Genomic DNA, 49474 nt, shown 5'->3' on the forward strand with positions numbered 1-49474 from the left:
GCACCTGCCTCAGAAAAGTTTTTCTAAAACAAGTGCTTAAATTATTCAATCTAATTTACACCACTCCATGTGCCATCATAGCCTCACAAACCTTCATAAAGCCTGCGATATTAGCTCCTGCTACATAGTCGCCGTCCTTACCATACTTCTTAGCTGCCTTATCAAGATTATGGAAGATGTTTATCATAATTCCCTTTAACTTGGCATCTACCTCTTCAAAACTCCAGCTAAGACGTTCTGAGTTCTGGCTCATTTCAAGGGCTGAAGTTGCAACTCCACCTGCGTTAGCTGCTTTTCCCGGAAGGAAATATACTCCGTTCTTCTGAAGATATTCTGTTGCCTCTAAAGTTGTAGGCATATTAGCTCCTTCACATACTGCAAAACAGCCATTTGCTACAAGTGCTTTAGCATCTTCAAGGTCAAGTTCATTCTGGGTTGCACAAGGAAGAGCTATATCACATTTCACGCTCCATACTCCCTTACCCTCGTGATACTCGGCATTTGGCCTAGCCTTAACATACTCTGTAAGCCTTGCTCGTTTAACTTCCTTTACATCCTGAAGTACAGCTACATCTATTCCGTCCGGATCATATACCCAGCCTGTGGAATCACAAGCTGTAACAGGCTTAGCACCAAGTTCTATGGCTTTTTGTATAGCATAGATAGCCACATTACCTGAGCCTGATACCACAACTCTCTTACCTTCAAGGCTCTTGCCGTTTGACCTAAGCATTTCATCAGTAATATATACAAGTCCATAACCTGTCGCTTCTTTTCTTGCAAGAGAACCGCCATAACTAAGTCCCTTACCTGTAAGCACTCCTTCATAAAGTCCTGTTATACGCTTATACTGACCATACATATAGCCAATTTCCCTTGCTCCTACACCTATATCACCAGCCGGCACATCTTCATCTTTACCAATATACTTGTAAAGCTCTGTAATAAAGCTCTTGCAGAAAGCCATAATCTCTCTGTCACTCTTTCCCTTAGGATCAAAGTCAGAACCACCCTTACCTCCTCCTATTGGAAGACCGGTAAGTGAGTTCTTAAAACATTGCTCAAAACCCAAAAACTTGATTATACTTTGATTTACAGAAGGATGAAATCTAAGTCCTCCCTTGTATGGTCCTATAGCATTATTAAACTGTACTCTGTATCCTCTATTTACCTGAGCCTGTCCCTTATCATCCACCCAAGGAACTCTGAAAGTTATTATTCTGTCAGGCTCTGTCATTCTCTCTAAAATTGCATCTCTTCTATATTTATCTTCTTCACTCTCTATAACAGGTCTGAGAGACTCAAGCACCTCTGTAACAGCCTGTATGAATTCAGGCTCATGAGCATTCTTTTCTTTAACTTTTACTAATATCTCGTCAACATATGACATAATATTTCTCCCTTCTGATAAGAAATTTTAATCTTGAATAACAAGAAAAAATCCTAAAACCCAATTATTCACACCATAGGTCACAGACCTCTTATTCCGCATAATACAGTAGAATAATTTGGGCTAAAATCTGTTTACAGTATAAATGTATGAAGTTTTCCTGTCAACAGTTATTTGTATCTTTGTATACAATTATACAGCATACCAGCTATAATGCCAACTTATACAATACCAACTGATTAAGACTAACTCCTTCTTTTTCTGCTTCAATAGAGAGCCTCTGATGCAATGATTTTGGCAATCTCACATTAAATTTTCCACTATATTTTTCTGTTTTCTCAGGTATCGGTATCTCCAGACCATTCTCAAGCTTAACTTCTATATAACCCTCCATAGCTTCTTTAAGTCCTTCGTATAATTCCTCGAGTGTATCTCCTGTACTTTGGCAACCATCAAATTCCAATATTCTACCATAAAAATAATGTCCACTTTCATCGTTGATTTCCTGTACTAATCTGGTATATGGCAGTTTCATATAATCATTTACATTCATTACACTATTCTCCTATTCTATTTAAAATATCTACAACATAAGCTTTCTTTAATGGACTTTCCTGCTTTATTGTTGTTAAATCACCTGTCTCTTCATTTTTTCAATTATTTTTTCTACTGTTGGCAATAAATCACTTCCCTTCTTATTTTTATAGTACTATATATGGTACTATAAGTCAATAATTTGCTTTATGCTATAGTTGATATTAAGTTGTCTATCTTATTTCTCTACTATATAAACAAAAAACCCGCCTCACCATTACAGTAAGACGAGCTTTTCTAATTTTATAGTGTCAATACAAACATAATAATTCCGATTATAAGAAACACCGGACCAAAAACCAGAAGTGCAGCGATTATCATTGCCAGTATGTCTTTAACTTCAAGCCTATCAGTTCTCGCAAATTCTCTAAGCTCTTCTTCAGTTTCCTTTCCCTTTTCATCACCAAGATACCTAAGAGTATCATAACTTCGTTCTAGTTTTTTCTGAAAAAACATTATTTTTTCTCTCCATATAAACCAAGTTTATGATGGCAGGCAACTCTATGCCCCGGTGCAACCTCCTCAAATACAGGTGTTACATGCTTACAAATCTCTGTGCAGTAACGGCATCTGGTATGGAACTTACAACCCTTTGGAGGGTTAATAGGACTTGGAATATCTCCCTCTATAAGTATAGTTTCTTTCTTGTCCTTGTCTACATCTGTAGTAGGAATTGCAGAAAGCAGAGCCTCTGTATAAGGATGGCTTGGATGTGCATAGAGTTCTTCTGTGTCAGCCTCCTCTACCATACTTCCAAGGTACATTACACCAACCCTGTCACTTATATACTTAATTACACTAAGGTCATGTGAAATGAAAAGGTAAGTAAGATTACTCTTTTCCTTCAAATCAATTAAGAGATTAATAACCTGAGACTGAATAGACACGTCAAGTGCCGAAACCGCCTCATCACATACCACAAACTTAGGACGAAGTGCAAGCGAACGAGCAATACCTATACGCTGGCGCTGTCCACCTGAAAACTGATGTGGATAGCGATGTATAAAATATGGAGCAAGTCCACATTCTTCCATAATTTTTAGGATATACTCCTGCATTTTCTCATCATTTTCAGTAAAAATATTGTGTGCAAGAAGACCCTCACCAATAATCTGACCAACTGTCATTCTTGGATTAAGTGAAGAATAAGGATCTTGGAAAATAAGCTGTAAATCTCTTCTAAGTCCTCTTATTTCATTTTCTTTTAACTTAGCAAGATTTATTCCTCCATCCCTAAAAGCCTCATGCCTTTCAAAATCCGGATTAGAACTGATTTCCTTCCTCTTATCATCTAAGATTTTACGAAGTTTTATAAGTTCCTGCTCCTGTCCTGTCCTTACTTCACGAAGTTTATCTATCTTATTACGAAGACCCTCTCTTGGCTTTTTATCATACTGCTTTTGATATAAATCTTCCTTTTCCTTAGAGTCAAAAATTGCTGCTGCATGAGTATGTTCTTTAACAAGCAAGTCTGAAACCTCTGAAAGATCATCAAGTACAAAAAAGCCTCCTACAAGCTCAACTATGTCAAGATAAGCCTCTTTAGTTTTTCTGACTGCCTCATTATACTTCTCTAAAGTTTCAAACTTCTCTTCATCAGAGGTTGCAGCCTCTTTTGCTTTATAAGCATCCTCTTCCTCTGTCACAAGCCTTTCCCAAGTTTTTTTAAGTGAAGGTATTTTTTTGAGAGTTTCAGCTACATAAGCAGGTGCAAGGTCATCAATATTTCTTCCATAGTACATAGTACGACCTGCTGTCTGTTTGTAAAGCTGTAATAATACACGCCCAAGGGTAGACTTACCACAGCCTGACTCTCCAACAAGACCATAAGTCTCGCCTTCCCTTATGTCTATGGAAATACCGTCATTCGCCTTTACATAACGCTGTTTTTCTCCAAATCCTTTTTTTATAGGGAAATACTGTTTCAAATCTTCTATATGAAGTAACACATTCTTTTCATTATTATTTTCCATTATTTCTCGCCCCCTTTTCAGGATAGAAACACCTTACCTGATGCCCTGCCTCTACTTCCGCAAGTTCAGGCTGCTCATTTAAGCATTTCTCCGTACAATATTTACAGCGAGGGGCAAACTTACAGCCCTTTGGAAGATCAAGAGGATGAGGCACTGCACCCGGTATAGCCTCAAGTCTTACACCTGAAGGAGTATCGAGCCTCGGTATAGAATTCATAAGCCCTTCTGTGTAAGGATGACTATAATCATCTTGACCAAAAATTGTCCTTGCAGGTGCCATTTCCACAACCTGACCACAATACATAACAGCTACATCATCAGCCATCTCATTTATTACTCCAAGATCATGTGTAATAAAGAGAATAGATGTACCACGCTCATTTTTAAGCTCATTCATAAGTTTAAGTATCTGAGCCTGGATAGTAACATCAAGTGCTGTAGTAGGCTCATCAGCAATTAAGAGCTTAGGCTGGCAAGCAAGAGCCATAGCTATCATAACTCTCTGCCTCATTCCACCTGAAAGCTGATGCGGATACTGTTTTGCCACAGCCTCAGGATTAGGAATTTTAACTGCGCTGAGCATCTCCACAACCTTTGCATTAGCCTCAATTTTACTCATTCCCTGATGAATGATGAAAGGTTCTGCAACCTGTCTTTCTATTGTAAATATAGGATTTAAGCTGGTCATCGGCTCCTGAAAAATAACTGAAATATCATTTCCCCTTATCTTTGACATATCTTTTATAGATACTCCTGCCAAATCCTTGCCATCAAATATAATCTTACCACCGGCAATCTTACCATTGCCATCAAGGAGCTTAAGGATACTCATTGCAGAAACACTCTTACCACTTCCACTCTCTCCTACTACTCCCAAGGTCTTACCCGCCTCAACATGGTAGGTAACACCGTTTACAGCCTTAACTATACCCTTCTTGGTAGTGAAGAAGGTTTTTAAGTCCTGTAATTCAAGTAAATACTTGTTTTCTTCCACCTTTCTTACCTACCTTTCATTAGACTTAGGATCAATAGCATCTCTTAAACCATCACCTACAAGGTTAATACAAATACAGCATACACCGAGTAAGATTGATGGAAATACCCATCTCCACCAAAAGCTCTTAATAACTACTGAGTTAATACAGCCATTAAGCATATTTCCCCAAGTAGGTCTTGGAAGTGCAACACCAAATCCCAAGAAGGAAAGTGAAGACTCTGTAAGCATACAGGTTGCAAAGTCAAGAGTAGCTGTAACTATAATAACTGAAATTACATTTGGAATTATATGCTTAAATACTATTGTAAGTTCCTTAATACCCATTGCTCTTGCAGCTGTAACAAACTCCTGTTCTCTCTCTGCAAGTACCTGTGCCCTTACAAGCCTTGCAAGACCTGTCCAAGAAAGCACACCTAGAATAACCATTATCATAAATATTCTGGCACCTTCTGGTAACTTACCTCCCACTATGGAAGAAAGAATCATAGCAAACGGAAGGAACGGAATAGATGATACCATTTCTGTAAGTCTCTGAAGTAGAATATCTACTGTTCCTCCAAAGAAACCTGATACACCACCAATAATAACACCTATAAATACGGATATTACAACTGAAACCGCACCCATGGTCATAGTCATCCTACCACCATTTACAATACGATTAAGCAAATCTCTTCCAAGCTCATCTGTACCAAGGAGATATCCTTTAAGTCCAAAAGTAGTTACTTTACCATCTTTTGTTATAGCATAATTCTGATATGCACCTGAGAATACCTTTTTAACTCCCTTTATCGAAGGTACACTTGCCTGACCAAAATTATTTTTGCCCCAAGCAATTACTGAACCATCTTCTAAAACTGCTGTATAATGATAGCGACCACCCTGAATAGAAACTACCTTTGACTTAGTTTCAGGTATCTTATCCTCATTATTCTTTAAGTTACCCCAAACCACTACGGAACCATCATTTTTAAGTGCCGCTGCTGTGAATCCTGATGTTGCTATATCTTTGACACTACCGTCCTTTAATCCTTCCGGAATCTTAGATACAGAAGAATCATTAGAGCCCATATACACTACATCGCCAGCCTTTGTAAGTGCTATAAGGGCATCTGAGGTAAATGCAAGTTTTGTAATTTCTCCCTGATACTTACGCCTTATCTTAGCATCATTTAAAGAAGTATTACCAAAGAGATAGGCATTTCCATTGTCCATAACTACACCGGTAATCTGATAACCGGCTATAAGCTGAACTATTTTACCACCGTCAAATTTAATGTCGGGATTAATATCAATCTGCTTAAGTCTCTTATTTCCCCAGGCAATTAATTCATTCTGATCTGTAAGTGCAACTACATGGTCAATTCCTGCTGCCACCTTAACAAACTTCTTACCCTTTATCCCCTTTGGAAGATCCTTAAGGTTAATAGTAGGAAGTACCTGTGTCTTGCCCCAGATGTAAAGCCCACCGGTCTTACTTACTCCTACAGAGAAACTTGATCCGATAGCTATGTCTTCTACCTTACCCTGTAGCCCCTTTGGGATATCCATCATATCAAGTCCGGGTGCAAGGTTAATCTGTGTACTCTCCTCATAAGAAAGATCCTGTACAAAGAATATAGGACCAATAATTACAAATAAAAATATACAGACAAAAACAATTAGACCTGTCATAGACAGCTTATTAGAAATAAAGTTTTTAATAACTGTCCGTCCAGGTGACTGCATCTGCTCTTCCTTAAATATATCTATATCTTTCTCTTCTATACCATTTCTTGGCATAAACAGCCTCGCAAGAAGGGAGGCGTGTTTTTTCTTATTATTTTTTTCTGACATCTTCTCCTCCTTACTATTTAGCTATTCTTACACGAGGGTCAACTATACCGTAACTAAGGTCAATGATTAAGTTTCCTACAAGGGAAACTACTATATAAAACATCTGAACACCCATTGCAAGATTATAATCAAGTCCGTTAAGAGCCTTAAGGTAAATCTTTCCCATACCGTTTAAGGCAAATATTGACTCAGTAATAATTGAGCCTGAGAATATAGCAATAAACCAACTTATAATAAGGGTAATTATAGGAAGAAGGGCATTTCTCCAAGCATGAGAATATATAACAACTCTTTCAGTAAGTCCCTTTGCTCTTGCTGTTCTGATGTAATCCATACGAAGTGAATCTATCATAGCAGCCCTTACATACCTTGTCATTCCGCCAAGAGATGCAAGTGTAAGAACCATAGTAGGTAAAACCATGTATTTTACCCTATCCAAAAACAGCACCATAGCACTGCCTGAAATATTTGGCGTATTCATACCCGAAACAGGGAACCATCTAAGCTGCACTGCAAAAAAGTAAATAATAATAAGCGCAAATATAAATACCGGCAGACTGTACCCGACAATGGTTAGGACTTGCACCGCCGTATCAAATTTTGAAAACTTCTTGACCGCACAATATATACCTAGCGGTATAGTTATTCCCAGAGCAAAAAATGTTACCATCAAATTCAGAAAAATCGTATTCTTCATAGGCTCTGCTATAACCTTTGTAACCGGTTTTTTATATATTATCGAATCACCAAACTTCAATGTAACTACCGACTTTATCCATTTTCCATACCTTACCGGAGCCGGATCATCAAGTCCCATCTGCTGTCTCATATTTTGATAAATCTTTTCAAACTGTTCCGGTTTAAGCTTATCTCTCTGACTAGCCACCTGCATCATAGCCGGATCTCCCGGAATGGCATTGTACAAGGCAAAAATTAAAACTGACATGGTAAAAAATACAAAAACCATGTACAGCAAACGCTTTGTAATATACTTTAGCATACTCCCTACCTGCTTTCATTGTAATAAATTTGCCAATTATTTATGTATATTAACTATAAAGACTTGCATTATTATTCAAAATATTTCATAAATAATTGTAATATATTTCTGCCCACTGCATATAGGACGGACTCCATCCTCAGTGCAGTAAACAGAAGACTGCATTCTAGTATACAATAATACACACTTTTTTTCAAGTATAATAATAGGAAATAAGTCCGAGAAAGCAATGTCCTCGGACTTAAATTCCTTCTATATGCTGATAATTTGTTTCAAATCATCATTTTTACTGCTGAATCCAACAATAGTTAATCTGTGATGTTATATCCCAGATTGCATCCTTTATTCCTTCATAACCTTTTAACTTGCTGTTAAAGAAGTCATGATACTGATTTGAATAAAGAGGAAGATCAGGAAGAAGTTCATTCCATCTCTGCTGGAAAGCTACGAATCTGTTAAGATACTCTTCTGAATCTGAAGGATCTACAAGATTAAGATTCTTAGCAAGTTTTGCAAGTTCTTTGTCTGAAATTCTATTGTGGTTCTGAGGATTTCCGATAGCAAATGCAAACTCAGGATTATAAACTGAAGTGAAACCTGTTCCCATATTGTACATATTGAAGTCATTCTTCTTCTGCTGTTCATAATTCTGTATAAGTTCATTGAAAGTAACTGTACTCTGCTTAATCTCCATACCGGTTTTCTTCACATCATCACTATTAGCAAGCTTTGTAGCAAGGAGAGCTGATACAGGGCTGCTATCTGATGAACACCAGTTAATTGTAAGAGGCATAAGTTTACCATCATCGAGTTTCTTGTAACGGAGTCCGCTCTTATATGGCTTACCGTCTTTATCAAGTGTAAATCCTGCCTTTTCAAGTTCTGCAATTGCATTATCTACTGAGAAACTGTACTGGTTAAGAGCACCAATCTCATCTTCTCTTTCCTCAACCATCCACTGAGCTAAACCATAGTAACCATTAACTACACTACCATGTCCACCTGTAAATGTCTTTGCAAACTCATTTCTATCAAGAAGATAAGCTATTGCATGACGAACCTCTGTAAACTGTGTAGGTCCTCTGTCGCATACAAATACAAGTTGACCATAACCGTTACGAGGATATGATACATAGCCATGTGTTCCCTTTTCTACAAGATCCATACCTGAGTTAATCTCATCCGCTCCACCCATGTGAAGAAGAATATCTGCACCACCTGTTGCAAGCTCATCCATCTGAGTCTCAGGCTGTACATATTTATAGATAACTGTATCAATATAAGGCTTCTGTCCTTCATAATTGCCCTTGTAGTTAGGATTCTTTACAAGTGTATATGTGTTTGAAGTCTCATCATATTTTTCTCTCATATAAGGACCTGAAAAAGCATCCATATTAAAACGGAAATCATCAGCCTTCTTCTGAAGTTCCTTAACCTTCATTTCCTTACTAAAATAAGCACCCTTACCATCATCCTTTATATCATAACCATCAGGCAACCAGCCCTTCATGAAAGCAGGTGAAAAACCTGCCATCGCATCCTGATAGTAGTTTGGAAGTTTTTCTTTAGCTATTGTTATAGAAAATTCATAATCTCCTAAAAGTCTTACTCCCTTAAATACCTTATCCTTACCTTCATTATATGCTGTAAAGCCGTCAAGATCGGAACCTGCTGTATTATCTGTTGCTCCCATATTTGCAATTACAGGTGAAGAGAAATAAAGTATACGGAATACATAGTCCTTAGCTGTAATAGGCTCTCCATTACTCCACTTCATATCTTCCTGAAGTTTAAATGTGGTAGTTACTGTTCCATCACTGTTTTTAACATCATTCTTTTCTTTAACTGCCTGTGGATTAACTACATACTTACCATTCTTATCAATTTCAATTGTGCTGCAACCTGTTGTAAGCTGATATACAGCATAGTCTGATCCATTATTTGTCCAATATGGATAAATATCACCATTTGACTGTGTGCCATCACCAATTATAAGCTGTCCTCCATCAACCGGTGTACCCTCTGCACTAGCTGTACTTGATGCACTTGATGATGCACTGGCTGTACTCGATGATGTAGTTGATGCACTTGAACCTGTACTTGATGCACTGCCCTCAGTTGAGGCGGAGCCATCTCCACAAGCTGTAAGTGAAACAGCCATCACACCTGCAAGAAACAAGCTTAAAATTCTTTTCTTTTTCATTTTGTATCCTCCTCTTCTTAATCTCTTCATCATACAAAAATGATAGTGACTATTATATGTCAGCATAAAGACAATTGTCAAGCCTATGCGTACACTATCACTTTTTTTCATATCTACTATTCCAAAATATAAAAATGGTTAGACTCAATTTAGAATCTAACCATTTATACTTATAATATTTTTTATTCCTGAATCCAGCAATATGTAAGCTGTGAAGTTATATCCCAGATTGCATCCTTTATTCCTTCATAACCTTTTAACTTGCTGTTAAAGAAGTCATGATACTGATTTGAATAAAGAGGAAGGTCAGGAAGAAGCTCATTCCATCTCTTTTGGAAAGCTACAAACCTATCAAGATACTCTTCTTCATTTTCAGGATCTACAAGGTTAAGCTCTTTTGCAAGTTTTGCAAGTTCTTCATCTGAAATTCTATTATAATTCTGTGGATTTCCAATTTCAAACGGCTGCTGCGGCTCATAAATCACATTAAAGCCTACTCCCATACTGTACATATTGTAGTCATTCTTCTTACGCTGTTCATAGTTCTCAATAAGCTCATTAAAGGTAACCATGCTCTGCTTAATCTCCATACCTGCCCTCTTTACATCCTCACTATTTACAAGTTTAGTAGCAAGAAGGTCTGATACAGGGTTGTTCTCAGATGAACACAAATTAATTGTAAGCGGCATAAGCTTACCATCTTCAAGTTTCTTATAACGAAGTCCGCTCTTATATGGCTTTCCATCCTTATCTACTGTAAATCCGGCCTTTTCAAGCTCTTCAACAGCCTTTTCTACGGAGAAGTTATACTGATTGAGTTTTCCAATATCATCTTCTCTTTCCTCTACCATCCACTGAGCTATACCATAATAACCGTTAACCACACTTCCATGTCCACCTGTTAACGTCTTTGCAAATTCATTTCTGTCAAGAAGATAAGCTATAGCATGGCGAACTTCTGCATACTGTGTAGGCCCTCTATCGCAAACAAGTACCAGCTTTCCATATCCGTTACGAGCATAGTCTACATAGCTATGTGTACCCTTATCCACAAGATCCATACCTGAGTTAATATCATCTGCCTCACCCATCTTTACAAGGATATCTACACCGCCTGTAGCAAGCTCATCCATCTTTGTTTCACTCTGAACAAACTTATAAATAATAGTATCAATATGTGGCTTAACACCTTCATAATTACCCTTATAGTTAGGATTCTTCACAAGTGTATATGTATTTGAAGTCTCATCATACTTTTCTTTCATATATGGGCCTGAGAAAGCAGTCATATTAAAACGATATTCATCAGCCTGTTTCTTAATCTCTTTAGCCTTTAACTCTTTAGTAAAGTAAGCACCCTCTCCGTCATCCTTTATATCATAGCCTTCAGGAAGCCATCCCTTCATATAGCCTGCTCCTGCTGCTGAAAGTGCGTCCTGATAATAGTTTGGAAGATAGTCCTTATTTATTGTAACTGAAAACTCATAATCTCCTAAAAGCCTTACACCCTTAAATACCTTAGACTTTCCTGAATTATAATCAGCAAAACCTACGAATTTTAAACCTTCAGAATTATCAGTAGCTCCCATTTCTAAAAGTACAGGATGTGAGAAATAAAGTATACGGAATACATAGTCCTTAGCAGTGATAGGCTCACCATTGCTCCACTTCAGATCTTCCTGAAGTTTAAATGTAGTTGTAACTGAGCCGTCATCATTTTTTGTATCGGTCTTTTCTTTAACAGCCTGTGGATCCACTACAAACTTACCATGTCTGTTTACTACTATGGTATCATAACCTGATGTGAGTTTGTACACACTGTTATCAGATACATTATTCGTCCAATATGGATAAATATCACCATTTGACTGTGTACCATCACCAATTATAAGCTGTCCTCCATCAACCGGTGTACCCTCTGCACTAGCTGATGTACTTCCTGAAGCAACACTTGCTGTACTTGATGTAGACGAATTTGCAGCACTTGATGAGGTTCCTTCTGTTGAAACCGAATTACCTCCACAGGCTGTAAGCGTAATCGCCATAAATCCTGCAAGAAGAGCACTTAAAAGCTGTTTCTTTTTCATTTTGTTTGATTTCCTCCTTTTTAACTCACATTTGTTCGTTCACTCTTTTACAAATTAATTGGATCTTATCTTTTAATAACAACGGTCACTATTATATGCCAGTGCAGAGATAACTGTCAAGCCTAACCAGACCTTTAGCCTATATATTTTAGTAATTACCTGTTATATGTTTTGCCACTAAGTAGTTAAAATGGTACAAACCACATAACTACTAAACCTTCTCCACTAGACAGTAAGCAGCACACTATGATACAATCTAGCTAATTATTTGTAAGGAGAATTATGAATGGAAAATATTGAAAGACAGATGCCTAAACCTTTTGAAATATATAGACATTTTAAAGGGAATTTATATCAAATATTAAGCATAGCCACACATAGCGAAACAAGAGAAATATTAGTAGTATATCAGGCTCTTTATGGCGATTTTGGCATATACGCAAGGCCTCTTAGTATGTTCCTTAGCGATGTGGATAAGACCAAATATCCAGACTCAAAAGAAAGATATAGATTTACTAAAGTAAAATTAGTAGAAAAAACTGCTGTTTCAGAAAGTCCCAAGCATACCACCCTCCCCGAAACGCTACAATGCTCCAAAAAGACTGAAGATTTAAATTCTTCAATTTCAATAAAAACCCTTATTTTTAACGAAGACGAACAGTTAAAAAAAGCTCAAGCACTTTTTATGGAATTTCTTGATGAAGATGATTTTTCAAAAAAACGAAATATACTAAAAGCAATTTCAGGGATAGCAACTGAGTCAATGATTAATAATATGGCTGCCTCTCTTGACCTTGTAGCTAATGAGCCATCTCAAGACGGTAATATAAAAATGATAGATGATTATATCCGAGCCAGAATACATTTTGACGGAGTAAGACTTAGAAGTTAAGTATAAAAGAGCTGTTAATCTCACAAATATAATGAGTAACAGCTCTTTCGTATTTAAGAAGAAATTAACTCAACCCTATTCCGTAACTGTAAGCCTCCCTCCTGCCTCATCCACCTTGAGAGTACTTCCCGCTGCTATATCTTTCTTTATTATTTCTCTTGCAATCAGGGTTTCAACCTCAGACTGAATAAGTCTCTTAAGAGGTCTTGCTCCATAGTTAGGGTCATATCCTTTTTCTATTATGTAGTTCTTAGCTGATTCTGTAATTTCAAGCAAAAGATTTTTACCTGAAAGCCTATACCTTAAGTCAGCCAACATAAGGTCAACTATCTTTCCTATATTTTCCTTCTGTAAAGGCTTGTAAAATACTATCTCATCAAGCCTATTAAGAAACTCCGGTCTGAAACTCGCCTTCAAAAGCTCATTCACACTATCTATGGCTTCTTTAGCAATCTCTCCATCATCCTTAATTCCCTCCAGTATATGCATCGAACCGAGATTTGAAGTAAGGATGATTATAGTATTCTTAAAGTCAACAGTACGTCCCTGAGAATCTGTAACCCGTCCATCATCAAGTACCTGTAACAGCACATTAAACACATCAGGGTGAGCCTTTTCTATTTCATCAAAAAGCACTACTGAATAAGGTTTTCTCCTAACAGCCTCTGTAAGCTGTCCACCCTCCTCATAACCTACATATCCCGGAGGCGCTCCTATCAGCCTGCTCACTGAATATTTCTCCATGTACTCACTCATATCTATTCTTACAAGATTTTTCTCATCATCAAAGAGTGACTGTGCAAGAGCCTTAGCAAGCTCAGTCTTACCCACACCCGTAGGACCAAGGAAGAGGAAAGAACCTACCGGCTTATCAGGATCTTTTATACCTGCTCTAGAACGAAGTATTGCCTCAGATACCTTGGTTACCGCCTCATCCTGTCCTACAACCCTTTCATGGAGTATTCCTTCCATATTAAGAAGTTTCTCCCTCTCTCCCTGCATAAGACGAGTTATAGGGATACCTGTCCATCTTCCTACTATTCTTGAGATTTCCTCCTCACTAACATGGTCTCTTAATAAGCTATTAGAAACCTTATCTGCATTTTCCTCTGCAAGTTTTTCTTCTTTTTCAAGTGCAGCCTTAAGGTCAGGAAGCCTTCCATATTTAAGCTCTGCCGCCTTATTTAAGTCATACTCCCTTTCAGCCTTTTCTATAAGAGCATTTACCTCTCCTATCTCCTCACGAAGTCTCTGTACCTTGCCTATGCTTTCTTTCTCATTTTCCCATCTTGCCTTCATTTCATTAAAGTTTTCACGAAGGTCAGCCAGTTCCTTTCTAATATCTTCAAGATGAGCCTGACTTAATTTATCTTCTTCTTTCTTAAGAGCTGCCTCTTCTATTTCAAGCTGCATTATCTTTCTTGCTATATCATCCATTTCAGCCGGCATAGAGTCCATCTCCGTCCTGATAAGCGCACAAGCCTCATCTACAAGGTCAATAGCCTTATCAGGAAGAAATCTGTCTGAAATATATCTATGCGAAAGCGTAGCTGCAGCTATGAGAGCCGCATCCTGAATTTTAACACCATGGAAGACCTCGTACCTCTCCTTAAGTCCTCTAAGTATAGATATTGTATCAGCCACCGTAGGCTCATCCACAAGTACAGGCTGAAATCTTCTCTCAAGAGCCGCATCCTTTTCAATGTATTCCCTGTATTCATCGAGGGTAGTCGCACCTATACAATGAAGTTCACCCCTTGCAAGCATAGGTTTTAAGAGGTTTCCTGCATCCATAGCACCATCGCTCTTTCCTGCTCCGACTATGGTATGAAGTTCGTCAATGAAGAGAATGATTTCACCCTCAGACTTCTTTATCTCATTAAGTACAGCTTTAAGCCTTTCTTCAAATTCACCTCTATACTTTGCACCTGCTACCAATGCTCCCAAATCAAGCGAAAATATCTTCCTGTCTTTAAGTCCCTGCGGTACATCGCCTTTTACAATTCTAAGTGCCAAGCCCTCTGCTATTGCAGTCTTACCTACACCCGGCTCACCTATAAGTACAGGATTGTTTTTCCTTTTTCTTGAAAGAATCTGAATTACATTCCTAATTTCATCATCCCTGCCTATTACCGGGTCAAGTTTATTATTTCTTGCAAGTTCCACTAAGTCCTGACCATATTTTTCAAGTACATTGTAGGTATCTTCAGGATTCTGACCGGTCACTCTCTGATTGCCCCTCACCTCCATAAGTACCCTCATAAAATCTTTTTCAGTCAAATTAAATGTTTCAAACAGTTCTTTAAGCTTTCTCTCAGGTTTTTTAATAAGGCCTAACATAAGATGTTCTACGGATATGTACTCATCTTTCATCTTAATCGCTAAGTTTTCAGCCTCATTAAGAGCCATATTGGTTTCATTTGAAATGTAAACCTCTCCATTTATATCCCCCGTTACCTTAGGAAGACCGTCAATTATATGTTTTGTTTCTGCTACAAGATTTGGAAGAGATTTACCCATCTTAGTGATAAGTCCACCTATAAGCCCCGACTCCTGCGTAAGCAACGCATATAAAATATGCGATTCCTCTATGTAAGGGTTGCTGTTTACTCCGGCAAGATTCTTCGCCTCTTCCAGAGTTTCTACTGATTTTGCTGTAAGTTTTGAAGTATTCATATTGCCTCCTTATGCTACATACACACCACTTTCAAGATAATTCCTGTAAGAAGTATGAATCATGTTTTCTATTAATTCTTCATCGTGGAGATGCTCAAAATAAAATTTAATACATTTATCAAGCACCTTAATATATTCTCCTATGGCTGATGCAATCTCATTTTCGCTAAGCTCATTGTTCTCGGATACTCTTAAAAATCCCCTGACATACTTTGCATTTTCAAATTCTGCCGGTGTTCCTTCTTTATGAACCTTGCTCAAATACTCATCTTCCATATGCATCCATCTCGTAAAAAACTCTTCTACTGCCTCTATAAAGTTTCGACTGCTTGTTCTAAACGAAACCTTAAGCCTACCTACTATGTCTTTAGGCTCTCTAAACAGCTCAATCGTATAATTTACCACTGGACGGTACTTATACCTAACCTGACTTCTTAAGGCAAACATGGAGTCCGATGACCTGTCAAGTATCTGATAACAGCTCTCTGAAAGCATATTTTCAAGCTGTGCAAATATGCCCCTCATCCTCATCTCCGGGGTAACAAAATTTACACTTTCTGCAAGTATCTGGTTAATAAGATTGGAACGGTTGGTATTTCTCTCATAAGCCAGCCTGTCTATCGCCTCAACCACATCGTCCATAAGTACCAGACTGTATACACTCTTTTTCAAATAATCATCTCCTGTCTAAGATATAAGGTTGTCATTTATTTATCATTTCATTTCTTATATCTGAGTGAAATAATATCATCATTAAAATAATTTGTCAAGTGTTTTATATAAATTAATTTTCAAATTATTATTTTGTGTTATTTTTTATAGACTTATTATTACAATAAATGTAAAAAAACGGAGCAACCTAAGCTACTCCGCTAAAATATGTTTTTTATAAATCACAAAACTAACTATTACTAAATTTTATTTGGATATATCTTTAATATAATCAACCTTCTTAGGTGTGATTGTTTTAGCTTTCTCTATTGCAGCCACAAGTACGTCTCTGATTGGAATAGTCATACTTACATTGGTAGCACCGCTGAAATCATAACCATCACCTTTACCGAATACAAAGTCATTAGTTACAACTCTGTAAGTCTTTTCATCCTCAAGAGGAGTACCATCTGAAAGTGTAATCTTGGTTATCTTACTTCCATAAGGCTTAGTTCCGTCATACTCAACTATAAGCCCACTGAAAGCACCATCTGTTGTGCTTGGCATATCAATACCATGGTCAATAGCCTTCTTTATGTCCTTACCTTTTAAGTCCATAGATGTAAGGTAGTTATCAAATGGCATAATCTCATATAAATCACCCATTGTAATCTTACCTTTTTCCATAGTACGTCTTAAACCACCACCATTCTGGATAGCAATCTGAGCCTTAGCTTCCTCTGCCATAACCTCACAAGCCCATCTTCCAAGAAGAGTCACAGTTCCTTTATCACCTCTGTTATGTGTAAATGCCTCTGTAGCCTCACCCAATACTTTATTCTTCTCGTCTGCTATCTCAGCCTGAAGTTTGTTATAGAAATCATCAGCCTCTGCACTCTTAATTATCTTATCCTTTATGGTATTTGCATCATAAAGTTTTGTTGCAATATCTTTTACCTTGTAGGTAGTCTTTTTAACAATCTTGTATTTAGACTTCTTAACAGCTTTCTTTTTATCAGCCTTTGTCTTAACTTTTACCTTTACCTTTTTAGAAGTAACCTTCTTATCTACATCTAAAGTTACATGTCCAACTGCACGACCATAGCAATAAGCCTGAAGAATAGGCACATTGTTTACCTTACCAATTACACTTCTATGCGAATGTGCAGAAAGTACCAAATCAAGTCCCTTTACTTCGTTTGCAAGCTTAGTTGCATTACCTGTAATTTCCTTTGTTTCAAAATCCTGATCTGAATCAATATGGGTAAGAGCTATCACTACGTCAGCTTTTCCTTCTTTAGCCTTACCGTCTTTAAGATATTTTACCCATTCATTTGCAGCTACTACAGGATCTCTGAACTCAAAGTTCTCTACATACTCAGTCTTAGAAAGAGACGGAGTATCAGGATGTGCAAGTCCGATTATACCAATATTAATACCTGCTTTTTTAACTATCATATATGGTTTAGCCCATTTTACAGGTTTATTGGTCTTTTTTTCATAAATGTTGGATGCAAGATATTTAAAGTTTCCATCCTTTGCCCAGCCCTCAATTTTCTCATAGCCCCAATCAAATTCATGGTTTCCTACTGCAGAGGCTACCATATTCATACCCTTCATCATTGCAGTTACAGGCTTACCAAAAGTAAGGTTAGAATCAGCTGTTCCCTGATAACTGTCTCCACCTGAAAGCACTATTGTATTTGGATGGGTCGCCTTAAATTCATTTACATAACCTACCATCTTAGCCATACCCATATTACGCTTTTTGCCTGTTACTTCCTCGGTAATATTACCATGGAAGTCGTTAAAATAAAGAATATGTACATCTTCTTTATCCTTTACAGCCGCTTTAACTCCAAGTGTAGCCAGCTTATCCTCTGAAAGAATACCACTCTTTACAAGATACTCACCAAATTTTGTCTTAGTTCCATCACCAAGCTCAGCATTTAAGCTGTTTAAGATAATTTTTGCTGCCTCAGCCTTTGTAACAGTATAATCAATATAATCACTCTCATCCACAAGTCCCTGCTTTACAGCAAGATTATCTGTATCAGTATAGGCATCTTTATAGTTCAATGCTCTTAATACCATTTCTAAGAGTTTTCTCTTTGTTATTTCTTCTTTTTCGTAGAATTTGTCAGCTTTCTGAACAAATCCCAAATCACAAGCTAGACCAAGATATCCCTTATACTCACCGGATGCATCAGCAAAAGGATTGAGTTTAGTATAATCCTCTTTGGTATTTACATCCTCTTTATAGCCAAGAGCATTTAATACCATAACTACGGCATCTCCTTTTGTAAGCTTGCCATTTTCTGTGGTTTTTACAGCATCTGTAAATAACTTTGCCTCTCTAAGCTTTATCTCCTGCTTAGATGCATTTGCAGCCCATACAGAAGCTGTGCCCGTACAGACTAAAGCTCCTGCAAGTGCAAGTGATAGGACTTTTTTCATTCTCATAGTAAACCCTCCTAATAAATATATTTTAAATATGACTAAACCCTAATTATTCCAAATAATTTGATTATTTACGAATAATTTCATTTAAATTTTACTTGATTATCATATTTTTTTCAATACACATATGTCTTAATTTAGTTACTTTTTATTGATTTTATTGTTTATTTTGTAAATAATATATACTTTATACAAAAAATATTATCTGCTACTTGAGTTTATTTATATGTTCTGTTATCGTATAAGTTAATCAAAAAAACTAATAAAGGATTTATATATGAATAAATTTTATACCTTTGCCCTATCCTTGATTTTTATTACCTTTACCCTCTTTTCCTTTACAAATTTAATAACTTATGCAGATGAACTTTCCTCTGATAAGGACATAAGAAATTATTATAGTCAGGCTATGGAAGATACAGATTACATCATTTTCAAGGTAAAAGTTCTTGATATAGAATATGATGATACCAACGAAAAAAGAAATGTTTCTTTAGAGGCTGATATAAGATACCAGCATCTTAAAGTGGAAATACTTGATGGAAACCATAAGGGAGAAACCCTTACCATAAGACATACTATTGAAAGAATAATGCCCGGATATTATATTTTCAAAGCAGGTGACACGCTTTTAGTACGTGCAACAGAAGATGATGGCAAAATAGAAACCGTAAAAATACAGGAAAAAGTAAGGGATACTCAAGTTTATCTGATTGTAGGTCTATTCGTAGCCCTGCTCTTAATTATCGGTGGGTTAAATGGGCTTAAAACCCTTATTTCACTTGTTATAGCTGTAACAATGATATTTTTTGGTTACATTCCTCTTATAATAAGAGGTGTAAATCCTATCCTAGCTTCACTTGGCATCTCCATACCTGTAGTTATAATAACTCTTATTATTATAAGTGGAAAGAATATCAAAACTATTGTAGCTATAATCGGCACCTCGCTCGGAGTAATAATTTCAGGCATTTTAGCCTTTGTGTTTGGAAATTTTGCACATCTTACAGGGCTTGCAGATGACAGTTCCATAAGCCTTGCTTATATACCACACTTTAGAAACCTAGATTATAAGGGAATACTTTTTGGAACTATTCTTATAGGTGCAATAGGAGCAATTATGGATGTTGCCATATCCATAGCCTCTGCACTTTACGAGATAAATTACCTTGATAAAAATATAAGTAAAAAAAATATGATAATTTCAGGCATGAATATAGGTAAAGACATGATGGGCTCTATGTCAAATACTCTAATCCTTGCGTATGTAGGTACTACCTTACATTTGATTATTTTATTTATAGTTTACAAAATTAGATTTGTGGAAATAATCAATCTGGATTCTATTGCCACAGAGATAATTAGAGCCATGGCAGGTAGCATAGGTCTTATTATAACTATCCCTGTAACTGTAGTTATAGGTACTGCCGTATATAAGAAAAAGAAAGCTTAATAAAAAGAAATAGTGAAAAAATATTTAATTTCTTCACTGCCTCTTTTTATTCTTTATTTTCTTTCTCTGCAAGATGCATTCTATTTATTGATTCCATTATATGGTCATGTGCATATTCTTCTGCAGCATCTACATTTTTATTTCTTATGGCATCTACTATTCTCTTATGCTCTAAAATTGAATGCTCAGCTCTTTTTTCTTCAGAAAGATTTACCTTCCTTACTTTTTGGGCATAATGATGATAGTCAACTAAAAGCCTTGATAAAATACGGCTACCACAGGCATGGTATAAAAGTTTATGAAACTTATTATCAAGTTCCACCACTTGGTCAAAATGCCCTTTTTTAGCATGAAACTCCGCTAAAAATACAGACTCTTCCATCTCTTCCAGCTGTTCCTCAGTAATATGCTCACAAGCCCAAGCAGCACAAAGCCCCTCAAGATATGACCTTATCATAAAAATATCATTCACATCTTTATCGGAAATTCCTGTTACATACGCTCCCTTATTAGGGATAATAGTAACCAGTCCCTCAAGTTCAAGCTGTCTAAGAGCCTCCCTCACAGGAGTCCTGCTTACACCTAACTCTTTACCTATAACTACTTCCTTAAGTTCTTCCATTTCCTTGTACTTGCCTAAGAGAATGTCCTCTCTTAACTTTCCAAATACTCTACCCCTTAAAGAATAATTATCTGCAAGTTCATATGAATTGTCTATATTATCCATTCTTAACTCTAAAGCCTCCATGCACTACAATCACACTAAAATCTAACACTTGTATCATTGTATACAATGTAGCTTTTTCTGTCAATACTTTTATATCCTGCTAAGGATTATGTCAACCATTTCACCCACATTCTTCATTTTATTTACTTCACCGATGTTAAATTTGATGCCAAACTCATTCTCCACAGCTACTATGAGGTTGATATGCTCAAGACTATCCCAGTCTTCAATATCATCAGCTGTCGTTGCATCATTTACAGTTATTTCCTCATCAAATACATCACTAAACACCTCATTGAGCTTCTCAAAAACTTCTTCTCTTGTCATCTTCTGTTCCTCCATTTTATAAGATTATAATTTTATATTACTCTAAAATTTTTCCTTCTTTATAGCACATTGCAATATACTCCCTTGATTGATAAAAGAAATCCGAGTTATAATTCGATATTGTTTTGTCAATCCACGAAAAATAAACTTCCAATAGACAAGCTATAATATCTTTCCCTGAATACTCAGAAATATCTTCAATAAGGCGTTCATATACTGCACCTATAACCCAGTAATCAGGTATAGCGTACCTGCATTCTTCTACATTGTCGAATTCTCCATTTGGAATTTCACACCGTATTATAAAATCATCTGCAACTTTTTCTATAAGCTCACAGTGGAAAACATCTGCGTAATTATAAATTCTTTTTATTTTCTCTTCACCTAGGTATTGAACTACATCCGAGCGTTTGAGCTTCTGCCTTCTTCCTATAAATTCAATTAAACTACAGGTAAAAAACAGGTCATTATCATTCTTCAAAATTTACCTCTCTTCCCCTTACAAACTTCAATGTTGTAAGAGCCCTTGCTGTATGAAAACTTATCTGATGGGTTGGTCTGCTAAATTTAGCTAAAGCCCAAAACGCTTCTCTGCTTATTTTTTTATCTGCAAAATCCTGAACATAATTAAATATTGTATCATTTGCCATAGGTCCTTCAACAATATCAAAATTGTGCGGTTTGCCTAATCTGCATTCTACAATAAAATCCAACCACTCTTCTGTCATTTCAGAGAACTTTTTAATATTTAAATCTTTATTAGGTATATACTCATACTCACTTAAAAATCCTTTTCCCTCAAATCTTGTTGCCCATCTTATGGCTTGTTTTTTTATATTAGTGCAGTAAAAGCCAAAATAAAAATCTTTATTATATTTTTGTAATCTTATCTCAGGAAATTCGACTATTTCTTTGCTTCCATGATATAAAAGCTCTTTATTTTCCATTTTTCTCCCCGATGTAGCTCTTAATATTCCTCCACCTTTATTACTTTATTTTTATTTTCATAATTATCCATTATATCAAATTCCCACTCAGTATTTCCAGTCTCATCCTCAGAAACTTTGGTAAATCCTTGTAAAGCATAGAACTCCCTTACCATATTGTTCTTAGCAGTTGGATAATAGTAGCCTCTTATCTTATTTATACCTCTCTCCTTACACCTTTTTACAAGTTCATCCATCATAGCAAATTCCATATCTCTTTTCAGTACACGGCAACTCATAAGCCACAAATCTATATGGCAAACATTTTCAAGAATATGCCCGATAACCACTGATACAAGACCGTTATCACCAAACTTATCCACCAGTTTTCCATAAAGAGGAATGTACTCTTTATTTTCCATAACTTCCTCAATCTCAGTCTGAGTATAACGCTTTGTTGTCAGATTGAACTGATTACTCTTGTTGGAAAGTTGTGAAATTCTTGCTGTATAAATAGGCTCAAAACCTTTTATTGTGCCAATCATTTCAAGAGATAGTAAATAGTCCTCATAATTCTCAAATGAGGCCTGAAGTTTAGCTCTCTGCACATTTTCCTTATACATTTCATTACGGCTCAAATCATCCTTTGAAAGGTTGGTAACCTCAAAGAAACCTGAGCGGTCTATAACTTGAATATAATTATGAGCTTCTCCTATTTCAGGAGCTTTGACTCCAGTCAAGTTACCCGCTACTATCGCCCTTTCAGCAGGATTGTCGTCTACAAATACAAGACTCTCAGGAAGTAAGGTTAGGCTTTCTGCTATCTGTGCAAAGTTTCTATCCTTCGGATTCCAGTTAGCCTTAATCTCTATAAAATCATCAGGTTTAAGAACTCCATCGGGATGATTAAGCCCTGCTATCGCATTCTCTTCTTCATTTTTAGATGCAATATTTAATACCAAGCCTAAGTCTTTATGCTCTTTAATATACTTTTGAAACTCCGTATACACCTGTCCGCCCGACTCTTCAGGACCTATCTCAAGGTTATCAACACCATCATCTCCAACTATTCCGCCCCAAAGCGTATTATCGAGGTCAAGCACAAAGCCCTTTTTATTCTTACCAAGCAATGATTTAATTATATTTGCAACATTGTAAGAAAGATATGGTATGGCAGATACATTCAAAGCGTATTTGTACATATACCAGTAAAATGGCTCTTGCCACTTCCTTAAGCCATAATCTGCCGAAATATAATTAATATCACAGATGTAAAAATTGTTATGTTCTCTTGCATATTTATAAAACTCTTCATTAAGCCTGTTAATGAAATTAATCTTACCATGAATATCACTTGCCTCCTTATTCCCCATAAGGCGATAAAGCGGCATTTCAAAATTGTTTTGAATAATAGGACAATGGTACTTCTCTTCCAGCTTAGTCCACATCAATATAAACTTCTGCATTTCATTTTTGATAAGCTCATCTACCGTCTCGGGAAAGTCCGTTACCTTTGGATATTCCGTAATATTTCTATTAGTTGTATGAATATAAATTATCTTTGGTGCAAATTCCTCAAGTTCTTCATTAGGGAATACCGCATCTTGATAATAGCGGTTATATTCCGATTCATAAAATGATGGCTTAATGCCATAATCAAGCAGAAAAAGTTCCATAACCAGTTTAATATCGTTGGTTGTTGAACCTCCCAGTATTGCTACTCTAGTATCTGTAAAACTAATTCCTGAGCCAAGCAATTCCTTCTTAATTTTCTTTTTCTTTGACAAGATATAATTCTCGTCAAACGGGTATTCAAGTGCTTTCATGTTAATTACCTTTCTCTTAAACTTTATGTTATATATCATTTTTCTACTTAATATGTATTTATAAAATATTAAACGCAATCACTCAGACCACTGTATGCTCTCTCGTCTGTAACCTTACGATTACACCACATTATTATTATACAGGTGTAAAACATAACTAAATTATAAACCATGTACCTCGTCATGCACATAATTACCAGCGATGTAGACGAAACCACTCCCACAATGGATAACAGCGTAATTAACGAACAAGTAATCACCGATTTATTTCTTCTATTAATAAACAGTCCTACTGCAAAAACAACTGTAATAATACAGGTAAATATCCTCATAATTAAACTCTGAGGTGCATATGCAACCGTTCTTATATAACCTTGAATGCATAGTGACACATACCCCTCAAGCCATCTTCCTATATGCTCCCTTATTACAATTCTACCTATTTTTTTCGCCACATTATCACGATAAATGTTTTTTTCTATCTCATCTGTAATATTAAGTTCAATATACTTCTCTTGCATTGCACTTTCAAATGCATTAAATTTAATAAAATCATGGGCTTGCTCTATATGCAAACCTCTATCTATCAGATTTAAGTTTGGCTTTGCATTATAACATAGTCCATTACTCACCATTTCTTCATAAGTCTTTTCAAAAATTTTACGCAAATTTTCATCTTCAAACTTATCCGTATCTGATTTATCTGCTGTATACATTATATTAGATAAAGAAGTAACAGCTCCATAAGTGTGCATCATCATCCTGCCTTGGCTTACCAAAAAATATACATTTTCAAAGGCAAATATAAATACAAATACAAAAATTCCACTCGCAACAACCATTAGAGTCTGTTTTACTTTTTCACTGCCTGTAATAGATATATATAGCCCTACAATTATAACTGCTATAATAGTCGACATAAGCCCTGCTCTTATAAGTGACATAACACCTGCATAGCCCATAGCCATGAATAAGTTTTTAAAATCTTTATCACATCCTGCCAAAATCAACGATTTAAGGTACAATAAATAAATACTATATGCTATTCCCTCTGTAAGTATGGCAAGCGGCATAGTAACTAGCGGTGAGTCCAACTTGATAATAATATATAAAGGAAGTGCCATAAAATAATAAACATATAACAAAAAATATACACTTACTGTATAAAACCCTTTTATATTGAACCTCTTTGTAATATTTTTACAAAAAGAAAATACAGCATATACTGCCAGCAAAATTTGTAATATTACTGCTATTTTCGGATAAAATCCCTCTCCAAAAATCTTTCTTAAAGTTGCCAAAAATAAAGGATATAAAGGCTCCCTAATAAGATTCATCGCCATATAACCATACGAATCAGGTGTATAGCATATACCATAAATTATAAAAAGCGAAATAAAGGTAAGTAAAAATACTATAACAGCAAAAATATGTATATATTTTTCTTTTCTATTTTCCAACGATGCTCTCCCTATCATTATTGTATCAATTACTTTCTATAAACTATTAAGCTATTCATAAAAAGTTCAAAGAAACTGTACTTTTCAAGTTTAAACCCCAAGTCAGATGCCAGCTTTATCACATCTTTCTTATTATAATAATGCTGATGCTCTAAAATCTCATCTTCATTTATAATATGTAACTTAAATGCCATAAACTCTAAAACAGGCTTTGCCGCCCTTGTAGGTGTGGTCATTACCACTCTACCGTTTTCTTTCAAAATCCTTTTGCATTCTTTTAACACAATATAGGGATTTGTCAAATGTTCTAATACAGCATTTAAAAAAACGGTATCAACAGAATTGTCAGGTAAAGGCAAGGTGCTACCCCCCCCCCTTATTATTTTTCAAACATATATTCTCCTCTTCTCTATCTTCAATTCGAAAATCAAAACCAATCCCCTTACCTATCTTCTCCTTATGCGACATAAGGAATTCAGCCTCCCTGCCACAGCCAATATCAACTATGGTCTGACCTTCTACAACATATTTATTTACTTGACCATACCTAAGCTTTGCAATTAACTTATCTAATATATTCCAGTTCTTCATAAAACCCTCTCTACTCTATCCCATCTTCCTTACTATTTATTTTATCAAGCTGGTCTAAAATATTCATTTGCAGTTCAAAAAGCTGTCTATGTTTACCAACTATTACATGAAGTATAACTCCGGCAAGCCAAAGCGATACTCCTCCCCACATAATTAATGAAGATACTATTAAAGTTGGGATTTTACTGACCAATCCGGTTTCAAAATATTCTATTAAAACCCCTACAAAAAATATAAAACCGAATAAAAACACTAAAATACTTATCGCAGAGAAAAAGACAAATGGTTTATAATCCCTAAATAACTTAGCAATAGTCCCCATTACCTTTATTCCATCCTGTACAGTATTTAATTTGGAAACACTGCCCTCCGGTCTATCTTTGTATTCAATCGGCACTTCAACTATGTACATATTTTTATCTAATGCATGAATTGTCATCTCCGTCTCTATCTCAAAGCCTTTAGATACTATCGGAAAGCTCTTTACAAAAGATTTACTGAATGCCCTGTATCCTGTCATTATATCATTTACTGAACCTTTAAATAATTTATTTATCAGTCCCTTTACCAACTTATTTCCAAAATTATGAAATGCCCTCTTATTCTCTGTAAAATAAGTTGTAGATAACCTATCACCAACTACCATATCCGCTCCATCATCAAGAACAGGTTTAATAAGCTCCTTTACCGCAGACGCCGGATATGTATCATCTCCATCCACAAGCACATAGCAGTCTGCCTCAATATTTCTAAACATAGACCTTACAACATTTCCCTTTCCCTGCTTATACTCATAAAATACTTTAGCCCCTGCTTTTCTCGCTACTTCATCCGTTCCATCTGAAGAATTGTTATCATATACTATAACTTCAGCTTCCGGTACTTCTTTCTTAAAATCACTAACTACCTTTCCTATGGTTATAACCTCGTTATAACAAGGGATAAGAATGACTATTTTTTTATTCATGTTGTTTCCTCATTACTCAATAATTTGTCAATAAATATACTTAGTACACCATCTGTTTATTTTCCTTTTATCCAAAGTTATTCTCACAAACCTATCCCCCTTACACTACTAAATTAATTAGCACAATCTGTTAGAATGTAGAAATTAAGTCTGTAACATATACATATTATCTAGATATTTCTCTTAAATATTTATTAGAATTAAAATCTCTTTCATAATAAGAAATTCCATTTTCATCTTTATCCATAAAATGATGCCCTGGGCAGTAAATTCTATGTACTTCAGTTAAGTTATCAGTTACTAAACTTGAAGTATATTCAGGATATTCCTTATAATCACTGGTTAAAACAACAATTTATTCTCAATATTTAATCCATAAAATCTCATTATGTCTTCTTTATACTTAATGACATCTGCTACCAAAATATATCCTATTTTCTTGAAATTTACCCTACCTTTTCGTCTATTCCATGCTCTAACAGCATCTTCAAAATTATTATAATGTTGAAAACACAATAAAATATCATCTATTCTTCCAATTGGAAATGGTATTTTATCTTCTTCCCATACGCCATACATCTCTTTAAGCATACATCTTTCTACTTCTGACAATACCAAAACTTCAATAGGTTCAATATTTAAATAGTATTTTAAATTAGAGATAAACTTACTGAATTGCCCTGGTAGTACTTGCATATTGACAGTGGGACTATTGTATTTCAGATATAACTTCCTTGATATATCTGCACCTATACAATTATTAGATATAATTGATACATCTTTAATCTGTTTATTCTTTATTGATAAAATTTTAGCAACTACTCGTCTTAGTGGAGCAAAAATTAACTTAAGTTCTTTTTTTACTTTTACAGGAATCATTTTTTTTGCAATTATTAATATTTTTCTCATAACTTTTCTCTTATAGCCTTACCACACTAATCTATGCTCTCTCTAGTTATCTCTATCTTACCATTTGCGACTCTATATACTACATCACACTCCTTTATAGTCTGTAATCTATGTGCAATAATTATCATGGTTTTCTTTCCATGAAGACTATTAATAGATGACATAACCGCCGACTCTGTCTCGCTGTCAAGTGCAGATGTAGCCTCATCAAAGATAATTACTTCAGGATTTGAATATAATGCTCTTGCTATACCAATTCTCTGTTTTTGCCCACCTGACAACCTCATTCCTCTCTCTCCAATTTGAGTATGAATACCATCCTTTAAACCCTTTACAAAATCTTCAAGCTGAGCCTCTCTTATAGCCTGCCATATCCTGTTATCATCCTGTTCATCACTTTTGACTCCAAAAGCAATATTACTTTTAATATCATCATCCAACATAAATATATTTTGTGGAATATATCCTATGTTAGATATCCACTCCTGATAATGATCCATCACATTTACACCATCTACTAAAACTTCTCCCTTCTTAGCAAGCAATATCCCTAAAATTATATCTACAGCAGTAGTCTTACCTGCTCCCGAAACACCTATTATACCTATCGACTTACCTATTGGTATTGTCATATTAGCTTTATCTAGAATGAGTTTATCTGAATTTTGATAGCTGTAAGTTACATCCTTCAGTTCTATTTTATTATTGAAAGTTAATTTTTTTACAGTCTTTCTATTACTATCTTTCCTATAAGCTGCATATTTTATTTCATCCTCTTCAAAAAGTTCAATATCTTCTAAAAGTTTATTTAATGAAGGCAGCTGAAATACCACCTGATTGATACCTGCAATTATTCTATTTGCACTTGGCATAAGCTTCATCGCAGCCATAGCAAAAGCACCTAGAGTTGGAACTAAAGTTTCAATTTCCTTTCCCTTATATATCATAAATGCTATAAACGCTAATGTTGAACATACAGATACCATTTCTATCATAAGCCTTGGAATATTTGAAAATACAGCTCTCCATTTTTCTGCACTAATACTCTTTTTTCCACTTATTTCAAAATTAATCTTAAAAAAATCCTCTTTATTCCCCACTTTAATTTCTTTAATACCACTAATACTCTGCAAAAGCCATTTATACATAAGAGAATTATGTATTAAAAGTTCTTCACCTTTCTTTTTTAATATAGGCTTTACTAATTTAGATATAGCTATCATTACAATACCCATCATAACTATTACAAATATTGTCATTATCGGATCGATAATAAAAATTGTAATTGATATGGATAATGCGACCACAGATTCTGTAAACATTCCAAGAACCGTAGTTAAAAGTGCATACGTAGATGGTACATCTGACTGGATCACCCTAAGTATTTCTCCCGATTCAGTATTTAAGAAGAACTCATACGGACGATTAAGAAAACCACTCAACATTCTTTGTTGCATTGCAAATTGATTGTTACACACAAATCTTGTCTGAATATAATACTGCATAATTAAGAACATATCTTTAAATATGAATACAAAAATTACAGCAATAATGCATACAATTACAAAAGTCCTATGTGAATGTAAATCTAATATATTACACACATAGGCTATATATTTATTAGTTCTTATTATATCCGGCTGCATTATGGCTGTAATAAGAGGTAACATGAGTGAAACCCCTATTACCTCTAAAAATGCACCTACAATAGTTACTGCTCCTAATATAGCTAAGCGACTTTTTTGCTTGGCATTTAATAGTTTGTTAATTTTTTTTATTACTGAAAACATATCTACTCCATTCAGCTATTTTATAATCTTCCATTTATATCAAAATAATTCTGCATAATATCATTCCAATCATACAAAGTTCTCTCAATATCATCTCTTTCAAGATTCCCCAACAGTATTTCAATATATACAAGCTCTTTATTTCCCTTTATTGCATGAAATCTGTTAGCCTCTATTGTAACTGAAATCCCAGGGGTAAGTTTCAAAATGCAATCTTCTGTCACAAGCAGACCCTCCCCCGAAAGTATGGTTATTACTTCATCATGCTCTGTATGCCTGTGAAAAGATGTATACTTTCCTGCTACCACCTTAACTTTATTTGTACAGACTCCTCTTCCACCTTCTTCTGACCTATCTATCGTTTTGATTGTCCCCCATTGTCTCTCTTCATATCGTGGAGATATTTTTATCTTATTCAAGCTATCTTTTAAATAGGAACTCCTATCTTTATCCGCAACAAGTATACCATCGTATGTAGCAGATACAATTAGATTATTCGCTCCCATAACAATTAGTGGAATATCCAAAGTATTGACTACATGCGTAGAATTTGATGTATTATCAATGTATACCTCACCTATACTATCTACATCCATTTCCTCCGTAAGAGTATTCCAAGTACCTATATCTTTCCAAGTACCTCCATACTCTATACCAATCTTATTTCCACTCCTTTCAAGTACTTCATAATCAAAGCTGATTGTTGGTAGTTTCTCATAGTTTTCTTTGATTTCAGAATAAGAAAAATCAAAACCGTATTTTAAGCAATAATCTTTCATTAAACTGAGTCTAAAGCAAAATACTCCACAGTTCCAAAGAGCCTTCTGTCTCAAAAGCTCCTCGGCCTCTTCTAATTGTGGTTTTTCCTTAAATCCTTTAATCTCAAAATATCCGTCCTTTTTCTCTCCCGGAATAATATATCCGTATTTCTCAGAAGGATAGCTTGGTATTGCTCCCATTAGAGCTATATCACTTCCACTTTCAATTAACTTGTCGGAAAGTAATTCAAAATTCTCAAAATAATCCCTTCCAACATAAGGATCTACAGGCATCACTATTACTACTTCATCCTCATTAGAACCTTGTTCATAGAGCCATGAGCAGCCCAGTAGAATAGCTGGAAAAGTATCTTTTCTTGAAGGCTCAAATGCTATCTTCGTATTACTACCAAGTTGGCTGTAAATAATATCTTTTTGTGCTTCACTCGCTATTATAACAGCATCATCCGACTTTTCCACAGATTTAAGCTGTGAAAATACTCTCTGCAACATAGATTGCCTTCCATCATCTCCAGACAGCACCTTTATATATTGCTTCGAACAAAAATCATTTGACAGAGGCCAAAGCCTCTGTCCCGAACCACCTGACAATAGTAAAATTTTCATACCTGGCTCTCCTTATCTATATCACACCTAAAATCATTTTATATGTTCAAGAAACCATTTATATGTTTTCTCAATTCCTTCTTTTAATGATGTTTCAGCCTTCCAACCAAGATTATTTATCTTTGAACTATCAACTATTCTTCTCAACATTCCATCAGGCTTGGTTGTATCATATTCTATGTGACCTCTAAATCCTACAACTTCTTTAATTATATCGGCAAGTTCTGACATAGAAACTTCTGCACCTGTACCAACATTCAAAAATTCTAACCCATCATAATTTTGCATAACAAAAACTGAAGCAGAGGCCAGATCATCCACAAAAATAAACTCTCTCTTAGCTTTACCGCTCCCCCACATAACAACTTTTTCTAAATTATTTTTCTTTGCCTCATGAAATTTTTTTATGAGTGCAGGAATTACATGAGAATTTTCTGTATCAAAAGAATCATTTACACCATATGCATTTGCTGGCATTATACTTATGTAATTAGCACTATATTGCTTTTTCAAATACTCACATGCTTTTAGTCCAACTATCTTTGCAAGAGCATAGCCTTCATTAGTAGTCTCAAGTTTCCCTGAAAGCAGATACTCTTCTTTAATCGGTTGTTCACTTTCTTTGGGGTATATACAAGAGCTGGCTAAAAACAATAGTTTTTTTACACCTATTTTTCCTGATGCTTCCAGTATATTATTTTGTATATTTATATTTTCTATAAGAAAATCTGCCATATATTCAGAATTCGCCTTAATCCCACCAACTCTTGCCGCTGCCATAAATACATATTCCGGTCTTTCTGTACAGAAAAAATCCAAAACATCTTTATTGTTGCAAAGCTCCAATTCTCCATGACTTTTTAAAATCAGATTATTAAATCCATTTTTTTAAGCTCTCGCACTATCGCAGAACCTACCATACCATAACTTCCCGCAACATAAATTTTAGACTCTTTATTCATCATTAAATCCTTCTATAAATAAATTACATCTGTGATTCTTTCTTTTATTTTATACGACGACAAATTTAAGTTCTCATTAATTTCAGATATAGTTCCATATGATGTTATATTAACAGTTGGAACACCAATATTAATTATAACACCTTTATAAAATCTTTCATTATCTAAAATTTTCTTTGAAACAGCCCCTTTATAATATGGTTCACATATGATTAGTTTAGGAATATCAAAAAATTCATATAAGGTATCATAATCAAATGGCTCAACACAATTATAATATAATACAGTCACATCCATATCTTTCGTTGCCTCTAAAACCTTATCTAACATTGAGCCAACTGCAATAACTGTTGCTAGACTGCCTCTCTTTACTATCTTGGCTTTTCCAAAATCTACATTCAAAGTTTCTGAATTCTCTTCCTCACTTATTCTAAAATATGTCGGGTATTCATTATTATATGCCTGACTAAATAAAGCATCAAATTCCTCTGCATTGCCTGGAAGTACTAGCTGCATATTAGGTATAGATGATAAAATATTTATATCAGCTGGGCAATAATGTGTCATTCCTAATCCAGAATAATCATACGATGCTCCAACAGACACAAAATTTCCACACATTTTTTGATATCCAAAATCCAGTTTTAATTGTTCATATGCTCTTTCAACTATAAATGGTGCTATTGTATGAACTATCGGTATCATACCTGTTTTTGCTAACCCAGCTGCAGTGCCAATCATCGCTTGTTCTAAAATACCTATATTATATACTCTATCTGGATATTTTATTTTCGACGAATTAAAAGACCACACACCTATATCACCAAGTAAGGTGACAATGTTATCATTTTCTCCCATAAGTCTTTCAACTGTTACCGGAAATTGCTGTCTCATTTTCATGATAACTCCTCCAAAAATCTATTCAACTCTTCTTCTGTTGGTATTCTATGATGCCAAGCAGGATTATTAGTCATTTCACTTATACCGCTGCCTTTAACTGTATTAGCTATCACTGCCACAGGCTTATCACCACGAATCAACAGTGTTTTTCGTATTTCATCATGGTTATGGCCATCAATAGATACCGTTTCAAAACCAAAGCATTCAAATTTAGAGCCAATATCCTTTATATCAATTGCTCTATCCGTTGAATGATTATAATCTAAAATAAGTGTAATATTATTTAATTTATGGTGATTACAAATCAATAAACTTTCCCACATACTTCCTTCATTTATCTCACCATCACCTATCAGACAATATATATGAGCATCATTTTTCAATATCTTTAGTCCTAAAGCCATCCCGACCGCTACCGGTAATCCATGACCAAGTGAACCTGTTGACACTTCTACACCATTTATCTTATTTGCATCCGGATGTCCACCCAAAATACTTCCATATTTGCACATTGAGTCAACTGCATCCGAAAAATATCCATAATGTCTAAGTATTGCATAATACCCTATTGCCGCATGTCCTTTGCTAAGTATAAATCTATCTCTATTGACATCATTCACCTTATCCGGAGAAATATTCAAAACATCTCCATATAATACATATAATATATCTAATATGGAGTATGAACTGGCTACATGACCTTCTCGTGCTACATAACAAGCCTTTAATATTTCTTTTTTTATATTTTTTAATTCTTTATTATTCATATAAAAACCTCATTAAATTATCTGACTATACCATTCTATAGTTCTCTTAATACCTTCCTTTATACCTATAAATTGTTTCTTATCAAACTCATTTGTAACCTTACTTATATCCATCTTAACTGTCTGTGGTGCTGCATTTAAACCATTGTCACCTGTTTCCGGCACAATCACTTCTACCCCTAACTCACTTCCTACTAACTCTGCAAGTTCCTTTATACTAACCTCTGAATCTCCACCAACATTATACAAGGTTTCTTTTCCATATAACATTATAGATAATAGCAAATAAACTGTATCTGCCACATAAGAATATACCCTTTTTGAGTCGCCTTTATCTAGCATTTCAATTTTATGTTCCAATATAGCTTTTTGAATAAAATTATATAGTACTCTTTTATCATTTCTTTTTACACCAGGACCATATGCTAATGCTACTCTTGCAATCTTAACATTAATATTCTTTTCAGAAAATGCATAGCAAAGAGCTTCCCCTAATCTTTTTCCCTCAATATAACAAGCCCTAGGGTGATCTGGCATTGTAACTCCACTGCAACTTTCTTTATATGGCAATTCAGTAGAACCACTATATACTTCACTTGAACTTATAAACAAAAATCTTCCATTATCATTTACTTTTTCAAGAAGCTTTTTTGTGGAATAAGTATTCAACATTATAGTGCTTATTTTATCTTCCATAAATTTACCAGGCTGTCCGTAGCAAGCTGCATGTATAATATCATCATAGTTTTCTAATGAATTTAAAAAAATTTCATCAGTCAAATCTCCTATAATAAATTTACAATGAGATTTTTGCGATAGTTCCTTTAAGTGTTCCGGTATACCTGAACTGCACGCCAAGGTCAAATCAATTACATTATTACTAGCTTTCATGTACTCAAATATACAATAAGTAATATATGTACCTATAAGCCCTGATGCTCCTGTAATTAATATTCGTCTATTTCTTAATGGTGATAAATCAAGTTCCTTTATTATTTTTTCACAGTCTTTAATAATTATACTATTATCTAACAAATTACTTTACCCTCCAAACAATAAATCCTGAAGTTTCATCATTACAACTACCATAAAAAAGTCTTCTCTGCTCTATTATCTCTATTACCCCATCTCGTTCAAGTTCCTTTAATCTAGTATAAAAACCTTTTAAGTAGTGTCGTTTTTTATGAAATTCAAGCGCTAAATAATCCAATATATTATCTTCATCATAAAACTCTTCAATAGGTTCTAAATGTATACATAACGCAGGTTTTCTTGCAATTATAAAATCCAAAAATGGACTCCACATATCATATGTTTGCTCAAGTGCACCAAAAGTGTATATACAACTATTTCTCTCTATCTTTATGGACTCATCTGGTTTTGTGAAATCAAATTGTCCTCCTTCAATATTGTATCCAAAATGTTCCTTTATCAGTTTAATAATTTTACCTGATGCATAAGTTAAATCAAAGCCATACAAACTTTTATCAGGATATATTTTAGCCAAGTCAACGAGATTAAATGCCGTTCCACAACCAAATTCATATATATTAGAAAATTCTGCCATATATTTAGTGAATATATGCTTCCTTATTATTCTTTGGAGCATATCATTAAATGCATATCCATCACCTTTTACGAATTCTTGATTATATCTACATTCGTTTACACTGAAATACTTTGGCGTTAGCGAAGACAAGTCTAGGGTTGCTTTAAATTCTTCATAATTTTCACTCCATCCATTTTCCCAAACTTCTGTTCTTTCTGGTGTAGCTACTTGCTTTTTATCTTCCTTAAGTCGTTTAAACTGCTGTAAAATAGCTGTTTCTTTTTCCCCCCCCTCAAGAATAAAATATCTAAGTTTTTCTTCTTCTATATCATTAAAACATATATCAGATACACTCTCAACATCAAACTGCTTTTTAATATCATGCTTTGTAAAATATTTTTCTATCATAAATTCTCCTTAAATTAATTGACCTAAAATTTTATGTTTTACTTGATATGTGAATATGCTCTATACAGTTTGAGCTTTCAGCAAACTTATTAGATAAAATCTAATGTTAATCAACATTTATTTTACTAATAAAGCTATCATTCCTAATTCTAACTACGCACTATCTGTCTCTCTCGGATAATACAGGACTATCATCCGGCCATACTATACCAAATTCAGGATCATTCCATTTAACCGTAAACTGTTTTGCTTCACCATATACTGTAGTCTGTTTGTAATTATATACTGCTACATCACTGAGTACATAAAAACCATTACCAAACATAGGAGGAATATATACCTGATGCCTATTTTCAGAAGTAAGTGTAAATGCTTGCCATTTACCATATTCATCTGAGTTTTTATCATTATTCAGTACAACCTGATAAATCCTACCATAAGCACACTGAACTAACTTTGCCGTTTTAGGATCACCATGCATACCTCTAAGTACACCCTTGTATGTAGTAGATAAATCATCTTGAATAAACTTATCTGTTATACCCATTTCAGCATATAATTTTTCGTTATATACCTCAGTGTAATTTCCTCTAAAATCCTCAAAAATATCAGGTTTTATTAGCAGAACTCCTTTAAGATTAGTCTTCTCAACTATCATCATGTCTCCTTTATGATTAACTCTTATTTTAACTTTTCAACCAGTTTAATATCACTATCTACCATAATATTTACAAGCTCATCAAAACTTGTCTTTCTAGGATTCCAACCTAACTTTTCCTTAGCCTTTGTGGGATTGCCTAAAAGAGTAACTACATCTGTAGGCCTAAAGAATTCAGGTGACACTTCTACTACTGTCTTGCCAGAACTTACATCAATTCCTTTCTCTTCTACTCCCTTGCCTTCCCATCTAAGCTCTATACCAGCTCTCTTAAATGCTCTGGTACAAAAATCTCTTACAGAATATTGCTCTCCTGTCGCTACAACAAAGTCATCAGCCTCGTCATGCTGTAACATAAGCCACATGCATTCCACATAATCTTTTGCATATCCCCAATCTCTAAGTGCATCTAAATTTCCAAGATACAGTTTATCCTGCAATCCTGTTGCAATCTTTGCTGCAGCCAAGGTTATTTTTCTAGTAACAAAGGTTTCTCCCCTTCTTTCAGACTCATGGTTGAAGAGAATTCCATTGGTTGCAAACATGCCATATCCTTCTCTGTAATTCCTTACTACCCAGTAGGCATACTGTTTTGCAGCCGCATAAGGGGAATAAGGATAAAAAGGCGTAGTTTCACTTTGCGGTATCTCCTGTACCTTTCCAAATAACTCTGAAGTTGATGCCTGATAGAATTTACACTTCTTTTCAAAGCCACATGTTCTTATAGCCTCAAGTAGTCTTATAACTCCCGTTCCTGTAGCATCTGCTGTATACTCAGGTACTTCAAACGAAACAGCTACATGGCTTTGTGCTGCGAGGTTGTATATTTCATCCGGTTCAACTTTAGAAATAATTTTAACCAAACTTAACGAATCAGTTAAATCTCCATAATGCAGATGAAAATTAGGATTGTCTATAAGATGGTCTATTCTTTCCTTTTTCTCAATGGAGGATCTTCTTACAACGCCATGAACTTCATAATCTTTATCTAATAAAAATTCAGCTAAATAAGAACCATCCTGTCCTGTAACTCCTGTAATAATTGCTTTTTTCACTTTTTCCTCCACTCATATATATTATACTGTATACCTCTTATACTTTTTTGCAAATTTTCTAATAATCTTGTAAATATGTTTATATTTTAGGACTAATCTATATAATAATTTATTATGTAGATTAGTTATATCTTTTACAAACTCATTATTGTTTACTCTTTTAAGGCATCTGAGCAAATAACGTAATTTATCATGTCTACTAAGAAACATTGTTACACCATCTCTTACACTCATTTATTTTTATCCTTTCAGTCCTAATATTTTTCTGTAAATTTTAACCAACCAACTTATATTTTGCAAATTAAGACTATCTTTTATTTTTTTTAATCTGTTTAAAATAAATACTCTCAGATACAGTTTATTTTCCATAAGTTTTATATATGGCTTGTCAGAAAATATATTAATAAATTTATCAACAAAACCTTTTGCAGTAAACAAATAAAGCCCTTCATCCTCTATAAACTTTTTGGTTGCTAATAATCTTTCATTCCATTCTTCTTCTGAAATATTTTCCAAATATTTTATAAGTTCTTCTTTACTATCAAAAGCAAAATAATCTATGTAAAGTTTCTGTGGAATAATCTTGCTTATATCTTTAGCACCGGCATATACAGGCACTACATTTCCTGCAAAACAATCTATTATCTTCTCTGTAATATAACCAGGTATATCCCTTGCATTCTCAAGGCAGAGTGCATACTTATAATCTTCATAAATTTCAAGCTTATTTTTAGCACAACCTTTATAACTCGGTCTTTCTTCTAAATTCCATCCAGTTCCGTATAAAGTAAAATCTATGCCGTTTTTTTCGCAATATTCTATAAAAGCCAATCTTTCACCATACAATTCTTTCGGATGATTCGAACTTTTATTGCCTGATATATTGACCATAAATTTTCTATTTTTAAACTCTTTTCCCCTTTTTATATTTGTAAAATGAAATGAAGGAATTGTTAAAGAAAATATCCTACTATCCTTTATACTCAAATCCCAAATTGTTATATACGGAAAAATTTTTAATAAATTCCTAATATTCTCAGAACTATGCCTTATGTCTATCACTTCCGTCTCTTCAGCTATATATATCAGCTTTTTACCTTGTCCCATCTTCCATATTTTTTCAAGCCAATAATAATCCTCAAAAGCATTATAACCATTATCACAAATAATCCAATCTATCTCTTCCCAATCTTCATATTTATCAAGAGTATGAAATTCAATATTCCTTTTTTCAAACTCTATCTTCACTTTTCCCCACTTAGGTTGTCTAAATACTTTGTCATCTTTCTCTATACAACTACTAGGCATTATAGCTATTTTTTTCATAGTTGGTCTCCTATTTGATTAATTAGTATATTATAATTACCAACCATCAAATTTTATTCCATATTTTTTAATTCCCTCTTTTATACTCAAGCTGTGTTTTCTATCCGAAAATACTCCTTTATCCATAATGACATCATCAGTAAGATGTTCATTTCTTGCAAGTTTCCAAATCCTTGCACAAATTGAAACCTGTGACATACCTGTTATAATTCCTGTGCATTTAGATAGCGACATCATGTCAAGCATTACATCTTTTGCCAAGCTATACTTAGGATAATCTCTTTTAAAGTAATTATTATCTTTTACATGTATAGGGTTATCAACAGTAGAAGATCTAAGAATATCCTTGTGATATATTAACTTACTTCCATATTTAGCAATAAATTTCTCAAGGTTATTATTATCCTCAGTTGCTAAAAATATATAATCATATTTCTCAATAACTTTATCTATTTGTTCAAAATAATCTTTAGGCAATATTGGCTTAGGGTGATTATAATAACCCTGATTAAAATCTGTTCCCCTTGCCTGTACACCAAGTATTCTAGTCCCCTTACCAAAAACTTCATCAACTTTACTTTGTAATTCAAATTCAAGTTCTTTTCGAATTTTTATATATTTTCTCCAAATTTTTGCAGTCTCGCTAAAATAATCTTTGCTTAATCTATACCCATCATTATTATAGCGTTCAGCTATCATAGCCAGATCATCTCTACTCATCGAGGTTGTCCTAAATCCCTGATTATATGTATCAATACCGATACCCACCGGCTGTTCAAAGTAATATTCCCAAGGATTGTTTTTACCTAAAAATCCTTTTTCCTCAGCATAATGAGAATACTCCGACATTGTTACAACCGGATAAAATCCCAACTCATCGGCAACCATGCACCCTTCAATTACTTCCCTTAAAATTGCACAAAACCCATAGTAAGCATATTTTTCATTTATAAGATAAAGTACTTTCCCCTTTTCCTTATTACCTTTTTGAGTTATTTTATACAGTGTTCTACTGTTATAGAGATTATTTACATCTTTAATAAACTCCATATTATTAAAATTTTTTAAAAACTTTGCCAAAAACCTAATTCTCTCATGTTTAGCTATTTTGGTTATTAAATCAGCTTTTAAGCTCATAACAACTCTCCTATAATTTCTAAATGTATTTTGCACAAATGTACATTATCCTATCCTTTACTTTCCTCAAAAAAGTTCTTTCTTTTGACTTCTCATTAAATGGTTCTTTTTCTATACCTCTTACAGATAAATCAATATTAATCTCATATTTTTTAAATAAAGGTATAACCACCTTATCTACCCATCTTCCTCTATATATTCCTGTTCCTTCACTTAACTGATATTCAAAAGGAAGTTCTTCTCCCTTTATAATAGAATAATAACTTCTTTTACTTTTCCTCGTTCTTATACTTCCAAAAATCTCCCATTCCCAAGGATTATAATTAGGTTGTGTGTATTCCATGAGTTCTTCTTTTCTCCATATAGCCGCCTGACAATTAAGCCTATATTCCCCATTCTGTGGTCTCTTTTCGAAACCTTCGAATCTATTATCTCTTATATTTTCACCATAAGACGGCATAAAACAGAATACTGCTACATCTTGATTGGCATCTAACCACTCTACACACCTATCTAACATATTTTGATTAACCGGTTTTGATAGAAAAAAATCATCTAGATACATTAACACATATTCTGTATCTATCCTCTTTAATGTTTCAAGTAGTCTTCTCCCCCACCTATCTTTAACACCACACTTATATAACTGTAATGTCCTAATTCCCATATCTTCATAGTCAAAAGCCTTTGATTCAGTATTTAGTACAATAGGCCATTTTCTGTCTTTCCACTCAGCCTTCATTATTTTAAATAAAGGATACCAAGTATCCTCATACTTATCACAACTGTTTACCAATATAGTACACTTCTCCATTATACCTCATACCTTTCAATAATTATACTTCTTTTTAATAATAAGTACCCATAATTTAGGAAAACACTTAAATATCAACAAGGCAATATTAGTTTTTGCATCTGCAATAAATTTTGCTTTTTTTAAATCTTTCTCATATTTTTTAATATGTTCGCCATAATCATCGTCTGACAATAACATAAATACATAATACAGGAGCTTATCATGTATTACTACCGTTTCTGCATCTCTTGCCAGTTTCTTTTCATTATTCTTCTTAAAAAACTCTACTCTTTCTTCCTTAAATTTCATTTCAGTTTCTATTGTCTTTCTTTGAAATCCCTCGGTAATTATACTTCCTTTTCTACTCAATCTGTAATCGTAAAGACATTTACATACATAAGTCACATTTGAAACATTGTAAAAGACTTCTGCATTGTACATTATATCTTCATATTCTCTACCTTTAAACCTAATGTTTTTAATCACATCTCTTCTGTATAGCTTATTCCATATAGCAATATTAAACCAATATTTTCTCTTTACATTTGACATTGTAAAGTGTAATGCCTCTTTGCTATTGCATACAAAGTTATTTTCATATAACATTTTTGCAGTTTTATTCTCAGCAAGACATTCATAATATGCACAAATCGATATATCTGCCCCAGTTTCTTCTATACTCTCCATCAGACATCGATACAAATCTCTTTCAACCCAATCATCACTATCTACAAAACCAATATATTGCCCTTTTGCCTGTGCTAATCCTACATTTCTAGCTTCTCCTCTTCCGGAGTTTTTAATATGTAACACTTTAATCCTATTATCTACAAGAGCATATCTATCACATATTTCTCCACTCCTATCAGTAGAACCATCATCCACAAGAATAATTTCAAGATTGGTATATGATTGTGTGATAATGGAATTAAGACATCTCTCTATGTATTTTTCTACATTGTATACAGGGATAATAATACTTATCTTATTATTCATAATATCTTCCTAATGTTATTTTTTTGCCATCTACATCTAAAACTGCATATATATGAAGTTCAGTGAATCACCATAGCCTCCATTTTGTAATATAAAACTCAAAAAAATCACTATTACTACTCCTGCATAATTAAGCCATCTAAAAATAACATTTTTAACTCTCATCTTATCCTTAATATCAACTTCAAATACCGACAACAAAAGAAATATAGCCATACCTACCAATCCAATTATAACTTTAAGTTTTTCATTGCCAAGCATTGATGAATAAAAAGCATAATTAGATATATTACTTACAAAATTAGTCACAATTCTTGATAGTACATTAAATGCCATTTCCACTGAAGTTAGATTAAAAAATATATTCCCAATACAGAATATTAAAAAAGTTCTCGTTCTTTGAAAATATTCATAAGGCTTGCTTTCAGTGTCTATTTTTAGTAACTTTATTATTCTATTGAATACCGGCGTTAAAATTTCTCCCAGTATTATTATAACAGCATACAACATACCATTGCCAATCCAATATTTAAAATCAGCACCATGCCAGAGGCCGACAATACTCCATAGAATAATTAGTGCCATGTATGTAGAAAGCTTCTTAAATTTTTTCTTGCCTAATTTTTTTACAAAACTCTTCGGAGTCTTTCTATTCACAAAAAGCAGTATTGGGTAAAAAACATAATCTCTAGCCCAAGTACCTAGGGTAATATGCCATCTTCTCCATAGTTCTGATACATTCTTTGCCATAAATGGTTTATTAAAATTCTCTACTACTTCAATTCCAAAGAGTCCTGCTGCTCCGATAGCTATATCCATACACCCTGAGAAATCGCAAAATAATTGCACTACATAAAGCATGGCATTTATTGCAAGAAGAACGCCCGAAACACTGTCATAGTTTACATATATTGCAGATACAAGTACTCCCAAGTTATTAGCTACAACAATTTTCTTAAAAAATCCCCAAGTCATCCTATATAAAGATGCTATCACCATTTCATAATCAAATCTTTTTCCCTTTAAAAATTCTCCACCCAGCTGGGTTTTCCTTGAAATTGGACCTGTTACCATCTGTGGTATAAAACATAAAAATAATATATGATTCCAAATATTCTTCTCTCTTTCACAATTTCCATTCCTTATATCTATACAATACCCTAAAGCTTGAAATGTATAGAATGAAAGCCCAAGTGGCACCCAAAAGGTTAATTTATCAGTAACCAAAAGGCTGTTATATTTTAAAACAAGTAAAATTCCTAAATTTATACCTATTCCCAAAAACCATGCGAAAGCATGGACAGTTTTTGAGTTTTTATATTTCTCATATAAATATCCATAAACCCAAGTTGTAACTATAGTTGTAAACAAATATAACGAACTCCACTCAGCATATCTAATATACCAAAAAATGCTAAATATTGCTAATATTGCATTTTTTACATTTATAGATTTAACACTATAATATATTGGTAAAATCACCAGCAAAATCATCCAAAAAATAGGGTTTAAAAAAACCATTGTATTCTCCTTAGCCTTTTATAGGCACTATCCTTTCCATGTAGGTACTATATAATTTATTTAGTATATTCTTAATATCAAACTTCTCAATATCAGTACATAAAACAGTATTCTTTATATTTTCGCATTCAATTACAGCTTCACACCAATTATCTATGGAGGCATCTAACGACAACCTTTTGATATTCGCAGATACACATATATTTTTCGGCACTCTATCTGAAACAACAATAGGTATGCTCGATGCTTCTGCCTCTAATACTGCTATACCAAATCCCTCATACAACGATGGAAATACAAATACATCACTTGATTTCAGTACATTGTGTATGTCTGAGCGATTACCTAAAAATAAAACCCTCTCTTCTAAACCCTTCTCTAACACTAATTCTCTTATATTTTCTTCCAGAGTTCCCTTACCTACTAAAATGAGATAGGAATCAGGTTTATATTCTAGTACTTTTTTTAATATCTCAATCAAAAATTTATGATTTTTAGGATACGAAAAACTCCCTACATGGCATAACACAAAAGCTTCCATATTTATACCAAGTTCATCTCTTATATTAGTACCATTCCTAAATTTGTCTATATCTATGCCATTGCTAATCACAACTGTATTAGTACAACGGTAATATCTATTAATATCTATCTTTAAACCTTCGTGCAGAGCAATCGGAGTAACTTTGTACTTTTTAAAAAGAAATCTGTTTATAAGTCGATCATATATTCCTGCATCTGTAAGTACTTCACTATGTATGGTATGGAATATTGGTTTACCTAAAGCTCCTGCCATTACAACATATTTGAGTGCAGACATATGGGTATGAATCACATCTGGATTAAATTTCTTAATCTCCTCTTTTAACTGTTTTAAAAATAAAATATCTAAAGAAGATTTTTTATTTAAATATACAACCGGAAGATTTTCATTCTTTATTATTTTATCGTAAATAGAGCCACTTGAGGCATAAAACGATACAGCTTTCATATCCATATAGCTACTATCATAATTTCTTAGATAAGTAAGTACCAGCCCTTCTGCCCCACCAACATTAAAGCTAGGAACAATTTGTAAAACTTTGATTTTTTTCATTAGCATCTCTTTTCTGTCAATCTCTCTATCAGACTCAATATTTTATTCGCAATAATATCAATTGTATATTCCTTAATAATTTTTTCATAAGCAAGCTCTTTTGTTTTCTCAAATTTATCTTTTTGAATTATTGCCTGATAAAGTTTTTCTTTCAGTTCCTCCTTATTACCGGATTCAAACAAAATACCACAATTACCGCTCAACATCTCAGGTATATTACCAACAGATGTACCTAATATTATCTTTTTAAGAGCCATAGCCTCTATTATAACATAAGGGCAACCTTCTGAATAGCTGGGGAGTACAAATACCGATGCTTTATTAAGTAATTCCATAGCATCTTCATGAGATTTTTCTCCAAGAAACTCTATTTTTTCAAAACTATATTTTTCTTTTAATTCATTTATATACTCTTGTTTATAAGGACCGACAATCTGTAATTTCCAGTCTTTAACCTCATCTCGAACACTTTTCCAAGAGTCAATCAACTCTTCTATACCCTTTTGCTTAATTACCCATCCCAGATATATTACTGTGTTTTCTGTAATTTCTATTGGATTCGGTAACGAACTTAAATCTATAGGATTTGGAAGATATATAATTTTATCTCCAAATATAGGCACTAATTCTTTCTGTGTACTCTTATCTATAACAATAGTATATCCTGACAAAGTTATTACTTTTTTAATCAGCCTCCATTCCACTGTATTTTTTTTTATAATCTCAGGTATTCTTCCGAAATGTATATGATAAATAAATGGTATCTCTTTATTTTTAAACAATTTTGCAACTAATAAGTCTCTAATAGTTGCTAATGAACCGCTAGTCGCTATATGTACACATTCTATTTTTTCTACCTTAATTTTTTTCCTAACTTCTGATTCTATTCCAAACATAGCAAATCCGCTTATAAATATTCTCTTAAGTATCCCTCTACCTTCAGTCACCCGTCCTTTTGGAGCAGTATTTATAATTGATACATCTGCCAAACTATTTCTCACTAAATAACCAGTAAATAATTTTGTCCAATTTGCAATTCCACCATACGGAGGCGGTAGTGGTGCAATAAAGCAGATTTTTTTTTGGTTATGACTATTTTTAAACTCATTCAAATTTATCATATTGACCATTCTCCCAGATTTTCATATATTTTTTACTTTTTCCTGCCAAGTTATCCTCAACCTGCCTCATTATCTCTCCGGTAAAATGTGAAGAGTCAAGCCAATCTGATTCCATATATGATAATTCTGATTTATCCTGCATGTCGTATACTATTGCATTGTTTGATAGTTCTTTTTTTATCTCTATCAATCTTTCTGCCAATTCTTTCTTCCCATCAACAAGTTCATTTATTGATTTATGTAATGGAGGCGAAAAAAATATCAGTTCTATATTATTATCATTACAATACTTAGTTATCTTCATTAAATCTGTTATTGCTTTTTCATTTATTGTATATATTTTTAAAATCTTCTTTTTTTCCTCAATTCCTTTCTTCATCATTTCTTCTTTGCTGGAAACTTCTTCATTTTTTATTCCTCTAGCTCTCTTATAGACTTCTTCAATTACCATTCTATTATTATAATAATCAAAATAATACGCTTTCAACATATCAATATATGACATATCAAAATATTTACTTATTCTATCCATTCTCCAATTATCATTTAGTGCATGAAAATCCAGTTCAAAAATCACCTTTTTCACCTTAATTCTCTTAACTGTATACCAAAATTCAAGTATACTTTCTTCCAGTGCCGCTCCACCATACGAAATATTTAGATATTTTTCTCCGGAAATTTTGGATAATCTCATTACATCTAAGAATGTGAATTTTGAGTCTCCGAGTATTATACTATACTCATTGTTTTTATCAATATCATTTATATATTTTAACAAAGGATAAGGGCTATTTGAAAATATATTATCACCATTATACGATACAACCTTAATATCATCTATATTATGCAAACAGCTAACACGAACTCTTGAAAAATCATTAGAATCAAAAGCTGTAAACATAGCAAAATATATCAAAAAAGATATGAATACTATAATTATTTTCAAAAATAGCTTACGCATCCCTCTTCACTCCTTCTTTTTACATCATTTTATATGTTAGTCACATAATTACTTTACTTTTTATTATAATTATAAAATCACTCTAAATCAAAAAACTTGCTATTTGGATCTACTTCAGACTTATTAGCTTTACTTGAAGTATATAACATTAATACAACATCTGGCTTAACCTCTCTAATATAAGTCCTTATTGAACCACTAAATTCAGGTAGATACACAAGATGTACTTCTTCAAGTCCTAGTGCAAGGTATGTTGATGTGTAACAACCAAATGAATCTTGAATAATCAATACTTTCTTCCCTTTATTTAATTTTTGAAGCTTATTATGTATTACTCCCAATGCATCAAGTTTCCATGTCACACAATAATATGCATCTATATTATCTGTATAATAATGTTCTTCCGTTTCAGCTATCTGCCTATATGTCGAATTTTCAAAAAGACTATCTTCATAACTTCCTACTTTGACTTTTCCTTGAACCGGCAATTCGATTTCAAAAAAGGTATCAAACTTAGGTATTATTTTTGTATATTCTTCCAAGTCTTCCAAAATGCCATTTTTTAACATAGTTCTAGCTTGACTTCCAAACATAATTTTCTTTTTTTCAAGGTTGTATTCTGATAAAGAAAAAAGATTTTTATCAAACACATATCCCTCTTTTTCTTTTAGAAACTCCGCTATCTTTTCTGCAAGCCATAATTGACTGTCAGTCTTCATATGATGGTCACACTTATAAAATAAACTATACCAGTCTTTACTCTCTTGCTCAGCCTTTTCTCTTATGTCTAGCACATTAATTCCTTGTTTCTTTATAAGTTTCATTAACATCTTGCCATTATAATCTGTATTTTCATATTTTTCATTATATTTAGGCAAATTTTTTTCTTCTTCCGGTACTTTATATCCTCCATTAATATAATAAAAGTTAATTCCATTTCCATCTAAAAAATTTTTAAACTCTTTTAATTTTAATGCTACATTATTCAGTTCATTCTCATCAGTTTTTTCACTAGCAAAACTTAAATATCCATTATCAAGTTTTAGCACACTTGTTTCACTATAATTTGATACAACATTATAATTCCAATCTATAAAATTATGATATATACTATAAGAATTAACTATTGCCTTATAAAAAGGTAATCGTGTTGAAGTACGAGATGTAATTATACCTTCTATATTTTTAATATAATTTATAGTGTGATTATCAACACCATTATTATATTGAGCTTTTAATTTTCCATAATATGGGTACTTAACTTTCAAATCAATCTTTCTACCTACATCTATTTTCTCATTAGTTATAATCTCCCTTTTTACCTGTAATAATTGTTTATTAAATAAGTTCATCATTATTACAAATAATATTATTACCAATACCAATATACATATTATAGGCATATAAATTTTTATCTTTTTTAACATCATATACCCCTCCATCAAAAATTGAAATATATGAACGGACTGTACGAAGAACTTACTGCGTTTATTAAAGATAACGCAAATATTAAGAACAGATATACACTCTCAATCCAAGCCAATTTACTTCCATATATCCTATCCAGTATTATTTTTACAATAGGTGTCGAACCTACCATTGCAACAATCAGTATCACTATATAACCTATATTATCACTTAAAACAGGTAGGTTATATGAAGTGGCAACATTGAACCCAAACATATTGCAAATGTATAATAAAGCTTCTTGCAAGTTATTTGCTCTAAATATAACCCAACATATCATAACCACAATTAGTGTATATATTCGTGAAAATTTCCCAAGTTTATCAATTATATGTGTAAATTTCTCCAATATTATTAGAAAATAGTACAATATTCCCCAAACCAAAAAAGTCCAATTCGCACCATGCCATATACCTGTCAAAATCCAAACAACAGCAAGATTAAATACTACTCTAGAAATTTTTCTACGGCTTCCACCCAAAAATATGTATACATAGTCTCTAAACCAACTACTAAGAGAAATATGCCACCTTCTCCAAAATTCGACTATACTCTTAGACATATATGGATAATTAAAATTTTCATCAAAATCAAATCCAAATATTTTCCCTAGACCAATTGCCATATCAGAGTATCCTGAAAAATCAAAATATATTTGTAGTGAGTATGCTATTATTCCAACCCAAGCCATAACAGCAGTCTGCTCTCCAATCCTTAAGAATGATGAATCCGCAATAACTGATAGGTAATCTGCTAACAGAAGTTTTTTAGCAAGACCATAAATAAATCTTCTCATGCCGGCAGATACATTTTCTACATTCTCAACTCTATTATTAATCTGAGTCTCTATTTGATTATATCTTACAATAGGTCCTGCTATCAATTGCGGAAAAAGTGCTACATATAATCCAAGATTTAATATATCCTTTTGCGGCTCAACATCTCCTTTGTAAACATCAAGTAGATACGACATGAGCTGGAATGTATAGAATGATATTCCTATTGGCAGAGCTATTTTAATATACGAAAAATCCCTATTAATTAATATACCTAACTCTAATGCTAAAAATGTAATGTACTTAAAAACTAATAAAATAGATATATGATAAGAGACTCCAATAACTAATATTATTTTTTTATAATTCCCTTTTATAAAAAATGCCATAAACCATGTTATCACAATTGATATAAGCATTAAAAATACATATACCGGCTCACCCCACGCATAGAATCCAAGACTTGCAATAAATAAAAAAGTGTTTTTAAATCTTCTATTTCTTAGAAAAGGGTTATAATAAATAACTATAACAATAGGTAAAAACAAAAACAAAAAAACTGTTGACGAAAAAACCATTCTATTACTCCTAAATATCAACTTTATCTATATATAGAGAGATAGATAAAATTGACTACAATATTATTTGTGTAGATTTATTTTCAAAAATTACGACGAGAAAGGTTAGAGATATTCTCTATTATCTTCATATATTCCCCATCTATTAATGTCACATTTTTCTCTATCTGTTCCATCAAACTGCCCCTATAATGATGCCCATCCGACCATAGTTCATCTTCATCGCATATTTTAGATAAATATTGCATATCTAACACTACGGTCTTCTTGCTAAGTCTCT

Annotated in this window: 43 protein-coding genes and 2 pseudogenes; 2 read left to right on the plus strand and 43 right to left on the minus strand. The window is 33.7% G+C overall.

Annotated features, from left to right (window positions below):
• Positions 1-55: 55 nt before the first annotated feature.
• From gdhA to ACTTG8_RS04585, 10 genes and pseudogenes are all read right to left on the minus strand, one after another.
• Positions 56-1390: an NADP-specific glutamate dehydrogenase gene (gdhA, locus tag ACTTG8_RS04540; RefSeq protein WP_442560939.1), complete on the minus strand. Its 1335-nt coding sequence runs from the start codon at positions 1388-1390 to the stop codon at positions 56-58.
• A gap of 208 nt (positions 1391-1598) precedes the next feature.
• On the minus strand, positions 1599-1943 hold the full coding sequence (locus ACTTG8_RS04545; protein WP_442560940.1) for a type II toxin-antitoxin system HicB family antitoxin: 345 nt from the start codon (positions 1941-1943) through the stop codon (positions 1599-1601).
• A gap of 284 nt (positions 1944-2227) precedes the next feature.
• Positions 2228-2440 (minus strand): hypothetical protein, encoded by a 213-nt coding sequence (locus ACTTG8_RS04550; RefSeq protein WP_442560941.1) that lies wholly within the window; start codon positions 2438-2440, stop codon positions 2228-2230.
• Positions 2440-3210: pseudogene (locus tag ACTTG8_RS04555) on the minus strand (ABC transporter ATP-binding protein); the annotation flags it as partial. The gene ACTTG8_RS04550 and the pseudogene ACTTG8_RS04555, both read right to left, overlap by 1 nt.
• A gap of 354 nt (positions 3211-3564) precedes the next feature.
• Positions 3565-3957, minus strand: a pseudogene (locus ACTTG8_RS04560) (ATP-binding cassette domain-containing protein); the annotation flags it as partial.
• Complete coding sequence (locus tag ACTTG8_RS04565) at positions 3947-4951, minus strand: ABC transporter ATP-binding protein (protein WP_442560942.1); 1005 nt, start codon at positions 4949-4951, stop codon at positions 3947-3949. The pseudogene ACTTG8_RS04560 and the gene ACTTG8_RS04565, both read right to left, overlap by 11 nt.
• 9 nt (positions 4952-4960) lie before the next feature.
• Positions 4961-6790, minus strand: coding sequence for an ABC transporter permease subunit (locus tag ACTTG8_RS04570; RefSeq protein ID WP_442560943.1), 1830 nt, complete (start codon positions 6788-6790; stop codon positions 4961-4963).
• Between the two features lie 13 nt (positions 6791-6803).
• Positions 6804-7790: an ABC transporter permease gene (locus tag ACTTG8_RS04575; protein WP_442560944.1), complete on the minus strand. Its 987-nt coding sequence runs from the start codon at positions 7788-7790 to the stop codon at positions 6804-6806.
• Positions 7791-8076: 286 nt separating this feature from the next.
• Complete coding sequence (locus ACTTG8_RS04580) at positions 8077-9993, minus strand: ABC transporter substrate-binding protein (RefSeq protein WP_442560945.1); 1917 nt, start codon at positions 9991-9993, stop codon at positions 8077-8079.
• Between the two features lie 182 nt (positions 9994-10175).
• A complete protein-coding gene (locus ACTTG8_RS04585; protein ID WP_442560946.1) occupies positions 10176-12080 on the minus strand; it encodes an ABC transporter substrate-binding protein in 1905 nt (634 codons plus the stop codon).
• Positions 12081-12366: 286 nt separating this feature from the next.
• Between ACTTG8_RS04585 and ACTTG8_RS04590 the strand changes: the two genes are divergently transcribed.
• A complete protein-coding gene (locus tag ACTTG8_RS04590; protein WP_442560947.1) occupies positions 12367-12972 on the plus strand; it encodes a DUF1653 domain-containing protein in 606 nt (201 codons plus the stop codon).
• 75 nt (positions 12973-13047) lie between these two features.
• Here the strand turns inward: ACTTG8_RS04590 and clpB are convergent, their stop codons facing one another.
• From clpB to ACTTG8_RS04605, 3 genes are all read right to left on the minus strand, one after another.
• A complete protein-coding gene (clpB, locus tag ACTTG8_RS04595; RefSeq protein ID WP_442560948.1) occupies positions 13048-15648 on the minus strand; it encodes an ATP-dependent chaperone ClpB in 2601 nt (866 codons plus the stop codon).
• Positions 15649-15657: 9 nt separating this feature from the next.
• Entirely contained in the window at positions 15658-16320 is a 663-nt protein-coding gene (locus ACTTG8_RS04600; RefSeq protein WP_442560949.1) for a hypothetical protein, read from the minus strand.
• A gap of 246 nt (positions 16321-16566) precedes the next feature.
• Positions 16567-18762 carry a 5'-nucleotidase C-terminal domain-containing protein gene (locus ACTTG8_RS04605; RefSeq protein WP_442560950.1) on the minus strand — a complete coding sequence of 732 codons (2196 nt, stop codon included), beginning with the start codon at positions 18760-18762 and terminating at the stop codon, positions 16567-16569.
• A gap of 274 nt (positions 18763-19036) precedes the next feature.
• On the opposite strand from ACTTG8_RS04605, the gene ACTTG8_RS04610 reads away from it, so the two are divergent.
• Positions 19037-20212, plus strand: coding sequence for a YibE/F family protein (locus tag ACTTG8_RS04610; protein ID WP_442560951.1), 1176 nt, complete (start codon positions 19037-19039; stop codon positions 20210-20212).
• Between the two features lie 46 nt (positions 20213-20258).
• Here the strand turns inward: ACTTG8_RS04610 and ACTTG8_RS04615 are convergent, their stop codons facing one another.
• The 30 genes from ACTTG8_RS04615 to ACTTG8_RS04760 form a co-directional block, all read right to left on the minus strand.
• A complete protein-coding gene (locus ACTTG8_RS04615) occupies positions 20259-20939 on the minus strand; it encodes a GntR family transcriptional regulator (protein ID WP_442560952.1) in 681 nt (226 codons plus the stop codon).
• 90 nt (positions 20940-21029) lie between these two features.
• Positions 21030-21266, minus strand: a complete 237-nt coding sequence (locus ACTTG8_RS04620; RefSeq protein WP_442560953.1) for an acyl carrier protein — start codon at positions 21264-21266, stop codon at positions 21030-21032.
• 37 nt (positions 21267-21303) lie between these two features.
• Positions 21304-21750, minus strand: a complete 447-nt coding sequence (locus ACTTG8_RS04625; protein ID WP_442560981.1) for a hypothetical protein — start codon at positions 21748-21750, stop codon at positions 21304-21306.
• Positions 21737-22213: a DUF3990 domain-containing protein gene (locus tag ACTTG8_RS04630; protein ID WP_442560954.1), complete on the minus strand. Its 477-nt coding sequence runs from the start codon at positions 22211-22213 to the stop codon at positions 21737-21739. The genes ACTTG8_RS04625 and ACTTG8_RS04630 overlap by 14 nt, the downstream gene beginning before the upstream one ends.
• A gap of 20 nt (positions 22214-22233) precedes the next feature.
• Positions 22234-24018 carry an HAD-IIIC family phosphatase gene (locus tag ACTTG8_RS04635; RefSeq protein ID WP_442560955.1) on the minus strand — a complete coding sequence of 595 codons (1785 nt, stop codon included), beginning with the start codon at positions 24016-24018 and terminating at the stop codon, positions 22234-22236.
• A gap of 68 nt (positions 24019-24086) precedes the next feature.
• The gene (locus ACTTG8_RS04640) at positions 24087-25478 is read right to left on the minus strand and encodes a hypothetical protein (RefSeq protein ID WP_442560956.1); all 1392 of its coding nucleotides are present in this window, start codon (positions 25476-25478) and stop codon (positions 24087-24089) included.
• A 29-nt stretch (positions 25479-25507) separates the two neighbouring features.
• Complete coding sequence (locus ACTTG8_RS04645) at positions 25508-25837, minus strand: class I SAM-dependent methyltransferase (protein ID WP_442560957.1); 330 nt, start codon at positions 25835-25837, stop codon at positions 25508-25510.
• A gap of 4 nt (positions 25838-25841) precedes the next feature.
• Positions 25842-26069 (minus strand): hypothetical protein, encoded by a 228-nt coding sequence (locus ACTTG8_RS04650; protein WP_442560958.1) that lies wholly within the window; start codon positions 26067-26069, stop codon positions 25842-25844.
• A 10-nt stretch (positions 26070-26079) separates the two neighbouring features.
• Positions 26080-27036: a glycosyltransferase family 2 protein gene (locus ACTTG8_RS04655; protein ID WP_442560959.1), complete on the minus strand. Its 957-nt coding sequence runs from the start codon at positions 27034-27036 to the stop codon at positions 26080-26082.
• 342 nt (positions 27037-27378) lie between these two features.
• Positions 27379-27945 (minus strand): DUF1919 domain-containing protein, encoded by a 567-nt coding sequence (locus tag ACTTG8_RS04660; protein WP_442560960.1) that lies wholly within the window; start codon positions 27943-27945, stop codon positions 27379-27381.
• A 26-nt stretch (positions 27946-27971) separates the two neighbouring features.
• Positions 27972-29735, minus strand: a complete 1764-nt coding sequence (locus ACTTG8_RS04665; RefSeq protein ID WP_442560961.1) for an ABC transporter ATP-binding protein — start codon at positions 29733-29735, stop codon at positions 27972-27974.
• Between the two features lie 20 nt (positions 29736-29755).
• Entirely contained in the window at positions 29756-31120 is a 1365-nt protein-coding gene (locus ACTTG8_RS04670; RefSeq protein WP_442560962.1) for a sugar phosphate nucleotidyltransferase, read from the minus strand.
• A 33-nt stretch (positions 31121-31153) separates the two neighbouring features.
• A complete protein-coding gene (locus ACTTG8_RS04675) occupies positions 31154-31939 on the minus strand; it encodes a GDP-L-fucose synthase family protein (RefSeq protein WP_442560963.1) in 786 nt (261 codons plus the stop codon).
• A gap of 155 nt (positions 31940-32094) precedes the next feature.
• Positions 32095-32982, minus strand: a complete 888-nt coding sequence (locus tag ACTTG8_RS04680) for a transketolase family protein (RefSeq protein WP_442560964.1) — start codon at positions 32980-32982, stop codon at positions 32095-32097.
• A complete protein-coding gene (locus ACTTG8_RS04685) occupies positions 32979-33749 on the minus strand; it encodes a transketolase (RefSeq protein WP_442560965.1) in 771 nt (256 codons plus the stop codon). Before ACTTG8_RS04685 ends, ACTTG8_RS04680 begins: the two co-directional genes overlap by 4 nt.
• Before the next feature lie 12 nt (positions 33750-33761).
• Positions 33762-34784: an NAD-dependent epimerase/dehydratase family protein gene (locus tag ACTTG8_RS04690; RefSeq protein WP_442560966.1), complete on the minus strand. Its 1023-nt coding sequence runs from the start codon at positions 34782-34784 to the stop codon at positions 33762-33764.
• 1 nt (position 34785) lies between these two features.
• Entirely contained in the window at positions 34786-35706 is a 921-nt protein-coding gene (locus tag ACTTG8_RS04695; protein WP_442560967.1) for a hypothetical protein, read from the minus strand.
• A 160-nt stretch (positions 35707-35866) separates the two neighbouring features.
• The gene (rfbC, locus tag ACTTG8_RS04700; protein WP_442560968.1) at positions 35867-36367 is read right to left on the minus strand and encodes a dTDP-4-dehydrorhamnose 3,5-epimerase; all 501 of its coding nucleotides are present in this window, start codon (positions 36365-36367) and stop codon (positions 35867-35869) included.
• Positions 36368-36387: 20 nt separating this feature from the next.
• Positions 36388-37419, minus strand: a complete 1032-nt coding sequence (gene gmd / locus ACTTG8_RS04705; RefSeq protein ID WP_442560969.1) for a GDP-mannose 4,6-dehydratase — start codon at positions 37417-37419, stop codon at positions 36388-36390.
• A gap of 240 nt (positions 37420-37659) precedes the next feature.
• Positions 37660-38745, minus strand: a complete 1086-nt coding sequence (locus ACTTG8_RS04710) for a glycosyltransferase family 10 domain-containing protein (RefSeq protein WP_442560970.1) — start codon at positions 38743-38745, stop codon at positions 37660-37662.
• 36 nt (positions 38746-38781) lie between these two features.
• On the minus strand, positions 38782-39882 hold the full coding sequence (locus ACTTG8_RS04715; RefSeq protein ID WP_442560971.1) for a hypothetical protein: 1101 nt from the start codon (positions 39880-39882) through the stop codon (positions 38782-38784).
• Between the two features lie 19 nt (positions 39883-39901).
• Positions 39902-40696: a hypothetical protein gene (locus ACTTG8_RS04720; RefSeq protein WP_442560972.1), complete on the minus strand. Its 795-nt coding sequence runs from the start codon at positions 40694-40696 to the stop codon at positions 39902-39904.
• Between the two features lie 15 nt (positions 40697-40711).
• Entirely contained in the window at positions 40712-41674 is a 963-nt protein-coding gene (locus ACTTG8_RS04725) for a glycosyltransferase (RefSeq protein ID WP_442560973.1), read from the minus strand.
• A 36-nt stretch (positions 41675-41710) separates the two neighbouring features.
• Complete coding sequence (locus ACTTG8_RS04730) at positions 41711-43195, minus strand: MBOAT family O-acyltransferase (RefSeq protein WP_442560974.1); 1485 nt, start codon at positions 43193-43195, stop codon at positions 41711-41713.
• 10 nt (positions 43196-43205) lie between these two features.
• Positions 43206-44291 carry a glycosyltransferase gene (locus tag ACTTG8_RS04735; RefSeq protein ID WP_442560975.1) on the minus strand — a complete coding sequence of 362 codons (1086 nt, stop codon included), beginning with the start codon at positions 44289-44291 and terminating at the stop codon, positions 43206-43208.
• On the minus strand, positions 44291-45412 hold the full coding sequence (locus ACTTG8_RS04740) for a glycosyltransferase family 4 protein (RefSeq protein WP_442560976.1): 1122 nt from the start codon (positions 45410-45412) through the stop codon (positions 44291-44293). The genes ACTTG8_RS04735 and ACTTG8_RS04740 overlap by 1 nt, the downstream gene beginning before the upstream one ends.
• Positions 45396-46373 carry a hypothetical protein gene (locus tag ACTTG8_RS04745; protein WP_442560977.1) on the minus strand — a complete coding sequence of 326 codons (978 nt, stop codon included), beginning with the start codon at positions 46371-46373 and terminating at the stop codon, positions 45396-45398. The genes ACTTG8_RS04740 and ACTTG8_RS04745 overlap by 17 nt, the downstream gene beginning before the upstream one ends.
• A gap of 77 nt (positions 46374-46450) precedes the next feature.
• Positions 46451-47803: a hypothetical protein gene (locus tag ACTTG8_RS04750; RefSeq protein WP_442560978.1), complete on the minus strand. Its 1353-nt coding sequence runs from the start codon at positions 47801-47803 to the stop codon at positions 46451-46453.
• A gap of 11 nt (positions 47804-47814) precedes the next feature.
• Positions 47815-49194, minus strand: coding sequence for an MBOAT family O-acyltransferase (locus ACTTG8_RS04755; RefSeq protein WP_442560979.1), 1380 nt, complete (start codon positions 49192-49194; stop codon positions 47815-47817).
• A gap of 83 nt (positions 49195-49277) precedes the next feature.
• On the minus strand, positions 49278-49474 hold a 197-nt coding region (locus tag ACTTG8_RS04760; protein ID WP_442560980.1), incomplete at its 5' end, for a hypothetical protein.

It is taken from the genome of Catonella sp., assembly GCF_052173895.1.
Taxonomy (GTDB): Bacteria; Bacillota; Clostridia; order Lachnospirales; family Lachnospiraceae; genus Catonella.

Bases quoted from the DNA above. Each gene is read 5' to 3' on its own strand.
- gdhA (WP_442560939.1), bottom strand. From the start codon at position 1,390: ATGTCATATGTTGACGAGATATTAGTAAAAGTTAAAGAAAAGAATGCT.
- ACTTG8_RS04545 (WP_442560940.1), bottom strand. From the start codon at position 1,943: ATGAATGTAAATGATTATATGAAACTGCCATATACCAGATTAGTACAG.
- ACTTG8_RS04550 (WP_442560941.1), bottom strand. From the start codon at position 2,440: ATGTTTTTTCAGAAAAAACTAGAACGAAGTTATGATACTCTTAGGTAT.
- ACTTG8_RS04570 (WP_442560943.1), bottom strand. From the start codon at position 6,790: ATGTCAGAAAAAAATAATAAGAAAAAACACGCCTCCCTTCTTGCGAGG.
- ACTTG8_RS04575 (WP_442560944.1), bottom strand. From the start codon at position 7,790: ATGCTAAAGTATATTACAAAGCGTTTGCTGTACATGGTTTTTGTATTT.
- ACTTG8_RS04580 (WP_442560945.1), bottom strand. From the start codon at position 9,993: ATGAAAAAGAAAAGAATTTTAAGCTTGTTTCTTGCAGGTGTGATGGCT.
- ACTTG8_RS04585 (WP_442560946.1), bottom strand. From the start codon at position 12,080: ATGAAAAAGAAACAGCTTTTAAGTGCTCTTCTTGCAGGATTTATGGCG.
- ACTTG8_RS04590 (WP_442560947.1), top strand. From the start codon at position 12,367: ATGGAAAATATTGAAAGACAGATGCCTAAACCTTTTGAAATATATAGA.
- clpB (WP_442560948.1), bottom strand. From the start codon at position 15,648: ATGAATACTTCAAAACTTACAGCAAAATCAGTAGAAACTCTGGAAGAG.
- ACTTG8_RS04605 (WP_442560950.1), bottom strand. From the start codon at position 18,762: ATGAGAATGAAAAAAGTCCTATCACTTGCACTTGCAGGAGCTTTAGTC.
- ACTTG8_RS04610 (WP_442560951.1), top strand. From the start codon at position 19,037: ATGAATAAATTTTATACCTTTGCCCTATCCTTGATTTTTATTACCTTT.
- ACTTG8_RS04615 (WP_442560952.1), bottom strand. From the start codon at position 20,939: ATGGATAATATAGACAATTCATATGAACTTGCAGATAATTATTCTTTA.
- ACTTG8_RS04620 (WP_442560953.1), bottom strand. From the start codon at position 21,266: ATGACAAGAGAAGAAGTTTTTGAGAAGCTCAATGAGGTGTTTAGTGAT.
- ACTTG8_RS04630 (WP_442560954.1), bottom strand. From the start codon at position 22,213: ATGGAAAATAAAGAGCTTTTATATCATGGAAGCAAAGAAATAGTCGAA.
- ACTTG8_RS04635 (WP_442560955.1), bottom strand. From the start codon at position 24,018: ATGAAAGCACTTGAATACCCGTTTGACGAGAATTATATCTTGTCAAAG.
- ACTTG8_RS04650 (WP_442560958.1), bottom strand. From the start codon at position 26,069: ATGAAGAACTGGAATATATTAGATAAGTTAATTGCAAAGCTTAGGTAT.
- ACTTG8_RS04655 (WP_442560959.1), bottom strand. From the start codon at position 27,036: ATGAATAAAAAAATAGTCATTCTTATCCCTTGTTATAACGAGGTTATA.
- ACTTG8_RS04660 (WP_442560960.1), bottom strand. From the start codon at position 27,945: ATGAGAAAAATATTAATAATTGCAAAAAAAATGATTCCTGTAAAAGTA.
- ACTTG8_RS04665 (WP_442560961.1), bottom strand. From the start codon at position 29,735: ATGTTTTCAGTAATAAAAAAAATTAACAAACTATTAAATGCCAAGCAA.
- ACTTG8_RS04670 (WP_442560962.1), bottom strand. From the start codon at position 31,120: ATGAAAATTTTACTATTGTCAGGTGGTTCGGGACAGAGGCTTTGGCCT.
- ACTTG8_RS04680 (WP_442560964.1), bottom strand. From the start codon at position 32,982: ATGAAAATGAGACAGCAATTTCCGGTAACAGTTGAAAGACTTATGGGA.
- ACTTG8_RS04685 (WP_442560965.1), bottom strand. From the start codon at position 33,749: ATGAATAATAAAGAATTAAAAAATATAAAAAAAGAAATATTAAAGGCT.
- ACTTG8_RS04695 (WP_442560967.1), bottom strand. From the start codon at position 35,706: ATGATAGAAAAATATTTTACAAAGCATGATATTAAAAAGCAGTTTGAT.
- rfbC (WP_442560968.1), bottom strand. From the start codon at position 36,367: ATGATGATAGTTGAGAAGACTAATCTTAAAGGAGTTCTGCTAATAAAA.
- ACTTG8_RS04710 (WP_442560970.1), bottom strand. From the start codon at position 38,745: ATGAAAAAAATAGCTATAATGCCTAGTAGTTGTATAGAGAAAGATGAC.
- ACTTG8_RS04715 (WP_442560971.1), bottom strand. From the start codon at position 39,882: ATGAGCTTAAAAGCTGATTTAATAACCAAAATAGCTAAACATGAGAGA.
- ACTTG8_RS04720 (WP_442560972.1), bottom strand. From the start codon at position 40,696: ATGGAGAAGTGTACTATATTGGTAAACAGTTGTGATAAGTATGAGGAT.
- ACTTG8_RS04725 (WP_442560973.1), bottom strand. From the start codon at position 41,674: ATGAATAATAAGATAAGTATTATTATCCCTGTATACAATGTAGAAAAA.
- ACTTG8_RS04730 (WP_442560974.1), bottom strand. From the start codon at position 43,195: ATGGTTTTTTTAAACCCTATTTTTTGGATGATTTTGCTGGTGATTTTA.
- ACTTG8_RS04735 (WP_442560975.1), bottom strand. From the start codon at position 44,291: ATGAAAAAAATCAAAGTTTTACAAATTGTTCCTAGCTTTAATGTTGGT.
- ACTTG8_RS04740 (WP_442560976.1), bottom strand. From the start codon at position 45,412: ATGATAAATTTGAATGAGTTTAAAAATAGTCATAACCAAAAAAAAATC.
- ACTTG8_RS04745 (WP_442560977.1), bottom strand. From the start codon at position 46,373: ATGCGTAAGCTATTTTTGAAAATAATTATAGTATTCATATCTTTTTTG.
- ACTTG8_RS04750 (WP_442560978.1), bottom strand. From the start codon at position 47,803: ATGATGTTAAAAAAGATAAAAATTTATATGCCTATAATATGTATATTG.
- ACTTG8_RS04755 (WP_442560979.1), bottom strand. From the start codon at position 49,194: ATGGTTTTTTCGTCAACAGTTTTTTTGTTTTTGTTTTTACCTATTGTT.